The following is a 57,309-nucleotide window of genomic DNA, read 5'->3' on the forward strand; positions in this document are numbered from 1 at the left end:
GCCGCTATTACGCGCATCAGGCGCGCACCGGCCTGTCGCCCGTCACCCTGCCGGGGCCGACGGGGGAGCGGAACGAGCTGCGCTTTGGCGGGCGCGGCGTCTGGGCGACGGTCGCGCCGTGGAATTTCCCGCTGGCGATCTTTACCGGCCAGAATGCCGCCGCGCTGGTCGCGGGCAACACCGTGGTTGCCAAGCCGGCGCCGCAAACCCCGCTGATCGCCGCGCGCGCCGTCGAACTGGCGCATCAGGCGGGCATCCCTGCCGATGCGCTGGTGCTGGTGACCGGCGGACCGGAAGTCGGCGCTGCGCTGGTTGGCGATCCCCGCGTCGCGGGCGTCGCCTTTACCGGATCGACCGCCACGGCAAAGAAGATCGCGCGCAGCCTGCTGGATGACGAGACGCGGCCAATCGTGCCGCTGATCGCGGAAACGGGTGGGATCAACGCGATGATCGTCGATTCCACCGCCCTGCCCGAACAGGTGGCGGCCGATGTGCTGACCAGCGCCTTTCGCTCGGCGGGGCAGCGTTGTTCCGCGCTTCGCCTGTTGCTGGTGCAGGAAGAGATCGCCGATGGCATGATCCGGATGCTGAAGGGCGCAATGGACCAGCTTCGCCTGGGCGATCCGGCCGATCCGTCGAACGATATCGGCCCCGTGATCGACCGTGCCGCCTATGACCGGCTGATGACCTATCGCGAAAGCCAGCGGGCGCGCTGGGTTCATACCGTCGATGCGCCCGCCGACGGCTTGTTCGTTCCGCCGACGATCATCGGGCTGGACCGGCCGGAGGACCTGACCGCCGAATGGTTCGGACCGCTACTCCACATCGCCACGTGGAAAGCGGGCGCGCTGGCCGAAACCATCGCGCGGGTGAACGCCAGCGGCTATGGCCTGACCATGGGCCTGCACAGCCGCATCGCCCGCGCCGCCGACCTCATTGAGGCTGAGGGGAGGGCGGGCAACCTCTATATCAACCGCAGCATGATCGGCGCGGTCGTCGGCAGCCAGCCGTTCGGCGGCGAGGGGCTGTCGGGCACCGGGCCAAAGGCGGGCGGCCCGCATTACCTGCACCGGTTCTGCGTCGAGCGGGCGATCAGCGTCGATACGACCAGCGCCGGCGGGAACGCCAGCCTGCTCAGCCTGGAGGATTGATCGACCCGTCAGCGCATCGGCATATATCCGGCAGCGGGGCTTGGCGGCGCTGCTGCCGGAGGGGCCGCCGCTGGCGGGTTGTCCAGCGTTGCTGCGGGCAATCCCGGCGGCCGGGCATCGCCCATATGCTCGCCGATCGGCACGCGGTGGATCAGGGAATAGGCAAGCCCCTCCATCGCCAGGTCATGGCCCGATAGCCGCCAGCGCGGCGTCAGGTTGATCAGACGCTGAAATTTCGGCGTCGCGTCGAACCCGGCATTGAAACACTCGGCCAATCCTGCGCCGGTCATTTCCCCGACCCGCCGGCCCATCAGCAGGATGCCGCTCCACGCCCCATGGGCCAGCACGGCATCGCGGGCAAACCGCCCCATCGCGCGGGCCAGGATCGTCAGCCGCTCGGCCCGGCCTGCCGGCAGGCCAGGGACGCTCCAGGCGGCATCGTCGTGCGACAGGGCAAGCACGTTTTCCCACGTCGCCGAACGGCGGGACCGCGCGCGAAGCGACCGGGCGAGCGCATCATCCTCATCGCTTTCCGGCGGAAAGCCGCAATGGCCCATTTCGGTTTCCAGCATCCGCACCGTGCCCGTGCGGTCCACATCGATGACGGCCAGCCCGACCCCGAAATCGATATGCGTAACCAACCAGCGGCCCTGTTGCGTCATGACCGGATCCCCGCTGTTGCGCGACAAGGCTTCGAAACGGACGCCATGTCCGCCAATGGCTGCCCAGGCGTGGACCGCAACATCGTTGATGATCTGAGGATCGGAGCGGAAGATGGATTGCAGGCCGGACCGGGTAATCATCCATCGGCCTCTGGCGATGGCGATCGTGTCGCCATGGGTCGCACCGATGATGGCTATGGCGGCAGAGGCACCGGTCAGCGGGCGGCCGGTTTCGCGTTCATATCGCATCAACGCGTCCGTCAGCGTGGGCAGGTCTGCCATTGCCCAGCTCTGCTCCTGTTCCGGACGGCCGGCCGCGTTGATCCAGGCAAGCCTGATCTGCGTTTCGCCGACCGAGACGGCAAGGCGCGGCTCGCCCCCCGATACATCCATCCCCCGTCCCCCGCCTATGATTGTCGTGGGTTGTCAGCATCGTATCACGGCAGGCCGATTAAGATAGCGCTAACCTGCGTCCGGTTCGTCCGGGATGCTCCGACGGGGGTAGGGTTCGGCATAGGGCATGATCATCCGGCCGGCCGGATCGGCGGTGAACGTCGTCTGAGTGGGATAGGCGAACTCGATGCCTTCTGCGGTAAAGCGGGACAGGATGGCCAGGCCGACCGACGACCGTTTGTCGTAAAAGCTTTGATAATCCGGCCCCGGCGTGTCGAATTCGACTTCGAAATCCAGGCTGGACGCGCCGAACCCGACAAAGCCGGCCCGCACGAACAGGGCACCGGCTTCCTCGATCGTTTCCCGCAGGATTTCCGGGATCCGGGCGCAGCGGTCGGCCGGCGTCTGATAGATCACCCCCAGCATCCATTTCTGGCGGCGATAGGTCCGCTGCGTGTTGTTGCCGATCTGCTTTTCCAGCAGGTTCTTGTTGCTGATGATCAGTTCTTCGCCGGTCAGCGCGCGGATGCGGGTGGATTTCAGGCCGATTGCCTCGATCGTGCCGCTTGTCGTGTCAAAGGTCACGGCATCGCCGCGCCGGAACGGCTTGTCGAAGATGATCGACAGGGCGGCGAACAGGTCGGCAAAGATCCCCTGCGCGGCAAGGCCGATGGCAATGCCACCCACGCCAAGACCGGCGACCAGACCGGTGACGTTGACCCCAAGATTGTCCAGGACGACGATCAGCGCGATGGCGAACAGGGCGACGGTGACGAGCAGCCGGATAATGCCGATGGCGGTGCCCAGCGTCTCGCTGGAATGATCGCCCTCCGTCCGTTTTTCGACCACGCCCAGAATGATCTCGCGTGCCCAGATCGCGGCCTGGAACACGGCGGCGATGGTGAACAGGAACCGGACGGTCGCAATCACCGGCTGGGGCGCATGGGCATATTCGACGACCAGTTCGGCCGACACCATGGTAATGAAAAAATGCCCGGTCTTCGCGATCGCGCGGCCCAGGATCGTGCCCCATCCCATCGGCCCTGGCGTCCGTTCGCACAGGCGCATCCCCCATCGACGGGCAATGTGCAGCACGGTGAAGATCAGGGCGGCGACACCCAGCCCGATCAACGCCTGCAACCAATAGGTCGTCAGCCACAGCACACTGGCATCGACCAGCGCCTGGGCATTCTGCTGCACGGCATCGGCCGACAATTCGGTTTCGACGATGGCGTTGCTCATTCACAAATTCCCGTTCACGCAGCCTTTGCGGTCGGCTGACATGCCCCGTCGCACGCGTCAAGAAACGCGATCAGGCCGCGTTCGGCCCGGGAAAGGTGGCGGGTGGCGCGGGGCAGGGTCATTTGCGGCCCGTTCAGTCCTGCACCGCCCCTGCACCGGTCGATCAGCAACGGGTGGACATAGGATTTGCGCGCAATCGCCGGTGTGTTGCCCAGCGCCGCCACGACCGGTTCCAGCATCGCTTTCAGCGTCGGCGGCTCGTCACTGGCGACCAGCAGTTCATAGGCGATGACGCTGGCGCCCCAGGTGCGGAAATGCTTGGCGGTAAAGCCATCGCCCATCGCTGCGCGGATATATTCGTTGACGTGGGACGAGGTTACGGGATGCGCCTCGCCCGCATCGTCGACCCATGCGAACAGATGCTGGCCCGGCAGGTCCTGACACCGCCGGACGAACCGGGTCAGCGACCCGTCGGTGATGGTCAGCACGCGCCGACGCCCGGATTTGGCGGTATAGGCCAGCCTTAGCCGGTTGCCGGTCAGCCGGGCGTGTCGGCGGCGAAGGGTGGTTGCGCCGAAACTCTTGTTGGTTCTGGCATAATCCTCGTTCCCCACGCGCACCCGGCCCAGGTCGAGCAGGCGGACGACCGCCGCAATGGCACGCTCGCGGCACAGGGTGCGCCTGGCGAGGTCGCGGGCCACCTGCGCGCGCAGCTTTGGCAGCGCCGCTCCGAACCGGGCGCACGCGCCGAACTTTGCGGCTTCCCGCTCCGCGCGGAAATCGGGGTGATACCGATATTGCTTGCGACCGCGCTCATCGATGCCCGTCGCCAGGATATGGCCGTCATCCTGGGCGCAGAACCATGCGTTGCGATAGGCGGGGGGCAGGGCGATGGCGTTCAGCCGGGCAATCGTCGCCTTGTCGCGGATCAGCCGCCCGTCCGGCATCCGATACCGCTACGGCCCGTCGCCGCGCCGTTCCCGCGTGATGCCCGGTTCGCTGTCATCGCTATAGCGCAGGCACGTCTCTGTCATCGGCATCCTCGGTTCGCCGCATCAATGCGCAATTTGTCGCATCGTTCCGGGAACATGACCCGCCGCCATCGGTTGGCGGGACAGTTGCATGACAAGGAGACGGACCATGGCGAAACTTGACGGCGTAAAGGTACTGATGCTGGCGACGGACGGGTTTGAGCAGTCGGAACTGTTCGATCCGCGTCAGGCGCTGATCGATGCGGGCGCACAGGTGGTCCTGGCTTCCCTGAAACGCGATGCCATTCGCGGTGTCATCCACGACCAGCCGGGCGATCGGGAAATTACCCCGGACCTGACCCTGGATGAGGTCGAAGAAGGCGATTACGACGCGCTGCTGCTGCCCGGCGGCCTGGCCAATCCCGATGCGCTGCGCATCAACGACCGTGCGATCGAAATCGTCGGCGCGTTTTGCGACGATGGCAAGACGGTGGCCGCGATCTGCCACGCCCCCTGGCTGCTGGTCGAGGCGGATGTGGTCGATGGCCGCACCGTCACCAGCTGGCCGTCGGTTCGCACCGATCTGGCCAATGCAGGCGCCAATGTCGTGGACCGCGAAGTTGTGGTGGACGAAAACCTGATCACCAGCCGCAAGCCGGATGACATTCCCGCGTTCAACAAGGCGCTGATTCAGGCGTTGGCCGACCAGATGGCCGACGCGGACTGACCGAGTATCGACAGGGGCGGGCTGCGTTCCTCGACACGTTTGGCATGGCTGCGGGTCGGGCGCGACCCGTCTCTGAAATCGCTCATGCCAGGCCGGTCGGGGCCGCAGTGCGTGCCGCGGGAACGGCCGCTCCGGTGGCCTGCCCCCGGCGCATCGGCCGCCAGCCAAGCTCCGCCCGCTTGCGCGCCAGATAGGTGTCCAGGCCGATCTGCGCGCCGATCAGCATGTAGACGAACGGCTGATAGGCGATACCGACAAAGGCCGCGCCCAGCAGATAGATCATGTGGCCATGCTGAAGCGCGGTGGCCAGCGGGCTGATCCATGTCTGATCCTCGCCCGCCCGGGCATAGCGGCGGCGGATCACCTCCATCCGCAACAGCCCGGCAAGCTGGATCACCAGCCACAGCGCCAGCCCGAAATAGCCCTGTTCGCCCAGCATCTCGAAATAGGAACTGTGATAGGCGCGGCCCGCATCCTGAACGGCGCGCCGCTCGACCGTGGCGTTGGCGCCCTGTTCGGCCACCGTCACGGTGTCGAACGTCAGCCGGTTCTGGCGGTACGCTTCGAACCCGCCGCCCATCGGATTGTCGCTGACATAATCCAGCGTCCATTTCCACACGGCCAGCCGCGTACTGGCGGATTGATCGCCCTTATATTCCTTGATGGTCTCCATCCGCTGCGTGTACGCGCTGGGCAGGAACGGCACCGCCGCCAGGCCAAGCACCGCGGCCAGGCCGATATACATCAGCCGCCGCTTCGCATCGCGCAGCATCAGCACGGCGAGCAACCCGATGCACAACAGGCCGGTTCGCGCCGATGTGCCGACCGGGATCAGCAGACAGGAAAAGCACAGCGCATAGCAGAACAGCTTTACCCGCCAGTCCGGGCGGAAAATCGTGCCATGCTTGCTGAACCACAGGATCAGCGGGATGATGGTGATGGCAACGGCCGAGATCGTCGATCCTTCATAAAGGCCGCTATTGTTGCTGACCATCAGGTCAAGCTGGCCATAGCCGCCGCCGGACCCCAGCGTCTTGATCCCGCCCACGATGATGATCGATGCGGCCGACAGGATCATGAACAGCAACAGCGCCTCGATCCGGAGGCGCGTGCGCAGCGTCAGCGGCAGGAACGCGGCAAAGGCCAGCGACTTCCACGCCCATTCCCACTTGTCCAGCGCCTCGACCGGGAAATCGGCATATTTCGTCGTGTATCCGCAATAGGCCAGCAGCATCAGGATCAGGAACTGGCGCGGCGCAAACCGGACATCGCGCTTGTCATCGAACATCAGCCAGCCGCCGACCGCCGCTGCCACCGCGATCATCGAAATGGGCACCGAATTGAGCAGCAGATAGGTCAGCCGCTGCGGCGATACGATGTCGATATAGACATAGGTCAGGATGAACAGGAACGGCCGCCGCGCGCCCGCGCCGAACAGCGCGGCCAGGAACACGACAAAGACAAGGTCACGCACCGGGCCGGTCCCCGCCGCCGCGCCGGCCCAGCCACCGCCGGGTCCGCTCGCCGGTGCCCGCGCGCTCATCGTCCAGGTCCGGCCGGCGCAGCAACAGCCATGCCGCCAGCAGCATCAGGCCATGGGTCAGGCCAAGCGAGAAATTGTCGATCATGCGCGGCCGGCCTGCTTTCCCTCGGCGTCGCCCGACACCAACGGCCGGGCGAACATCCCGGCAATAGCCGCCGCCGGTTGACGCGGCGTTAAACACTGTCGTGGCAAGGGGACGGCATGCGCATCCTGCACGTTCTCGACCACAGTCTGCCCGTTCACAGCGGATATACGTTCCGCACCCGCGCCATCCTGAAAGCGCAGGAACGGCTCGGCTGGACGGTTGCGGGGATCAGCGGACCGCGACAGCCCGATGCCCCCGCCGCGCCGATGCTGGCGCTGGTCGATGGCCTGCGCTTTTATCGCGCGCCAGCGGTATCGCCCGCGCCCAGCCCGATCGGGGAATGGCGAGAAATCACCGGCTTTGCCCGTCACATCGAATCGGTGGCGCGGGATTTCCGGCCGGATATCCTTCACGCGCACTCGCCCGTGCTGAACGCCGTTGCCGCCCGGATGGCGGCCCGCCGGCTCGGCCTGCCGCTATTGTACGAAATCCGCGCCTTCTGGGAGGATGCGGCTGTGGGCAACGGCACGGGACGCGAGGGCAGCCTGCGCTATCGTCTGACCCGCTGGCTGGAAACGCGCGAGGTGCGCCGTGCCGATGCCGTCGCCGTGATTTGCGAAGGGTTGCGGGGCGACCTGATCGCGCGGGGCATTGCGCCGGACAAGATCATGGTGTCGCCCAATGGCGTTGATCTGGACCTGTTCGGCGAACCGGCCCCGCGCGACGACGCGCTGGCCGCCGCGCTCGGCCTGGAAAGCGCGGACGAGGTCGTCGGCTATATCGGCAGTTTCTATGACTATGAGGGGCTGGATCACCTGATCGACGCCATGCCGCACCTGGTCGCCCGGCGGCCGCGCGCGCGGCTGTTGCTGGTCGGCGGCGGTCCCGTCGCCGATGCCCTGCGCGCCCGGGCGGCCGCTTCGTCCGCAGCGCACGCGATCCGCTTTGTCGGGCGCGTGCCGCATGACGAGGTCGAACGTTATTACAGCCTGACGGACATCCTCTGTTATCCGCGCAAGCGGATGCGGGTTACCGAACTGGTGACGCCGCTCAAGCCGCTTGAGGCCATGGCCCAGGGCCGGCTGGTCGCCGCGTCGGATGTGGGCGGGCACCGCGAACTGATCCGCGACGGGGACACCGGCACGCTGTTCCCGGCGGACGACCCCGCGGGCATGGCCGCCGCGCTCGCCGGATTGCTGGCCGACCGGTCCGGCTGGGACGCCCGCCGCACCCGCGCCCGTGCGTTCGTCGATGCCGAACGTAACTGGTCGTCAAATGTTTCTGGCTATCGTCCCGTTTACCAAAGGCTGGTCGATCGCAATCGGACGGATGGAAAATGGTCGCGTATCTCTCCCGTAAACGCTTGATTTCTGCGCCCGGCATTGCCGGACTTGTCGCCGCCGCGCTGGTCGTGACCGTGCTGACGCTGGTGATGGCGGTGCCCGACTGGCGACTCGAATCGGTCGTCATCGATTCGGGCCTGCCTGCGATCCTGCCTGCCGCAGCGCCGCCGCTGGGCATGACTGCGCGTGCGGCCATTGCGTTCTTTGGCGCGGTGATCGTCGGCGGCGCGGGCTGGGTAGTCGCCACGCTGGCCGTGCGCCACTGGCCGCGCCGCCCCGCCCGCCGGCTGCGCCGCGCGGCAAAGCTGGAAATTCGCCCTTCGGACGCGCATCCCGATGCCGCGCCGCGCCCGCCCGTCCACGCATCCCGCGAACTTGGCGACCCGCTGTGGCAGGAACGCGTGCGCATCGCGCCTGCCGCATCCGGCCTGCCCATCGCGCCTGTCGTGGCCGAGCCGGTCGAACAGCCGCTGCCGATCAACCTTGATCTGCCGCTGGCTGCGTTCGACCCCGATGCCATCCCGGCCGCGCCGTTGCCGCTGCCGTTGCCCAAGCCGCGCTTTGCCGCGCATGAGCGGATCGAGACGTTCGAACTGACCCCGCCGCCCGCCGCGCGCCAGCCCCGGCCAATGCCGGAAGAGGCGATCGTCGCGCCCGCCACCGACGCGACGATTCAGGGCCTGTTGGCCCGGCTGGAAAGCGGCGTGGCCCGCCGGTCGGGGCCGCCCGTTCGCGTGTTCGATGATACGCTGATGCAGCTGCGCCAGATGGCGGCGCGCTGACCGGCGGCATCCTCAACGCTCGATCAGGGTCAGCGCCTCGATCTCCACCGCCGCCCGCCCTGCCGCCGCCGTCCGGCCAATGACCGCCAGATCGGCGACCAGATGGCCCGGCAACTGCCATTCTGCATCGGGCAGCGCCGCCAGCCAGCGGGACAGGCGATCATCGTCGCCCGCCTCGATCCGGTAACCGACGCGCGATCCCTCGAATGTCGCGCTCGCCCATGCGCGGCTGGACCGGGATGCGATGGTGATCGCGATGCCCGCCCGCTCGGCACTGGCCGTCATCGCCCGGCCCAGCGCGGTTACGGCATCCGGCCCGCGCATCACGCCGCCGCTCCGTTCCGGCCGCCATCCTGCCGGTTGTTGCCGATGAACGCCTCGATCCGCCCGACCATTTCGGGCCGGGGTTCGCGGCCGTTCCGCATGTCCAGCACCAGCCGGGGATCGCGCGCCACCAGCCGCCCGAACCGGGTCGGCGGCATCTGTTGATCGCGCAGGAACCGTTCGATTTTCCACAACATCTCCATCGCATTGACCCCCGTGAGTCGCTCCAATATGTTCCTGAAATGTTCTTTCAAATCCAACTTGTCTAGGAAAAATCCTTGGCCTATGACGGAACAATGGATGACGATGCGCAACGCACCGCGCTGGCCCGGTTGATCGATGCCAGCGGCGAAAGCCTGACCGCCCTGTCGCGGTTGATCGGGCGCAACGACGCCTATCTTCAGCAATATCTGCGCCGCGGTTCGCCCCGCCGTTTGCCAGAGGCGGAGCGGGGGCGGCTTGCCCGCTATCTGGGTGTGCCCGAATCGGCATTGGGCGGGCCGGCCGTGCCCGCTGCGGTCGCCGTGCCGCGCCTCGATCTGGCGGCGGCGGCGGGGCGGGGCGCGCTGGCGGACGAGGCGGCGATGCTGGCGATGACCAGCGTGCCTGCGGACCTGTTGCGCGCCCTTCGCCTGGATGCGGCAACGCTCGCCTTTCTGCGCGTGCAGGGCGAATCGATGGAACCGTTGCTGGCACCCGGCGACGAGATCCTGGTCAACCGCGCCGATCGCCGCATCACGCATCAGCCCCGGTTGATGGTGGCGCGCGTGGACGGCGCGCTGGTGGTCAAACGGATCGCGCTTGCCCCGGCCGGCGTTCGGTTGATCAGCGAACATCCCGCCTGGCCGCCCGTCGATCTGGCCCCCGATGCGGTCGACGCGGTTGGCCGGGTGGTGTGGATGACCCGCCTGTTCTGACGGCGTTGCCCCCGCAAATGGTGAATGCGCCGCTTACCCTGTCTCTGCACCTGCCGCGCAGGGTTTTGCATTAAGGGGCATGGCCAACGAAAAAATAGCCAAGGCGCCCCATGCACGACCTGTTCTACCTGTCCGATCCCGGCGAAGTTGCCATGGCTCAGGACCTGATCCGCGAATTTGGCGACGATGCGGGGTTCGAGGCGGCGGAACGGGCCGATCACAGCCGGACGGTGGGCAATTACCTGCACTTCTGCCGCTGGCGTCAGATCGAGCGGCTGATCCTGGTGCTTGGCAATCCGGTGGCGGTGGGCACCATCCACTGATCGCGGCCACTGATCGCGGCGGCGCGGGCGCGGAAATGCGCCACAGTTGACCGGAAAATCGCCGCCAAGTCATTGTGAGGGCCTGCTGCTTGCGGCATGGATCGCCTTGATGGCGTGCGTGGATCGCTTTTCGGCGGGTGGAATCGCCGCTGCATTGCTGCTGGCGATGGGCGGAACGACCGCGCATGCGCAGGACATTGCGCCGCCCGCACCGCCGCCGCCGCCGGCACCCGCTGCCCCCGGACCGGAACTGGACCCCGATTCGCCGATGGCCGACCTGCCCGATTTCGGGGTGGACTGGCCGGACCTGGCAACACCGCTGCCCGGCGAACAGGCGGATGCCACCGACCCGGAGGCGATCGTGGTCGAGGGCGCGGCCGAACGGCGCTATCGCTATGCGTTGCAGGGGGTGGACGGCATTGCCGACCCCCTGTTCCTGCAACGCTTTCGCGAAGGCTCGGCGCTGGAGGCGCATGACGACGAACCGTCGGACGCAGCGCAGATCGAACGGCGCGCGCGGCAGGATGTGGAACTGCTCGATGAACTGATGCGCGCGGCCGGTTATTACGACGCCCGCGTCCGGCCGCGGATCGGTGCCGAAGCGGACACCATCCTGGTCACGCTGGATGTGACGCCGGGGCCGCGATACACGATCGATACGGTCGCCTTGCCCGGCCTGGACGCCGCCGGGCCGCGCGCCGACGAACTGCGCGGCGCGCTGACCCTCAATCCCGGCGATCCGGTGGATGCCGACAAGGTTGTGGCGGCCGAGGACAAGCTGCGCACGACGATCGGCAGTCAGGGTTTCCCCTTTGCCGAGGTGGGGGAACCGGCGCTGGTCGTCGATCACGACACCCGCACGGCGACGCTGACCCTGGATGTTCAGCCAGGCGGCGAACGGCGCTTCGGGCGGATCATCACCACCAATGACCGCGTGTTCGATGGCGACCATGCACAGGATATCGCCCGGTTCCGCCCCGGCCAGCTCTACAATGCCGCCGATGTCGATGATCTGGAACGCGCGATCATTCAGACGGGCCTTGTCTCCTCGGTCAAGCTGACGCCGGTGGAGGGGGAGGCGCCCGGCACGGTCGATCTGTCGCTGGCCATGGAGCCGGCGCCGTTCCGCACCATCGGCGCCGAAATCGGATATGGAACCGGCGAAGGCGCCCGGATCGAGGGCAACTGGACGCATCGTAATTTCGTGAAGCCGGAAGGGGCGCTGACGCTGCGCGGCGTCATCGGCACACTGGAACAGGTGGCGGCAACGACACTGCGGTTCAACAATTTCGGTCAGCGCGACCGCGTGCTGACCGTCGGCATCGCCGCCACGTCGCTGCGGCGAGAGGCGTTTCAGGCGACGGGGTTTCAGCTGTTCAGCACGCTGGAACGGCAATCGAACATCTTTTTTCAGAAACCCTGGACCTGGTCGATCGGCACCGAACTGGTCGCCACCGACGAACGCGACACCATCGTCGGCACCGGCGAATTTCGCCGGCGCACCTATTTCGTCGGCGCGCTGCCTGCCAGCCTGACTTATGATGCATCGGACGACCTGCTCAACCCGACGCGCGGCTTTCGCCTGGGCGGACGGCTGAGCCCCGAAGTATCGCTTTCCGGCCGCGTGTTCGGCTATGCCCGGCTGCAACTCGACGCCAGCTATTATCAGCCGGTGAACGACAATCTGGTCGCCGCTGCGCGCGTCCGCATCGGATCGATCCTTGGCGCGCCGCGTGACGGCATTGCGCCATCGCGCCGTTATTATGCCGGTGGCGGCGCATCGGTGCGCGGATACGGATTTCAGGCGATCGGGCCGCGCGATCCCAATGGCGATCCGATCGGCGGCCTCAGCCTGACCGAATTCTCGCTGGAGGCGCGGGCCAAGGTGTGGGGCAATTTCGGTGCCGTCGCCTTTCTGGACGGCGGCAACATCTATACCGACACCTCGCCGGGGATCAGCGATTTCCGGTACGGGGCCGGGGTCGGCCTTCGCTATTATTCCAATTTCGGCCCGATCCGCATCGATGTGGGAACGCCGCTCAATCCGCAGCCGGGCGACAGCCGCATCGCGGTCTATGTCTCGCTGGGGCAGGCCTTTTGACCGAGGCGGCGGACACCGCACCTGCGGCGACGGGGCAGCGGCGGGGCTTGCGCTGGGGCCGCTGGGTGCTGGCGGCGGTCGCCGTCCTGCTGGTCGCGGTCGCGGCACTGGCCCTTTGGATCGACACGCCGGGCGGGCACCGCGTCGTTGCCCGGCGGATCGGGATGCTGCGCCCGGCCAATGGCATCACCTATTCGGTGCAGCGGATCGAAGGGTCGCTGTTCGGCCGCGCCCGCATCTATGGGCTGGCGATCCGCGATCCAAAGGGACTGGTATTCTATGCGCCCCGCGCCGACCTCGACTGGCGGCCGCTGGCGGGGATCGCCAACCGGCTGGATATCCGGTCGCTCGTCATCCCGGAATCGGTGCTGCTGAAACTGCCCGAACCGACGCCGACCGGCCGGCAGGGGCCGATCCTGCCGGGGTTCGACATCGCCATCGCCCGGTTGCAGGCGGACCGCCTGCTGATCGGGCGGCGCGTTGCCGGGCGGGTGCGCGAAGGGATGCTGGCGGGCCGCGCCGATATCCGCGATGGCCGCGCGCTGGTTGATCTGACCGCGCTGGTGGCGGGCAGCGACCGGTTGCGCCTGCGGCTGGATGCAGAGCCGGATCGCGACCGGTTCGATCTGGATGGCGTCGCGCTGGGCAGCGGCGACGGCATCCTCGCCCGGCTGACGGGCCTGAACCGGCCGGTCAGCGCGGCGGTGCGCGGCGATGGCAGCTGGCAGCGGTGGCAGGGGGGCGCAGCCGTGCGGGCGGCGAACGTCCCGCTGGTGCAACTGTCCATCGCCAATCAAAGCGGCAATTTCCGCCTGAACGGTACCCTGGATCCTGCGCCGCTGATCGGATCGCGGGTCCGCGCGCTGTTCGCCCCGCGCGTGACCATGGTAGCGGCGGGCACCTTCCGCGCGCGCCGGATCGAGGGGCGGCTGAACCTGCGTTCCGATGCCCTGTCGGTGGAAAGCGAGGGGGGCGTCGACCTTCGCACCAGCGCCTTTCGCAACCTGCGCACCGTCGTCCGGCTGGCGCGGCCGGCGGCCCTGCTTCCCGCCATGACGGGCACGCCCGTCGAACTTCGCCTGGTGCTGGACGGCGCCTTCGATACCGCCCGGTTCGATTACCGGCTGGCGGCGGAGCGGGTGGCGTTCGGCAATACCGGGTTCGACCGGGTGCTGGCGGCGGGGGCGGGGCGGCTGTCCCGCACGCCGGTGACGGTGCCGATCCGCCTGTCCGCCGCGCGCGTGACGGGGGTGGGCGATGTGGCGGGCGGCATCCTGCGCAACCTGTCGGTCGATGGCGCGCTTCAGATTACCGGACGTACTCTGACCGCCAGCGACCTGCGCGTCCGGTCGGACAAGCTGAACGCGCGCGCCGGGCTGCTGGTCGATTTTCCCAGCGGCCGGTACGAGGTGATGTTGAACGGCGGGCTGACCCGGCTGCTGATCCCCGGTCTTGGCATCGTCGATGTTCAGTCGCGACTGTCCGTCGTCCCCGATCCCGGCGACCGGGGCGTGCGCGTGGTCGGGCGCGGCGTGGCGCAGGTCCGGCGCTTCGACAACGCGTTCCTGCTGTCGCTGGCCAAGGGGCTGCCGCGCGTCGAAACGCTGCTCGAACGCGGCAATGACGGCGTCATCTATTTCCGCAGTGCCCGGCTGACCTCGCCCGGCCTGACCCTGACCGGCAATGGCTATCGCCGCAATGACGGCAGTTTCCATATCGAGGCGGCGGGCCGCCATGTCGACTATGGCCCGGTCCAGCTGGTGCTCGATGGCCCGATCCTGCGGCCCCGGATTCAGCTGAAACTGGCGCGTCCCGGCCTTGGCCTCGGGCTGGCCGGGGTTGATGCCACGCTGGACCCGACGGCGCAGGGGTTCGATTTCGCCGCGACCGGCCAGTCGCTTGCCGGCCGCTTTGCCAGCGACGGCGCGATCCTGCTCCCCCCCGGCGGCACCGCGCAGGTGCGGTTCGACCGCATCGACGTCAGCGGTGGTCGTGCATCTGGCACCTTGTCCATCGTCACTGGCGGGTTTCAGGGCACCCTGGCGCTGGCTGGCGGAGGCTTGACCGGCACCGCCAATTTCTCCGTCCCCGGCGGGGTTCAGCGGATCGACGGGACGATCGAGGCGCGCGAGGCACGGCTGGCCGATGCCTATGCCATCCGCCGCGGCCGCGCGACATTCGCCGTCGTGCTCAATCCGGGCGCGCCCAGTATCGAGGGCGACGTGCGCGCCTTTGGCGTGTCGAACGGCAGCCTGCGGATCGCCCGGCTTCAGGGAACGGCAAAGCTCGTGAATGGCGAGGGGCAGGTGCGTGCCACGCTTGCCGGCGCACGCGGGCGCGGGTTTGAAATCGCCACCGTCACCGACATCGCCGATGGCGTCTATCGCATCGGCTTGGAGGGCACTGTCGATCGCCGCCCCATCAAGCTGGATCAGCCCGCAGAGCTTCGGTTCACGCCCGATGGCTGGGTATTGTCGCGCAGCCGCCTGACCTTTGCCGGGGGCAGCACGACGATCGGCGCGTCCAGCCAGGACGGGGCCGTTCGTGCCGATATCGCCGCATCGGCGCTGCCCCTGTCGCTGCTGGACATCGCCTATCCCGGCCTTGGCCTTGGCGGCACGGTATCGGGCACGCTTGCCCTGACCGATCGGGGCGACGGGATGCCCAGCGGGCGGATCGATGCCCGGGTGCGCGGCCTGACCCGGTCGGGGCTGGTGCTGTCGTCCCGCGCGGTGGACATGGGGGTGACGGGCGTGCTGGACGGCGGCCGCGCCGCTGCCCGGGCCGTCATCGCCAGCGGCGGGCAGACGATCGGGCGCGCACAGATGCGCCTGTCGCCGCTGTCGGGGCGCGGCCCGCTGATGGATCAGGTGTTCGCCGCCCCGTTGTTCGCCCAGCTGCGCTACAGCGGCCCTGCCGACACGCTCTGGCGGCTGACCGGTCTTGAACTGTTCGACCTGACCGGCCCCGTCGCCATCGGTGCGGATATCGGCGGCACGCTGAACGATCCCGACATTCGCGGCTCGCTCCGGGCCAATGGCGCGCGCATCGAAAGCGGGCTGACCGGCACGGCGCTGACCGACATTCAATCCACCGGCCGCTTCACCGGATCGCAGCTGCTGCTCGACCGGTTTCAGGCAAAGACGCGCGGCGATGGCCGGGTCAGCGGCACGGGCAGCTTCACCTTTTCCGCCCGCGGCTTTGCCTTTGACCTGAATGCAGAGGCGCAGAATGCGGAACTGATCAATCTCGACAATCTGGGTGCGCGGGTTACCGGGCCGATCCGCATCCGGTCCGACGGGTCGGGCGGCACGATCAGCGGCGACGTGCGGCTGAACAGCGCCCGTTATCAGCTGGGCAATGCCGCCGCGACGGCAACGCCGCTGCCGCGCCTCAATGTGCGCGAAATCAACCTGCCCTTCGGCCGGGAAGAGGAGACGACCCCGATTGAGCCGTGGCGGCTGGATATCCGCGCCCGCACCAGCAACCTGGCCGTCACCGGCCTTGGCCTCGACAGCATCTGGCGTGCGGACCTGGTCATCCGGGGGGAGCCGACCGACCCCGCCATCACGGGTGAGGCGACGCTGGACCGCGGCGATTACGAATTTGCCGGCCGCAGTTTCGAACTGGAGCGCGGGGTCATCCGCTTTGACGGACGCACGCCCGCCAATCCCTCGCTCGACATCGTGGCACAGGCGGATGCCGACAATCTCAACGCCTCGATCCTGGTGCGCGGCAATGCGCTGCGGCCAGAGATCAGCTTTGCCTCGACCCCCGCGTTGCCGCAGGACGAGCTGTTGTCCCGCCTGTTGTTCGGCACATCGATCACCAACCTGTCCGCGCCCGAGGCGCTTCAGCTTGCCGCCGCCGTCGCCGCGCTTCAGGGGGATGGCGGCGGGGGCTTGAACCCGATCAACGCGGTGCGCTCGGCAATCGGCCTTGACCGGCTGCGCATCCTGCCCGCCGATCCGCAGACCGGCGCCGAAACCTCGATTGCCGCCGGCAAGTTCCTGACCCGCCGCGCCTATGTCGAAATCATTACGGATGGCCAGGGATACAGCGCGACCAGGGCCGAATTCCGGCTGACCCGCTGGCTGTCGCTGCTCGGTTCGATCAGCACCATCGGGCGTCAGAGCGTCAACGTCCGCGTTCAGCGGGACTATTGATCGCCGGGTCCCACGTCCGCGCATCGCTGGACAGGCGGGGGCAACCTGCCATAGGCACCCCGTTCCCTGTCTCCTGCAACGCAAAGGATCATGATCGTGACTGGCGACGTGCCGGCTTCGCTCGGCCTCGATTTCGGCACGACCAACACGGTCGTCGCCCTGGCCAATGGACAGGGTGCGCCGCAACTCGTCCCCTTTGACGGGGAAGGGGCGGGCAGTGCCGTGTTCCGTTCCGCCCTGTGTTTCTGGGAGGACGAGGGCGCGTGGAAGGGCGTGGCGAGCGAGGCGGGGCCGTGGGCCATCCACGAATATCTGCAATCCCCGCTCGACAGCCGCTTCGTGCAATCGTTCAAGACGGTTGCTGCCAGCCCGTTGTTCGAACGGGCGCAGATTTTCGGCCGCGCCTTCCGGTTTGAGGAGTTTGGCCGCACCTTCCTCAACCATCTGCGCGATCATGCCGGGGATCGGCTCGACCGGCTGCCGCCGCGCATCGTTGTGGGCAGACCGGTGGAATATGCCGGATGGCGGCCGGACCCGGCGCTCGCCCGGCAACGCTATGACGCGATGCTGGATCAGTGGGGCACGCAAATCCATTATGTGTACGAACCGCTGGGCGCGGCGTTCGGCTTTGCATCCCGGCTGGACAGGCCGACCACGCTGCTGGTTGCGGATTTCGGCGGCGGGACGACCGACTTTTCCGTAGTGCGCGTCGCAGAGCCTGGCCGCGCAAAGCGGTGCGAGCCGCTGGCGGCGGCGGGCATCGGAATTGCGGGCGATCATTTCGACAAACGGATCGTCGACAATCTGGTCCTGCCCCTGCTGGGCAAGGGCGGCCTTTATCGCTCGTTCGGCAAGGTACTGGAAATTCCCGGCGGCTATTTCGGCGAGTTTTCCGACTGGTCCCGCCTTGCCCTGATGCGCAATCGCCGCACGCTGGACGAATTGCGCCGGTTGCAGCGGGATGCCGTGGACCCTGCGCCCATCGGCCGGATGATCGCGCTGATCGAGCATGAACAGGGCTTCCCGCTGTACGAGGCGGTGGGCAGGGCCAAGCGCAACCTGTCGATGGCGGACGAAACGCGCTTCACCTGTGACGGCGGCGGGGTTCGCATCGACGTGCCGTTGACGCGCGGCCAGTTCGATCAGTGGATCGCGGGCGACCTCGACCGGATCGACGCGGCGATGATGTCCGCGTTGACCAAGGCTGCGGTGACGCCCGAACAGATTGATCGTGTGTTCCTGACCGGCGGCACGTCGCTGATCCCCGCCATCCGCGCGCGGTTCGAGGCGCGGTTCGGCGTGGAACGGATCGCGTCCGGCGATGAACTCACCTCCATCGCAAACGGGCTGGCGATGATCGGGCAAGAGGCCAATCCGGCGGAATGGAGCGCGGACTGACCCTGAACCCCGGGGCGTGTGGCTGCGTCAAACGGCTGACAGCTCCTGTTCCGCTGCCATATGCTTGCCAACTCGCCTTTGATCGCACAGTGTGGATGGATAAACCATAATGTGGGAGTAAGGGGATGCGCGGATGGGTTGCGGCCGGTGCCGTGGGGCTGTTGTCGGCAACGTCTGCGCTGGCCCATGATGCATCCACCGTGGTCGCATCGCAGCGCGCGACCTATAACCTCAACGGCGAATGGCGGACCATCACCGGCGATCCGGCGGGCGCGCATCTGAACGCGTTCGACGATGGCGCATGGACCCCGGCCACGCTGCCCCATGCGTTCAATGAGCGTGAGGCCTTTGCCCGTGATATCAAGGACCAGTCGACCGGGATCATCTGGTATCGCAAGCGGATCACGCTGCCCGCCGGAGCGCAGGCGGGCAAGGCGTTCCTTGAGTTCGAAGGGGTGCGTCAGGCCGCCGAAGTCTGGGTGAACGGGCGATCCGTGGTGCTGTCGGAACACGGGGCGATGGCGTTCGGGGCCGATATCACCGCGGCGTTGCAGCCGGGCGAAAATCTCATCGCGGTCCGCGTCGACAATGACTGGCGGTACAAGGAGCGGGAAAGCGGCAGCGGCTTTCAGTGGAACGACCGCAATTTTAACGTGAATTACGGCGGCATCACAAAGAATGTCCGGCTGCACCTGACGCCGATCGTCTATCAGACGCTGCCGCTCTATTCGGCGCTCGGCACGACCGGACAATATGTCTGGGCCGATCAGTTCGACATTCCGGGCCGCCGCGCGACCATCCATGCCGAAACGCAGGTGCGGAACGAGGCGGCACAGCCACGAACCCTGACCTATCGGGTCGAAATCCGCGATCGCGGCGGACGTGTCGTCGGGCGATTTGACGGAGCGGACGCAACCCTTGCTCCCGGCGAAACGCGGACCCTGTCGGCCGAGGGGCGGATCGGTCGCCTGAACTTCTGGAGCTGGGGCTACGGATATCTCTATCGCGTCACCACCACCCTGATCGAACAGGGGCGGACGATCGATGCCGTCGATACGCTGACCGGTTTTCGCTCGACCCGGTTCGGCGACGGCCTGATCCGGCTGAACGATCGTGTGATGCAGGTCCACGGCTATGCCCAGCGCAGTTCCAACGAATGGCCGGCGGTCGGCGTCTCCATTCCGCCATGGGTCAGCGATTTTTCCAACGCGCTGATGGTCGACAGCGGCGCGAACATGGTCCGGTGGATGCACATCACGCCGTCGAAACAGGATATCGAAAGCGCCGACCGGGTCGGCCTGCCCCAGGCGATGCCGGCGGGTGATGCCGAGCGGGACGTGGACGGCCGCCGCTGGGAACAGCGGACCGCCCTGATGCGCGATGCGATCATCTACAACCGCAACAACCCGTCCATCCTGTTTTACGAAAGCGGCAACGAAAGCATCAGCGAGGCGCACATGGCCGAAATGAAGGCCATTCGGGACCAGTACGACCCGCATGGCGGTCGGGCGATCGGATCGCGCGAGATGTTGGACAGCCGCGTCGCCGAATATGGCGGCGAAATGCTGTACCTCAACAAGAGCGCACGGCACCCGATGTGGGCGATGGAATACAGCCGGGACGAGGGCGCACGGCTGTATCAGGACGAAGATACCCCGCCGTTTCACAAGGATGCGCCCGATTACAACCGCAATCAGGACAGCCACGCGATCGAGGATGTCCGCCGCTGGTGGGATTATTTCCGCATCCGGCCCGGCACCGGCCGACGGGTCAGTTCGGGCGGGGTCAACATCATCTGGTCGGACAGCAACACCCATTATCGCGGCGACAACAATTATCGCCGGTCGGGGGAGGTGGACGCGATGCGCCTGCCGAAACAAGGCTTTTTCGCGCATCGGGTGATGTGGAACGGCTGGGTCGATCCCGAAGCGCCGGCAACGCATATCATCGGCCACTGGAACTATGCGCCGGGCACGACGCGGCCGATCACCGTCGTTTCCAACGGCACCTCGGTCGAACTGTTTCGCAACGGCCGTTCGCTCGGCATGGGTACCCGGTCCAGCGGGTTCCTGTTCACCTGGCCGGCGGTGGCGTGGCAGCCGGGGACACTGCGCGCGGTTGCCGATGGCGGTCGCTCTGCCCATGTCATCGAAACCGTGGGTGCGCCCGTTGCCCTGCGCCTGACGCCGCGCACCGGCCCGCGCGGCTTTGTGATGGACGGCGCGGACCTGGCGATGGTGGATGTCGAGGTGGTCGATGCAAAGGGCCGCCGGGTTCCGACCGCGAATGACAAGGTTGCCTTTACGCTGACCGGCCCCGCCGAATGGCGCGGCGGCATTGCCCAGGGCGACAGTTCGGGCAAGCCGCGTTCCACCGTCGCCGTGCAGGGAGAGGTCGTGCCCGGCACCACGCCGACCGCCGGCACCGCGCGGGGTGAGGATAACTATATCCTGTCGCGCACCCTGCCGGTCGAGGCGGGGGTGAACCGGGTGCTGCTGCGCGCCGGGCGGAATGCTGGAACCGTGCGGCTGACCGCCAGTGCGCCCGGCCTGAAACCGGCGACGATCGCCATTCCGACCCGTGCGGCAGCGCCGCTGACCGGCGGCCTGTCACGGGAGTTTGCCGAGGCGGCTCAGCCCGGTCTGCTGACCCGCGGCCCGACGCCAGCGGGGGATTCGGTCCGTCCCACCCGGTCCACGCATCTGCCCGTTGCCGTCACCGCCGGGTCGAACCCGGGCGATGCAGCCACCACGTTCGACGACAACGAACTGTCCCGCTGGGCCAGCGATGGCCGCCCCGATACGGCGTGGATCGAATATCGCTTTGCCGCCCCCGTGACACTGAACGAGATCGAACTGAAGCTCGTCGGCTGGCGGTCGCGCGCCTATCCCATCGTCATCACCATTGACGGGCGAGAGGTGTGGCGCGGCGAAACGGAGCGGCAGCTTGGTTATGCCGCGATCCCGTTTCCGGCCACCACGGGACAGGTGGTGCGCATCACCCAGACCGGGCCGACCACGGATCGGGATGCGTTCGGCAAGATCGTCGAGTTGGCGACCGCGCGACAGGCGGGGGATACCGGCGCGGATGCCATTGCCCCCGGCTGGCGGCTTGCCATCGTCGAGGCCGATTTCCACGGACCGCGCTGAACCCGATCCACCCCTGCCGACTGCCCGGGTCTAGGCGGCGCTGTCCGTGCGGCGGGACAGCTGGCGCGAATAGACCCAGCCGATGCCGATCAGGCTGAACCCCAGCGCCATGAAGCTGGCGATCCGCAACAGGCCGTCCAGCCCGGCGGCGTCGATCAGGAACACCTTGACCACCGCGCCCAGCATCAGGACCAGCGACCCGATGCGCCAACTGCGCAGCTTGCCCTGCGATCCCCACCACAGAAAACCGAGCGCCAGCACGATGCCAAGCAGCGAGATCAGCAGGCTTTCGGTCGGATCGATGCCGCGCGCGGTCAGCACCGGCCCCGCAAACCCCTGCCGCAGCAGCGACAGCGCGAACAGCGAAATCAGGGCCATGATCGCGGTATCCACCGCCACCTTCGCGCCCGTGGTCACCGGCCCCCATTGGCGCTGCACGCCGACCAACCCGGCGATCGCGACCAGATAGGCCGGGGTCAGCCAGTTGGCGACCGGCACCGGGCCGACATCCTGCCCATACCATAACGGGTTGTGCAGGATCAGGGTGAACCACCCGAAATGCGCCAGCCCCGCCGTCATCAGGCCCAGCGCCGCCGGACGCCGGATGTCCACCGGGGCAAACCGCGCGGCCGCCAGCCCGGACAGAAGCAGCATCGCCTGCCACACTGTCCGCTCGCCCATCCCGTATTGAATGAACGCCGCGCGCGACGTGATGCCGAACAATTGCTTGTACACGCTGTGCAGCAGGATCGCCGCCACGATGCCGACAGCCACCAGGATCGCCCGGCGGACGGCGGCGGGCAGGGTCGCGCCCCTCCATGCCAGCAGGATCAGGGCCGCGCACAACGGCGCCACATGCAGGGCCAGATCCTTTGGCCCGATTGCGGATGGGGCAAGGAACGGATCGCCAATCCCGGCCATCGCCCCGGCCAGTATCCAGCCGACCAGCGGCTCCAGCGCCCATATGCCGGCAATCGCCAGCGCGGTCAGCCACGCGGCCGTCCGGCTGCGCTGGCTCAGGAACAGCGCGGCAGCACCCGCTGCGGCCGTCCATGCCAGCAGCACGCCGGGCAGGACCTGCGCGATCATGCCATAGCCCAGGGCAACCGCACCAACCTCTGCCACGCTGCGCGACGATGGGGGGCGGGCGGTCATCGCCATTGCCGCGAACGGCACGGTCGCCGCTGCCCAACGCAGGACGGCGCGTACCATGTCGACGGGGACGGCTTGGCTGCCCAACCCGGCCAGTTCGGCGGCAAAGGCGGGTGTCACCATCAGGGTAAGGGCAGTCACGACCGCCCCGGCCCATGCCATGCCATGCATCGCCGGGGCATCGCGCCGCCACTGACCCGCGATCAGCACGCCGCTGACCGCCATCGCCATGATCGGGGCCGCCCATTCCGGGGTGATCAGCAGCAATGCAGCGAACGCAAGCAGCGCCCCGGACGCCAGCGGGGCCAGCACCTCGCGCGTCCGCGCCTGTTCGCCGCGTTGCCAGGACAGTGCGAATCCCGCGACGGGCAGCACCGCCAGCCCGGCCAGCACGGCGGCCAGCATCGGCTCGCTCGCATCCCCGGCCCATCGGCCAAATCGGCTGTACAGGATCGCCCCCATGATCAGCGGCACGGCCGCAAGCTGCACCAGATCGAGCAGACGCGCCTTGCCCCGCCAGTGAAGGGCAAGCGGCACGGCGGCAAAGATCGCGATCTGCGCGGCCGCCACCCCGGCCAGCAATTGGGGATCGGGCCGCGGCCAGATGGCGATCAGCCACAGCCCAAGGCCCGCCGCGACCAGCGTGCCCAGCCGCAGGGTGTCGAACCGCCAGCCCAGCGCCGTCAGCGCGGCACCGATCAGCAGATACATGCCCCAGGTCAGCGGGGCGAAACCGGCATTGGTGACCAGCACCGCCATCTGCAGCGTGGCCAGCCCGCCAGCGACCAGATGCGGCACGCTCGGCCCCCCTCTGGCGTGCAGAAAGGCGGGCAGGACCGCGCCCAGCACGATCAGATAGACGCCCAGCGCGGCGAAATCCGACGTGCGCGATACGCCCGCCACCATCATCAGCGCGCCCCAGCCCAGCCCGGCCGCCAGTGCCGCATAACTTAGCCAGCGATGCCGCTGTGCCTGCCCGCTCCACGCCAGCCCGCCCGTGACCAGGATCAGGTAAAAGGACAGCAGCGGCACATTCGCGCCATCGCTGGTGACCAGCAACGGGGCGGCAAATCCGCCGATCAGTCCGATGACCGCACTGGGCAATCCGAACCGGAACGACAGGGCGATGGCCGCTGCGGTGACGGCAGCCAGACCGGCAAAGGCCGGGCCGGCCCCCATCAGGCCATAGGCGGTTCCGGCCAGATAAAATGCACCATAAAGCGTCGCCAGACCCGCCCCGGCCAGCGCCTGGCGCACGCGCGGATCGGCCACCCGTTCGGCCAGGCGATAGGCAGCCTCCGCCCCGGCAAGCAGCCCCAGCCCGAACAGAAAGCTCATGGCGACCCGGACGCCCGGGGTCAGCAATCCGGCCTCGATCGAAAAGCGGACCAGGAAAATCCCGGCAATGGCCAGCGCAAACCCGCCGCCCCAGATGGGCAGCCGCCGGCCGAAAATTTCCTCGAAATCGAACGAAAAACCGCGGGCTGGCCGGGCGGGGCCGGCTGGTTCAGGCGCGGGTTCCGGTTGCGGTGCCGGTTCCGCGTGGAAAACGGACACCGGCTCCATCGCCGGCTCGGGCGGTTGTTCGGCCGCAACCTCTGCCACGATTGTCTGCGGCCCCGGGGATGGTTCGTCGGCGACCGGCAATGGCGTTGCCGGCCACGGGTCGGCCGGTTGCTGGCCCGACGACGCGCGTCGCAATCTGGCCAGTTCGGCGGACAGCGACGCCATCTTGCGCTCGATCCGGGTCAGCCGCTGCCAAAGCAGCGCGGCGATCACGCCGAACAGCAGGATGAAGAAAGCGTCCATGGTTCCCCGCCGTCATCGTCAACCGGCCGACGATTTGCAATCGCCAAGTCGTGCGGGCTTTGCCGGGCCGGGCCGGATCAGCGTGTCAGTCCGGTTGCCAAGCCCGCATGAAACTGTCGACGCACAGGTCGATCTCCACCTCGATGTCCGCGGGGGAGGGCGCTCCGGTCAGGCTCAGGATATGCTGCTGCGGCGATCCATGGAACAGCATCCCGGCAAACTGCCGGGCCGCGACATTGGGGTCGCCGGCGCGCAGTTTCCCCATCGCCATCGCGCCGCCCAGAAATGCCGACAGCCGCGCCTTGCCCCGCGCCTGCCCGCGTTCGTAAAAGGTCCGCGCCAGTTCGGGAAACCGCCCGGCATTGCCGATCGCCAGCCGGTGCAGCTCGATCACCGGATCGGAATGAACCGTTTCCATCAGGGCTGCGGCATAGCGGCGCAGGGATTCGGCGACATCCTCCGCCGGGTCCAGCGGCACGTCCATCGCCCGGCCATATCGGGCGACCATCTGGTCCACGACCGCCGCGAACAGCGCCTCCTTGGACGGGAAATGCGACCACAGCGTCGTCTTCGATCCGCCCACTGCCGCCGCAATCGACGACATGGAAGTCGCGCCATAACCGCGCGTCAGAAAGCTTTCGCGCGCGGCCTCCACAAACGCTTCCCGCTTGATGTCGCGCGACGTCAGTTCGGCGTCGTCCTCTGCCTCGAAAGAAAAAACTGTACTGGTCGGTACCATTGCGATTGACAACCTATTGCACTGCACCCAGATCGGCGGCGTACTGACCAGTATGGTGATCCTCGTGCGTCTTCGCAAATCCCTTTTCGCCCTGCCGCTGCTGGCAACAATCGCCGGATGTGCCTCGGTGCCCGCGCTGGGCGACCGGCCGGAGATTGCGCCGCCGACCCGCTATACCGCCGAACAAAGCCTTGCTGCAGCGCCGCAGGGGCAATGGCCGGCCGATGGCTGGTGGCGGGCGATGAACGATCCGGCGCTCGACGCGCTGATGGATGAGGCGCTGGTCCAATCGCCCGATCTGGCGGTGGCCGCTGCCCGCGTGAACGCCGCGCGCGGCCTGGCGCAACAGGCCGGGGCCGCGCTGCTGCCCCAGGCGGGGGCAGAGGCAAGCGCGGGCGGACAACAGCAGAGCCAGAACCTTGGCGTCCCCGCGCAGTTCGTGCCCGATGGCATCCGGGATGTGGGTCGCATCGCGGGCACGCTATCGTTCGACCTTGACCTGTGGGGCCGCAATCGCGCTGCGCTGGCCGCTGCGACGTCGGAGGAACAGGCCGCACAGGTCGATGCCGATCAGGCGCGCCTGTTGCTGACCACCAGCATCGCCGCCGCATGGGCCGATCTTTCCCTGCTTCATGCCCAGCGCAACGTCGCGGCGGACGCCGTGCGCGTGCGTCAGGCGACGGCAGACCTTACCCGGCGGCGGGTGGACAATGGCCTGGATACGCAGGGCGAACTGGCTCAGGCCCAATCGTTGGTGCCCGCCGCGCAGGCAGAGGTTGCCGCGCTGGATGAGGCGATTGCGCTGACCCGCAACCGGCTGGCCGCGCTGGCCGGGGCCGGGCCGGATCGCGGCCTGGCCATCGGCCAGCCGGCGGCTATGCCCATGGCGCAGGGCGTGCCGGCCAGCCTGCCCGTCGACCTGATCGGCCGGCGGCCCGATATCGTCGCGGCCCGGCTGCGTACCGAAGCGGCGGCCAGCCGGATCAAGGTGGCGCGCGCCGCATTCTATCCCAACATCAACCTGTCCGGGCTGATCGGGCTGCAATCGCTTGGCCTTGGCCAGCTGTTCGATTCCGGTTCGACCATCGTCAATGGCGGCGCTGCGATCAGCCTGCCGCTGTTCGAGGGGGGCCGGTTGCAGGGCCAGTATCGCGGCGCCCGCGCGCAATATGACGAGGCGGTGGCCCGGTACGATGCCGCCCTGCTTCAGGCGATCCGGGAGGTGGCGGACGCAACCGCCAGTCTGACCGCACTGACCCAGCGGCTGGATCAGCAGCGGGCCTCGCTGGCGGCGGCGGAAAATGCGGCCCGCATCGCGCGCATCCGGTTTCAGGGCGGCCTGGCGAACCAGCTGACCGCCCTTCAGGCCGATAATCAGGTGATCGTCGCCCGCCGCGCCGTCACGGATCTGGAGGGGCGTCGGCTGCAACTCGACGTCGCGCTGGTCCGGGCATTGGGCGGCGGCTTTTCCGATGCCGGCCCGCGTCTTTCAGGAGCACGTCCATGACCGAATTGTCCAAGGAACCGCTGGTGGCCGAAGCGGAAGTGGCGGCCCCCGATGAACTGCGCACGCGGCGCAAACGCTGGTTCGGCTATCTGGCGATCGCCATCGTCGTTGCGGCGGCGGCATGGGGCGTCTGGTACTGGCTGGCCATGGCGGGCCGGGTGTCGACGGACAATGCCTATGTCGGCGCGGACACGGCCGTCGTGACGCCGCTGGTTGCCGGGCCGGTGATGGACGTGCGCGTCGCCAATACCCAGTCGGTGAAAAAGGGTGATGTGCTGGTGCGGCTGGACCCGGCCGATGCGCAGATTGCCGTGGCGCAGGCGGAAAGCGCGCTGGCTCAGGCGATCCAGCGATACAATCAGGCGCGGGCTCAGGTCAGCGCCGCCGCCGGTCAGGCCGGTGCCCGCGATGCCGATATCCGGCAGGCGCAGGCCCGCGTTGCCGATGCCGCCGCCGCGTTCGAGCGGGCGCGGGTCGAACTTTCCCGGCGCGAGGCGCTGATTGCCAGCGGTGCGGTGTCGGGCGATGAACTGACGGCGGCGCGGACGGCCTTTGCCTCCACCCGCGCGGCGCTTGATTTGGCGCGGGCCGGTGTGGCCAGCGCACAGGCGGCGCGCAAGGCGGCGGGCGGCGACCTTGGCGCGACCGAGGCGCTGGTAAAGGGCACCGACCGCGAAACCGCGCCGGAAATCGTCGCCGCCCGCGCCCGGCTGGATCAGGCCCGGCTGGACCTTGCCCGCACGGTCATTCGCGCGCCGGTCGACGGCGTCGTCACCAACAAGCAGATTCAGGTCGGCGCACGCGTCGCCGCGGGCAGCCCGATCATGACGCTGGTGCCGCTGCGCTCGGCCTATGTCGATGCCAATTTCAAGGAAGATCAGCTGGCCCGCGTCCGCCCCGGCCAGCCGGTCGAACTGACCTCCGATTTCTACGGCGACGATGTGGTCTTTCACGGCCGGGTCGTCGGCTTTTCGGGGGGCACCGGGGCGGCCTTTGCGCTGATCCCGGCTCAGAACGCCACGGGCAACTGGACCAAGGTGGTGCAGCGCCTGCCGGTGCGGATCGCACTCGATCCGGCGGAACTGACCCGGCATCCGCTGCGCGTCGGCCTGTCGATGGACGCGACCATCGACACGCGCGGGCGCTGAGCCATGGCCAGCGCGGCAGCGGGTGCAGCGCCGCGGGGCGGCGGGCAGGGCATGGTCGAAAACCTGACGGGGCCACGGCTGTTCGTTGCCGCCTTTGCCCTGGCGCTCGCCAATTTCGTGGTGGTGCTCGATACCTCGATCGCCAACGTCGCGGTGCCGACCATCGCCGGCGGCCTTGCCGTGTCGCCGACCCAGGGTACCTGGGTCATCACCAGCTATGCCGTGGCCGACGCGATCAGCGTGCCGCTGACCGGATGGCTGGCCATGCGCTTTGGCAGCGTGCGCTGGTTCCTCATCTCGCTCGTCGGTTTCGGCATCTTCTCCCTCCTCTGCGGGGCGGCCACGTCCCTGCCGATGCTCGTCCTGTTCCGCGTGCTTCAGGGATTTGCCGGCGGCCCGCTGCTTCCCCTGTCCCAGACGCTTTTGATGCGGATTTTCCCGCGCGACAAACAACCCGTCGCGCTGGCGATCTGGGCGATGACGACCACGGCCGCACCGATCGCCGGTCCGATCCTGGGCGGGCTGATCAGCGACAACTGGTCCTGGCCCTGGATTTTCTTCGTCAACCTGCCCGTCGTCGCGATCTGCTTTTTCGGCGTGTCGCGGATGGTGACGCCGTTCGAAACGACGGTCGAGAAAAAGCCGATCGACTATATCGGGCTCAGCCTGCTGGTCCTGTTCGTCGGCGCGTTTCAGCTGATGCTGGATACCGGGCGCGAACATGACTGGTTCGAAAGCAGCTGGATCGTCGCACTGGCCATCACCGCCGTCATCGGCTTTGCGATGTTCCTGATCTGGGAACTGACCGAACGCAATCCCGTGGTCGATATCCGGGTGTTCCGCTATCGCGGCTTCATCGCTGGGGTGCTGGCCATCTCGCTCGGCTTCGGCGCCTTTTTCGCGCAGCTGGTGCTGACCCCGCTCTGGCTACAACAGATCCTGGGCTACACCGCGACCGATGCCGGCTATGTCGTGGCCTGGGTCGGGCTGTTCGCGGTCATCATGTCGCCCGTCGCCGCGCGGTCGATCACGCGGTTCGATGTGCGCTTCATGGTGTCGGGCGGTCTGTTGTGGCTGGTTGGCCTGGCCGTGCTGCGCACCGAATGGACGACGGACAGCGATTACTGGCAACTGGCGATCCCGCACGTTCTTCAGGGGATCGGGATGCCGTTCTTCTTCGTCGGGCTGACCTCGCTGGCGCTGGGCTCCGTGCCGCAGGACAAGGTGGTGTCCGCCGCAGGCCTGCTCAGCTTCATCCGGACCCTGTCGGGCGCGGTCGGCACCGCCTTTGCCACCACGCTGTGGGACGATGGCTGGCAACAGGCGCGGGCGCAGCTGGCCCCGGTTATGAACGATGTCGATGGCACCATGGCGATGTTGCAGGCGCGCGGATTGAGCGAGGCTCAGGCGCGGGGCGTGCTCGACCGGCTGCTCGATGCGCAGGCGGCGACGCTGGGTGCCGAACATGTCTATCTGATCGCGGGCGCCGTGTTCCTGATCGCCGCCGCCATCGTCTGGATCGCACCCCGGCCCAAGCGGGGCGGGGCGATTTCAGGCGGTCATTGACCGGGTAATCGCGCACCCCAACGAAAAAGGGGGGGCGGCCCGCAATGGACCGCCCCCCCAAATTCACCGGCCTATGATCAGAACCGGTCGGCGGACATCACCTTGGCCCATGCCTTGGCGAAATCCTGTGCCATCAGCTTGCCGCCGTCGCTGGAGGCATAGACTTCCGACACCGCCCGCAGTTCGGCGTTGGAACCGAAAATCAGGTCGACGGGCGTTGCCGTCCACTTGAACGTCCCGGTCGCGCGGTCCTTGCCCTCATAGACGCCGGGGGCCGATGCCTTGGTCCACACATTGTCCATGGACAACAGGTTGACGAAGTAATCGTTGGTCAGCGTCCCCGGACGGCTGGTGAACACGCCCGCCTTGCTGTCGCCCGCATTGGCGCCCATCGCGCGCATCCCGCCCAACAGCACCGTCATTTCCGGCACGGTCAGGGCCAGCATATCCGCCTTGTCGATCAACGCCTCGGCCGGTCCCTGATAGGCGGCGTCGGTGTAATAGTTGCGGAAACCGTCGGCCTTGGGCTCCAGCAGGGCAAAGGATTCGACATCCGTCTGATCCTGCGTCGCGTCGACCCGGCCCGGCGTGAACGGCACCGTCACGGCATTGCCGCCGGCCGCCGCCGCCCGTTCCACGCCGACATTGCCGGCCAGCACGATCAGATCGGCCAGCGATACCTGCTTGCCGCCGGTGGCGCTGCGGTTGAACTCGGCGCGGATCGCCTCAAGCCGGCCCAGCACCTTGTCCAGTTCGGCCGGATTGTTCACCGCCCAGCCGCGCTGCGGGTTCAGCCGGATTCGCGCCCCGTTCGCCCCGCCGCGCATGTCGGTCGAACGGAACGTGGACGCAGCCGCCCATGCCGTGCGGACCAGTTCGGTGTTGCTCAGCCCGGTGGCGGCGATCTTGCCCTTCAGCGCCGCGACATCGGCGTCGGCGATCATGGCATAGGTCGCCTTGGGCAGCGGGTCCTGCCACACGAACGTGCGGGTCGGCACGTCCTTGCCGATGTACCGCGACTGCGGCCCCATGTCGCGATGGGTCAGCTTGAACCATGCGCGGGCGAACGCATCGGCGAACTCCTCGGGGTTTTCGCGCCAGCGCGTGGTGATCTTGCGGAACCCCGGATCCTCGCGCATCGCGATGTCCGTGGTGAACATGATCGGCGCATGGGTCTTGCCCGCGATATGCGCGTCCGGCACCAGCGACGCGGCCGACGGCTCGGTCGGGATCCACTGGATCGCGCCTGCCGGGCTCTTGGTCTTCACCCATTCAAACCCATACAGGTTGTCCAGATACTGGGTGGTGAACTGGATCGGATTGGCCGACCATGCACCCTCCAGCCCGCTGGTAACGCTGTCCTCGGCATTGCCCTTGCCGCACTTGTTGGTCCAGCCAAGGCCCTGCTTTTCAACAGGCGACGCGCCCGGATCGTTCGACACGCACTCTTCCGGCTTGTGCGCGCCATGCGCCTTGCCGAACGTGTGGCCGCCCGCGATCAGCGCCGCCGTCTCCTCGTCGTCCATCGCCATCGCGCCGAACGCGCGGCGAATGTCCATGGCGGCGGCCAGCGGATCGGGCACGCCGCCCGGTCCTTCGGGATTGACATAGATCAGGCCCATCTGCGTCGCGGCCAGACCCATTTTCAGGTTGCCCTTGGCATCGCGCCGCTGATCCGCCAGCAGCTTCGCCTCCGGCCCCCAGAACACCAGGTCCGGCTGCCAGCTGTCGACCCGGCCACCGGCAAAGCCCAGCGTCTTGAACCCCATATCCTCCATGGCGACGTTGCCGGTCAGCACCATCAGATCGCCCCAGGACAGCTTGCGCCCGTACTTCTGCTTGATCGGCCACACCAGGCGGCGTGCCTTGTCCAGATTGACGTTGTCGGGCCAGCTGTTCAGCGGCTCGAACCGCAACTCGCCGCCCGCCGATCCGCCGCGCCCGTCGCTGGTGCGATAGGTGCCGGCGCTGTGCCACGCCATGCGGATGAAGAACGGGCCGTAATGCCCGTAATCGGCCGGCCACCATGGCTGGGACGTGGTCAGCACCTTGCGGATATCCGCCTTGACCGCATCCAGATCGAGCGAGGCGAACTCCTTCGCATAATCGAAATCGGGGCCATAGGGGCTGGACTGCGCCTCATGCTGGCGCAGCGCGGTCAGGTCGAGCGTCTTTGGCCACCATTCCTTGGCATTGGCGGCCTGCGCCGGCGCGGTCTCGGCGGTGGCTGGGGCGGGGGCTCCGGCGGGGGCCGGGGTATCGCCGCGCACGGCAGCGGCGCTGGCAACGGCCAGCGGCGATCCGGCCAGCAGCAATAGGGCGATGAGACGGTTTCCCGTGTTCATGGCGTTGATGTTCTCCTGTTGGTTTCGCCCGGACTGGGCGATGCCGGCGCCGTTAGGAGAAGATGGCAGGATCGATCCAACCGTTTGGGTTCATAACGGTAATCGAATGAATGCACTTTGCCGGTCTGCAAACGCCATCACGGGCCGGGCGGCGGGGGCCGGTTGCCGCCGTCACCCCTCGCCCCGGCGGTCGCGTCAAAAGGCGGCGATGCCCGTGATCGCCCGGCCCAGGATCAGCGCGTGGACGTCGTGCGTCCCTTCGTACGTGTTGACCGTTTCCAGGTTCACCGCATGGCGCATCACCTGATATTCGCCGGAAATGCCGTTGCCGCCGTGCATGTCGCGGGCCTGACGCGCAATCTCCAGCGCCTTGCCGACATTGTTGCGCTTGACGATGCTGATCATCTCGGGCGCGAACCGGCCCTGATCGATCAGTCGCCCGACCCGCAGCGATGCCTGCAGCGCCAGGGCGATATCGGTCTGCATATCGGCCAGCTTTTTCTGGAACAACTGCGTCGCGGCCAGCGGCCGGCCGAACTGATGCCGGTCCAGGCCATATTGCCGGGCGGCGTGGTAACAGAATTCCGCCGCGCCCAGCACGCCCCAGCTGATGCCGTACCGCGCGCGATTAAGGCACGAAAACGGGCCTTTCAGCCCCTCGACAGCGGGCAGCAACGCCGTTTCGGGCACCTCCACCTCGTCCATCACGATCATGCCGGTGATCGATGCGCGCAGGCTCAGCTTGCCCTCGATCTTCGGCGCGGACAGGCCGGCCATGCCCTTTTCCAGAACAAAGCCGCGGATCGCGCCGCCATGCGCGTCGGATTTTGCCCACACCACGAACACATCGGCGATGGGCGAATTGGAAATCCACGTCTTGCTGCCGTTCAGGCGGTATCCGCCCTCGACCTTGGTCGCGCGGGTCTTCATGCCCGCCGGATCGGACCCGGCATCGGGTTCGGTCAGGCCGAAACAGCCGATCCATTCCCCGCTCGCCAGCTTGGGCAGGTATCGCTGCTTCTGTTCCTCCGAACCAAAGGCGTGGATGGGATACATGACCAGCGACGACTGCACGCTCATCATCGAACGGTATCCCGAATCGATGCGCTCCACCTCGCGCGCGATCAGCCCATAGGCGACATAGGATGCGCCCACGCCGCCATATTCCGCCGATATGGTGGGGCCCAGCAGGCCCATTTCGCCCATTTCCCGGAAAATGGCCGGGTCGGTGCGTTCCTCGGCAAAGGCGTCGATGACGCGCGGGGCCAGCTTGTCGGCGGCATAGGCGCGCGCGGTGTCGCGGATCATCCGCTCGTCATCGTCAAGCTGATCGTCGATCAGAAAGGGGTCGGCCCAGTCAAAACGCTGCACTTTCGATCCTCTGCACTTCTTGTCTGTCATGGACAGCCGGTTGCGGCTGTATGCTGCCCGGTGTCCACGATCGCTGCACGTTCGACAAGCACCCTTGTTGGCGCCGGTATCGCGGGCGCGGCATCCCGTCCTATTCCTCGGTGCGGACCAGCACGGCCTCACCGATCAGCAGGAACAGCAGGAACGGTGCCCATGCGGCCAGGAACGGCGGATATGCCCCGATATTCCCCATGGCGAGCGCGAAATTGTCCGCCACGAAATACGCAAAACCCAGCGCCATGCCGATCACCGCGCGCACGAACAGCTTGCCCGACCGCGCCAGCCCGAATGCGGATACCGCGCCCAGCAGCGGCATCAGCACGGCGGAAAGCGGCGCGGACAGCTTGTGCCACAGGCTGCCTTCCAGCGCCTTGGTCGGACGGCCCGCGGCCTTCAGATCGTCGATCGCCGCCGACAGTTCGATGAACGACAGGCCATCGGCGTTAACCGATCCAAGCGAGAACTGGTCCGGCCGCACTTCCGGGCCAAGCCGCACCGCGCCCACCGGCTCCAGCTGCCCCGGACCGACCAGAAATCGTTTCGCGCCGTCCAGCCGCCACTGACCATCCTCGCGCCTGCCGGTTTCGGCCGTCAGCACGGAGATCAGCCGCCCGCCGTCGCGCTCGTAAACGGTCACGCCCTCCAGCACCGTGGCCTCGCCCCGGCCGTTCACCCGCGTCACGCGGATCAGGTTGTTGCCGTCCCGCGCCCAGACATTGGTCCGGTCCCCGCGATTCACGGGGATGGAGGCGTAATCCACCGCCTGCCACGCATCCAGCGTCGCGGTGGCGCGCGACACGATCCGCTCGTTAAAGACAAAGGACACGGCCGACACCCCAAGCGCGGCCAGGACCAGCGGCGCCAGCACCTGATGCGCGGACAGGCCCGATGCCTTCATCGCCACCACCTCGCTGTTCTGGTTCAGCGTCGACAGCGCGACGATGGTGCCCAGCAGCACGGAAAAGGGCAGGAACCGGGCAATCAGCTCCGGCACGCGCAGGCTGACATATTTCCAGATCGCCGCATCGCCATTGCCGGGCGCGGCCAGCACCTTGGCGCTTTCCGACAACAGGTCCAGCGATTGCAGCACCAGCACCAGCGCGATCAGCACCGCCGCCGTGCGCGTCACGAACAGCTTTGCCATGTACAGCGACAGCGTGCGCGACGGGAAAAAGGAAGGGGCCTTCGCGCTCATGCCTCTGCCTTTCTGCGGCCCGGGATCAACCGGCCCAGCGCCTTGCCCGCCTTGCCGAACACCCGTTCCAGCGCGCCGATCGGCTGACCGCCGGGGACATAGGCGATGGTGTAATACATCCACCCGACCAGCAGGGCAAAGACGACGAACGGCCCCCACAGCGCCAGCACGGGATCGACCCGGCCCAGCGCGCCGAAATCCTCGCCATATTCGTTGATCTTGTGCTGCGTCACGATCATCACGATCGACACGAACACGCCCAGCGCCGATGTCGACCGCTTGGGCGGCACGCCCAGCGCCAGCGCCAGCAGCGGCAACAGGAACATCGTCACCACCTCGACCAGCCGGAAATGCAGATTGGCCCAGCTGGCGTTGCGATCGTCCGGGTCCGCCTTCGGATCCAGCCCGACCCGGATCAGCTCCGGCAGCGTCCGTTCAAGATTGCGCCCGCCGCGCCCGCGAAAATTCTCGGACTTGGGCAGCGGGATGGGCAGGTCATGCTGGGAAAAGGTCAGGACGCGCGGTTCGGTGAACCCCGGTTCGTAATGCAGCAGCGTGCCGTTGGTCAGGCGGAACAGGATCGTCTCCTTGTCCTCCGTCGCCAGAAACTGGCCGCGCTCTGCCGCCACCGCCATCCACCGGTCATTGTCCTGCCGCATCTGCGCGAAAATGCCCGACAGGCGCGTGCCCTTGTCGGCGCTTTCCTCGATCCGGACGGTGATGTTGCCGGGAAAGGTCGTGAACTCGCCCACCTTGATCGACGCGCCCAGCGCGCCGGACCGCAGGTCGAAACGCAGCTCCTCGTAATTGTACCGCGACCAGGGCTGCACCCATCCGACGATCAACAGGTTGAGCAGCGCCAGCCCGATTGCAAAGAAATACGGCACGCGCAGCAACCGGCCATAGCCCATGCCGACGGCGCGCATCACGTCCAGTTCGGATGACGTGGCCAGCTTGCGAAAGGCAAGCAGGGTACCCAGCAGCATCCCGATGGGGATGCCCAGGCCCATATATTCTGGCAACAGATTGGCCAGCATCCGCCACACCACGCTGACTGGCCCGCCCTCTGCCGCGACGAAATCGAACAGACGCAGCATCCGGTCGAGCACCAGCAGCATCGCGGCAATGATCAGCGTCGAAAACAGCGGCACCGCGATCAGTCGCGCCATGTAGCGATCGATTGACTGCATCACGCGCGGAGTTGCCTTTCGGACCGACCCGCTTGAACGCGGGCGTTCATGAATTGTCCGCCGATATAGCGATGGCGGGGCGGGCCGTCACCCCTTGCCGGGCCATTCCGGCAATCGCGGTGTCTGGCCGGACGGAACGGGTCAGTCGAGGACGCCCACCGCCTTGCCCGCCGCCTCGAACATCCCCAGCACGCGGGTCAGCTGTTCCGGCGTATGTTCCGCGCACAGCGAACAGCGCAGCAGGAACGTGCCCGCCGGCGTCGCGGGCGGCCGGGCCATGTTCACATACAGGCCGTTTTCCAGCAGCGCCTGCCACATCGCCACCGCCTGGGTCTGGTCGGTCAGGATGACGGCGATGATCGCGCTTTCCGGGCTTTCGGTGCCCAGCTTGAAGCCCAGTGCCTTCAGCCCGCCGTGCAGCATCCGGGCATTGGACCACAGCCGCTCGCGCTTGTCGTGCGCGGTCATCAGCTTGCGGATCGATGTGGTCGCGGTCGCCACGACGCTGGGCGGCAGCGATGCGGTAAAGATATAGGGGCGACAGGCCAGCCGGATCGCCTCGAACTTCGGATGGTTCGACACGCAGAAACCGCCGACGGTTCCGACCGACTTCGAAAAGGTGCCGACGACGAAATCGACATCCGCCTCGCACCCCTGCGCCTCATACACGCCGCGGCCATTGGGACCGAAAAATCCCATGGAATGCGCCTCGTCCGACAGGACCATGGCGCCATGCTTCTTGGCGACGGCGACCATTTCCTTCAGCGGGCCGATATCGCCCAGCATCGAATAAACGCCTTCCAGCACCACCAGCTTGCCGGCATCGGCGGGCAGGCGGCCCAGCCGCTTGTCCAGGTCGGCAACGTCATTGTGGCGGAACCGGACGATCTCGGCCACGCCCTGCTTGCACCCGTCATAGATGCTGGCATGGCTGTCGGCGTCCAGGATGATGTAATCGCCCTTGCCCGCCAGGGTGGAAATCATGCCCAGATTGGCCATGTATCCGGTCGAAAACACGATGGCGCCCGACACGCCGTAAAATTCGCGCAGCGCCTGTTCCACCTCCATATGGTCGCGGAACGTGCCGTTCAGCATCCGGCTGCCATTGGTGCCCGATCCGAACTGATCCAGCGCGGCATGGCCGGCGGCGATCACGTCCGCATCGAACGTCATGCCCATATAGTTGTACGTGCCGAGCAGGATGGTCGGCTTGCCCTTGATCACCGCCTCGGTCGGGCTGGTGACGCGCTCCATCACGATGGCGAACGGATCGGTGACGCCGCTGTCCAGCAGCGCCTGACGCTCCGCGATCAGGCCATCGAACTTGCTCATCAGGTCGCGGGGCTCCGGCGTGGTCAGGGCCTCGGCGGGGGCGTGCGCGGTTGCTGCGGCTTCGGTCATCACGTCATCCTCGTCCCGAACCGGTCCCGTCGATCGTGGACGGCAACCGGCCGGTATGTTGCCCGATCCCGTTTCGCGGCGTGGCGTGAAACGGGCGGGGCGGGGGGTTAAGCGTTCTTCAGCTTCGCGACGGCGTCGACCAACTGGCCGACCGTCTCGATTTCCGCCTGCATGTTCATCGTGATGATGATGTCGAACTCGTCCTCGATCGACGCGACGAAATCCATCACGGTCAGGCTGTCCCATTCCAGATCGCCGGCAAAGGTCGTTCCTTCGCCCAGGGCAACGCCCTTTTTGTTGAACGGTTCGATCAGGCCGGAAACGGTCTCGAAAATCTGGCTGCGGTCGGTCATGCGGCGTCCCTTAATCTGCTGCATCCCCACTGCCAAGCGATTGCGGCGAAATCGGGGTCGGCCCGATTGCCTTTAAGGCCAGCTTGCGCGACGCTTCCGTTCATGCGTGCACTCCTCCCTGTCCTGTGTGTTCTGCTTGCGGGCAGCGCGGCGCCGGCCGCCGCCGATCCCTGTACGCGGGGACCGTTCATCGTCTTTTTCGAATGGCAGTCCGATGCCCTGTCGCCTGAATCACAGCAGGTGCTGGCCGATGCGCTGAAGCTTCGCGGGCAGTGCGGTGGCACCCGGATACTCGTTTCCGGCCACAGCGACACCAGCGAACAGCCGGGCACGGACATGGCCCGCGCGCGTGCCGTCGATCGCTGGCTGATGCGCCACGGGACCGCCCCCGACGACATTCGCGTGGAGGCGCTCGGCACATCGCGCCTGCGGATCGAAACCGGCCCCAACATCCGGGAATTTCAGAACCGCCGGGTCGAACTCATCTACCGCCCGACCGCAATCGAACCGCTTGAAAAGTAGGATTTCGCCTGCTTTCCCAATCGGATGGCGGCTCGGGCAACAGGTGCGGATGATACGGATCAACGGCATGGGCGCCGGTTGTCACCCCGTCCGTACACCCTTCATATGTGTCAAAACTGTCAAAACTCGCATGCCGCTGACCGGCAGGTCGGGCTACAGCAGGCCGGCGTCGCGATACCAGGCCGCCGTTTCCGCCAGCCCCGGTTCGGTCGCAATCCGGGGCCGCCACAGGCTTGCCGGGGGGCGGGCGGTTTCCGCGACGGTCCAGTCGGGATGGCACATGTAACCGACCCGGTCGGGGGTCAGCTTGGCCCGGTCGCCCTGAACCATCCGGGCGATCTGCGCGGCCAGTGCCATGACGGGGCGGGGCATGGACAGGGGAATGGCCCGGCCGCCCGTCGCCCGGCCCAGCGCGCGGGCGAAATCGGCATGGCTCCAGCCCCGCGGCGTCTCGTCATCCGCCTCGTACACTGCCCGGACGCCCACCGGCTCCAGCGCCAGCGCCAGCAACAGCCGGGCCAGGTCGTCGACATGGATGGTGGAAAACCGGCCCGGCGGGGGCAGGGGCACCAAACCCCGCTTGGCCAGCCGGAACATCTCCAGCATCTCATGGTCGCCCGGGCCATAGATTGCGGGGGGTCGCACGATGGTCCAGTCAAGGCCGCTCGCCATAACCAGCTTGTCGCCCTCTGCCTTGGACCAGCCATAGATGGACAGGTTCGGCTCGCGCGCGGACAGCGAACTGACATGGACGAACCGGCGAACCCCCGCCGATTGCGCGGCTTCCAGCATGGCCCGGGTGCCGTCGACATTGCCCGCGACGAACCCGGCCCGGTCGGCTGCGTTGACGACGCCCGCGACATGGATTACCGCATTCGCCCCCTGAACCAGCGCGGCCAGGCTATCCGCCCGGTCCAGCGCGCCAGGGACCCAGGTGACGCCGGGCCGCTCCGCCCGGTCCCGGCGGGTCAGCGCCCGGACGGCATGGCCCCGATCCGTCGCCAGTTCGATCAACCGCGTGCCGACGAACCCGGTGCCACCGGTGATCGCGACAATCACAGCATCACCAGATGATCGCGGTGGACCAGTGCGGAACGCGGTGCATAGCCAAGGATGGCGGCCTGCTCCTCGCTCCTTTTGCCCAGCAGCCGGGCGGCGTCATGGGCATCATATTCGGAAAGGCCGCGGGCAATCGGCCCCGCCGGCCCCTCAATCGTCACCGGATCGCCGCGGAAAAACGCGCCGCGGACCGACACCGCACCGGCTGCCAACAGGCTCTTGCCCTCGCCCAGCGCCCGCGCTGCGCCCGCATCCACGACGATGCTGCCCTTGGCCGTCAACCGCCCGGCCAGCCATGCCTTGCGTGCCCGCGCCCGCTTTTCTGGCACGAACAGCGTATGCCGCGCCTCTGCCGACAGCGGCTGGTCGATCCGGCCCGATGCGATGGCCAGCGCAACTCCGGCCCCGCACGCGATCTTTGCCGCCTCGATCTTGGACACCATGCCGCCCGATCCCATGCCGCTGGCGGATCCCCGGTCGGCCATCCCCTCGATCCCGCCGTCAATCCGCTCGACCAGCGGGATATGCACTGCGCCGGGCAGGGCGGGGTTGCGGTCGTACAGGCCGTCAATGTCGGACAACAGGATCACGCCCTGCGCGCCCGCAGCCTGCGCCACCCGCGCGGCCAGCCGGTCATTGTCGCCGAACCGGATTTCTGCCGTCGCCACGCTGTCATTCTCGTTGATGACCGGCACGACGTTCAGGCCCAGCAGCCGGTCCAGCGTTGCCGATGCGTTCAGGTACCGCCGCCGGTCCTCAAGGTCGTCCAGCGTGACCAGCATCTGCGCCGCCGTCAGCCCCTCTGCGCCCAGCACTTCGGCCCACACCTGGCTCAGCGCGATCTGCCCGGTCGCCGCCGCAGCCTGCGCATCCTCCAGGCTGGCACGCCCGCCCTTGGCCAGGCTCAGCCGCCGCGCGCCCAGCGCAATCGCCCCGGACGAAACCACGGCCACTTGCTGGCCCGCGCCGGCCCGCGCCGCAATGTCCGCTGCTATTCCCGCCAGCCATTTCCGCCGCACGCCGCCATCGTCGACAAGCAGCGCCGACCCGATCTTGACGATCAGGCGCGGGCACGATGCGGGCGGAAACAGCTGCATGGCCCAGCGCATACAGGGCAGGCGGCCCCATTGGGAAGAGCCAAGGCGCCTTCGTCAAATCCGCGTTTTCAGCCAGCGATCGACGATCGGTGTCGCGGGATAATCCGCCTCGCCCAATTTGCGGTTGATCTGCATATGCCCGATCAGGCCGCGCCCCTCGATCCCGTGCAGTTCCACCGCAGTGCCGCTGCTTTTCAGTGCCTCGGCCAGCTTGCGCGACTGTTCGGTCCCGTCGCTTCGCTGGACGTGCAGGATCAGGAACGCCGGTGCGTTGGGCGCGGCCGCGTGGAGGGTGGGGGACAGCGCCCGCTGCCGCGCAGGATCCGTGCCGAACGCCTGTTCATAGGTCGATTGCATCATCCGGTTGCGCCCGTCCATCTGCAGCGCAACGTCATAGGCCGCACCATCCAGGGGCACTACGCCGCGAATGTCGCTCAGGCTGAACCCGGCCGCGCGGGCATAGGCGGGGTCGGTGCCGACCAGCGCGACCAGATGCGCACCCGCGCTATGCCCCATCAGGATGATGCGGGCAGGATCGATGTTCAGCTGGGCCGCGTTGCGCCTGATCCAGGCAAAGGCCGCAGCGACGTCGGCCGCCTGGTCCTCGACCCGGTGTTCAGGGACCAGCCGGTAATTGATCGATGCCACGGCATAACCCTGGCTCAGGAAATGGTCGACCTTCGCCGATCCGGTGGCATTGCGCTTATCGCCGCGCTTCCACCCGCCGCCATGAACGAACAGGATCAGCGGGGCAGGGCGAGCCGTCCCTTCGGCCCTCCAGAAATCCAGTTTCTGCTTGTCGTCCTGGCCATAGGCCCACTCGGCCGGGCGATTGCGCTCTGTCCGCTCTGCAGCGCGCTCCTGTCCCGCCGCCTGCGTCATCGCAATGGGCGACAACACCAGTCCCGCCATCAACGTCGCTATGCTCAGGGTTCGCATGATCCGACCTCCCCGTCGTTACGAAGGCGGTTTGATCGGCTTCTGCCCCTGAACAATCGCTTTACGGGGTTGTCGGATCAGCGTTCAGACCGGCGACCATTCGATTGCGTCCTCGCCATCGTCCTCGCCGCTGTCGTCCCGCTTGCCCTCACCGATCGCTTCGAGGAGTTTGTCCAGCACCCAGTCGACGCCGGTGCCGCTGACCCCCGAAAGCGGGATGACCGGGCCGCCGCTCGCCTCTTCCAGTTCGGCGGAAAGGGCCGCGACCAGCTCTTCGTCCAGCGTGTCGATCTTGTTCAGCGCGACGACAACCGGCTTGTCCTCCAGCCCCGCACCATATGCGGTCAGCTCGTCACGCACGATGCGATAGCTTGTGGCGACATCGGCATCATTGGCATCGATCAGATGCAACAGGACCCGGCACCGTTCGATATGGCCCAGAAACCGGTCGCCAATGCCGGCACCATCGGCCGCACCCTCGATCAGTCCGGGGATGTCCGCGACGACAAACTCCTCGCCCTTGTGCCGCACCACGCCCAGCTGAGGCCGGGTGGTGGTGAACGCATAGGCGCCAACCTTTGCCTGCGCATTGGTCACCGCGTTGATGAACGTCGATTTGCCGGCATTGGGCAGCCCGACCAGGCCGGCATCGGCCAGCAGCTTGAGCCGCAGCCACAGCCACGCCTCATCCCCCGGCCAGCCGGTGCCGTGCTGACGCGGTGCACGGTTGGTGCTCGTCTTGTAACTGGCATTGCCGCGCCCGCCATCGCCGCCGCGCAGGAACACGACCTGCTGGCCCTCCTCGGTCAGGTCGAGCAGGAGCGTCCGTTCCTCGTCGTCGGCCAGCACCTGCGTGCCCACCGGCACCTTGATGATCAGGTCTTCGCCGCCCGCGCCCGTCTTGTTCGCGCCGGATCCGCCCTTTCCGCGCGGTGCCCGGAAATGCTGAGTATAGCGAAAGTCGATCAGCGTATTGAGGCCGTGGACAGCCTCGAAAATGATATCGCCGCCCTTGCCGCCATCGCCGCCGTCTGGGCCTCCATATTCGATGAACTTTTCGCGCCGGAAACTGACGGCGCCGGGGCCACCCGTGCCGGAACGGACGAAAATCTTTGCCTGATCGAGGAAATGCATGGCCGCGCCCTTAACCGATTGCGACGCGGGGCGATAGGGTGCGGCTCACACCGCCGTCTTGCCCTCATGCGCAGCCAGCAGCATCCGCGCCGCCAGTTCCCGCGCCTTCTCGCGGGGCAGGCCAAGCGCGCGGGCCATCGGCGCCCCCAGCAGCGCATCGCCCAGCGCCATCAGCACCAGGCTGAGTGTTTCCTCGTGCAGCGAATGGCTTTCGCTGAAATGGCTGTCCGTCGCCAGTTCGTCGACCAGCCGGTGGATCGCCTCAAGGATCGGATCCAGCGCATCCTCGTTCCCGGACAGGATCATCCAGCTGGCCAGCGCGCCCGCACCTTCGGAATCAAAGGCATCGAAGGTCAGATCGACGACCTCGCGCGGATTCTGATCCCCCTCGCGCGAACGGACGACCGCTGCGCCGATTTTGGTGGTGATCGTTTCCGCCAGATGCTCGATCAGCGCCCGCTGCAGCCCGGCCGCACTGCCGAAATGGTGGAGCAGATTGGCATGGGTGCGCCCGATCCGCGCGGCCACCGCCTTCAGCGTCACGGCCTGTGGCCCCATTTCCATCAGCAGCGCACGGGCAGCCTCGATCGCCGCTTCGCGCGATTCTTCGGGGCTAAGGCGGCGACGGGCGGCGGCGGCCGGGTTCAACGTGGCGATTTCTACGGTCATTACCCGCGATATGTGGCCCAAACCGGCGCGGAAGGCAAAGCGCCAATGCACCGGTTCGGGCCGCGCATCACGCCGCCATCTGTGCCAGCGGTCGGTCATCGTCGGTCTGCTGTTCCGCCGTCAGGGACAGCGCCATGTCGATGCATTCGGCATGGCCCTGTCGCGCGGCGGACCAGCCGGGGGAACGACCGGTCGGCGTAAAGCCCAACCGGGCCAGCACCCGGCCCGATGCGAGATTGTCGATGAAATGGCTGGCGGTCAGACGGCGTACGCCCATGGTGCGGGCCAGCGCGATGACGGCATGGCCCGCCTCGGTCGCATAGCCCCGACCCCAGGCCTGCGGGGTCAGCCAATATCCGAACTCGGTCGGTCGATCCTCGAAGGGGCCGTAGCCGATGCCCCCGATGATCGGTGCAGCATCGCCGTCGCGCGAACAGATCAGAAAGGACGCGGCATCCCGCCCGGCCTGCATCTGGCCAAGAAACGCCTGTGCATCCGCAATGCCGTAGGGCCATGGCGCGCGCGACAGGTGGCGTACCACGTCCCAATGACCCATGGCGTGGGCGAGTTCGGCCGCATCGTCGGTCCAGCCGGGACGCAGCATCAGCCGTTGTGTACGCACGAACATGGGGCACTCTCCTCTGTTCTGTTGCCCGCCCCATGAACGTCGGAAATGACGTTTTGGGGTCAGCAGCCGAAGGGGAGGGAGCAATAAAAAAGGGAGCCGGGGCGACCCGTCTCCCTTGTTTGCTGGTTTCTCCGTTGCCGGGGAAACTCCGGGTCGTCCTGGTGGACAACCCGGCTGGTTGTCCGATGTTATTCGGCGGCCTCTGCAATCATGTCCACCGACGCGAACTTGCGACCAAGCTTGCCTTCGCGGAACGATACGCGGCCATCGACGAGCGCGAACAGGGTATGGTCCTTGCCCATGCCCACATTGGTGCCCGGATAGAATTTGGTGCCACGCTGGCGCACGATGATGTTGCCGGCGACCACTTCCTGGCCACCGAACTTCTTCACGCCAAGACGCCGGCCTGCCGAATCACGACCGTTGCGCGACGAGCCGCCTGCCTTCTTATGTGCCATGACCTATACTCCTCGTGTCTCGTGTGGGGCTCAGGCTTCCGCGGCCGGGGCTTCTGCCTCGGCGGGAGCGGCCTCTGCCTTCTTGGCCTTGGCGGCCTTCTTCTTCGCTTCGCCGATCGCAACGATCTTCAGGATCGTGTGCTGCTGGCGATGGCCATTCTTGCGACGATAATTGTGGCGGCGGCGCTTCTTGAAGACGATGACCTTCTCGCCCTTCGCCTGGGCAATCACCTCGGCGGTGACGGTCAGGCCGTCCACCGGCTTCAGCTCGCTGCCTTCACCGGCGAGCAGAACGTCGCCCAGCGTGACCGACGAACCGGCCTCGCCCTCGATCTTTTCGACGACGATCTTGTCTCCTGCGGCAACGCGATACTGCTTGCCGCCCGTGCGTACGACTGCGAACATTTTCCGGCGATTTCCCAATATAATCTGTGCCGCGACGCCAGGGGCTCCGCGGGTGAGCGGGCCAGCTATGCGATGGGGGGCGGAAAGTCAACCGATCAGGCACGATTTCCCGCTATTCGGACGACATCGTCCATCGTCCACGAAAAAGCGGCGGGATTGCTCCCGCCGCCCTTCGTCCGTTCAGCCCTGATCAGAAGCTGAGATTGAGGCGCGCGTAATAAAAGCCGCCATTGATCCCGATCGGCGAATCGTCGGGATAGACGGTGCCCGCAATCGTCCCGCCGGTGAACGGATACCAGTTCTGGACCGGGACATTGTTGGCTGTCGGACCGTTCAGCCCGGTCGCCCGGAAATTGCGGTCCGGATAGTTGTTGAGCAGGTTTTCCGCACCCACTGCGACCCGCGCCCAAGGCGTGATCTGGATGCCGGTTTCGACGTCGAACGTCCACTCCGATCCGATCACCAGATCGCCGCCATCGGCCGGCAGCGCAAAGCTGGTATATTTGTCGAAATAATTCGCCCGCAGGACGATGGTCGTCGGCCCGTTGGTGTAGGTTTCGGTGATGTTGCCGCGGAATTTCGGAAGCCCGTTTTCGATATTCCCTTCGCGGACCCGATCGATCAGCGTCAGCTGGCCGAAGATGGGGCCAGCATTGATGGTGTCGGCCCGGGTCACCTCGGTCTTGTTGTAATTGCCCGCCACGGTCGTGTTGAACCGGCCGATGTCGGTGTTCAGCACATAATTGGCGACCACGTCGACACCCTGTGTCCGGGTGGCGAAGGCGTTGGTGAAGTAGCGCAGTCGGCCGAGCGATTCCGCGTTGGCGACATTCGCGTCGCGCAGCGCCTGGCGCCGGGCCTCGGTATTGATTTCGATGTTGCCGGTAAGGCCGATGCGGTCATCCACCTCGATATTATAGTAATCGATGGTCACCGACAGCGCCGATGTCGGCGTGAACACCACACCTGCCGAATAGTTTTTCGACGTTTCCGGGGTCAGCGGCGTGGCGCCGGCCGCCTGGGCCGCTGCGGTGGCCACAGGATAGATGGCCGATTCGATCGGATTGGCGCCCGAAAATGCCGTGGCGACGTTCGTGGTGAACAACTGGCCCGGTGTCGGCGCCCGGAAGCCCGTGCTGGCCGCGCCGCGGATGGCAAGGGCAGGGCTGAACTCATAGCGCGCCGTCGCCTTCCAGTTGGTCGTGGTGCCGAACCCGTCAAAGTTTTCGTGCCGGACCGCGCCAGACAGCGACAGCCCCTCGATCAGATCGACTTCCAGTTCGCCGTAAATGGCGTAGCTGTTCCGCCCCTGGTTGATCGTGGAATCCGGGCCATAGCCGGGAAAGCCGTTCGACCCCAGCTGCTGGGCAGCATTGGTCCGGATGACGCCGTTCGCGTCGCGGAAGCTTTGCAGGCCATAAGGCCCGATCGCATAGGAAGCGGGATCGCCCAGCGAGATCTGATACGCCTCGTTCCGATGCTCGCCGCCGAATGCGATCGTCAGGTCCGATGCCAACCCCAGATCGACGGGATAGGTGAAATCGGCGTTGAAGTTCGTTTCGCGCTGGGTCAGCCGACCCATATAGAAATCGAACGGCGAATCCGGGCCAAGCGACGGATTGAGCGTGTTCGTCATGAAATAATCGATCGAGTTCTCGCCATAGCTGGCCGAGAGATCGAAGTTCAGCCCGCCAACGTTGCCGCGCAGGCCACCAACCGTCGACAGGTCCTTTACCGTGCCGAAAAAGCGCGGCGTAAAGCCGAGCGGATAGATGCTGTTGAAATTGAACGTCGGGCCCGTGCCGTCATAGACGGGCCGACCCCGCGCATCCGTCAGGCCAGAGATGACCCGGGTATAGAGCGTGTTGAAGATGCCGCCCGCCGCGCCATAGGTGGTCGTGGTCCCGAACTGGTTGGGGCCGGTGATCGGCACAGGCTGACGATAGTTGAAATCGCCTTCCTGATTCGACTGACCCATATTGCCGAAGAAATAGACCTCGACATCGTCGGTGACGGAAAAGCCGGCGTTCAGGAAGCCGCGATACGCCTCGACCTTCGGGTCGCCCCAGATCTGAACGGGATTACGGATGCCGCCATATACGGCCGGGTTGCTCTGCGCCAGCAACAGGGCGCCGGGCCGCTGGACGCCGCGGCTCGTCTGTTCCGACTTCAGATATTCGAACGCGACGGTCGTGTAATTGCCCTCGGGCAGCGGCAGGCCGTATTTCAACGCCACCTGATAGCTTTCGCCATCGCCGCGAAAGGTCTGGCCGACGCGGGTGTTCACTTCCAGACCGGCATCGCGCTTCAGGCCATAGTTGATGACCCCCGCGATCGCGTCCGATCCATATTGCGCGGCCGCGCCGTCGCGCAGCACTTCGATCCGTTCGATTGCGATGGTCGGAATCTGGGCGAGGTCGGGGCCCTGTGCGCCTGCGGCAAGGCTGCCGCCGCCGATCTGCACCAGCGCGGCGCGATGCCGACGCTTGCCGTTGACCAGCACCAAGATCTGATCTGGCGGAAGGCCGCGAAGGGTAGGCGGTCGGACAAAGGTCGATCCGTCAGCGATGGCGAACCGCGCGACGTTGAACGACGGGACCAGGTTGCGCAGCAGGTTGTTCATGTCGCCGGACGCCTGGGTTTCCAGCGTCTGGGCAGAAAACACGTCGATGGGGACGGCGGATTGCGTAACGGTGCGGTCGGTCCGCCGGGTGCCGGTCACGATGATCGATTCGTCTTCGGGCGTTTCCTGAACGACCGGTTCGGCCGTGTCGGTCGGCTCGTCCGCCACCGGATCGGCGGCGAAGGGTTCGGCCCATGCAGTTGTGGGCAATGCCCACAGGCTCGCGATCGCGAGCGCGCGCATGGAAATGGATCGTGCAATCATCAAAGCTCCCCTTTGTGTTCTGCTAAGTCGTAGAAAACAGGAGCCTTTCCGATCCTCTCTTTTGCTATTCTGTCTGTCGTTTCATCGCTGGTTCCTGCTGCTGGTTTCTTTTGGTTATCGGTTCATTCGCCGATCGGGCGGCGCATCGGCACAAAGCGCAGCGTCACACCGTCATGGTCGAAAAGCTGTTCCTCGCCCGCCACAAATCCGTGTCGGGCGTAAAAAGGCACGCCGGGCAGCGTCGCCATCAGCGCAAGAGCGGTAAAGCCCTCCGCTGACGCTGCTGCGATGCAATGGTTCAACAGCATCCGGCCGACGCCCTGCCGGGCACATTCGGGCGCCACGAAAAAGGCGCGGATCCGCGCTGCCTCGGTGGCAGGCGACAACAGGCGATCCGTGCGGCCGCCGGCCTGGTCCCCGCCGAACAGGGTGGCCCGGCGGCTCCATCCGCCACAGGCAACGGGCTGCCCATCGGCATTGGTGATGCAGTAATAGGTGCCGTCGTCGATCAGCCGGCTGTCGACGCCGAACACCTTGCGGATCGCGGTTTCGGTTTCGGCGGCGTTGTAATAGCCGTGGCTCAGCACACGGGCAGAGCGGGCGATCAGATCGTTGAGTGTGGGAATGTCATCGCGTCGCGCGGTCCTGATCGTCAGAACGGGCGAAGCGGCACCGATCATCGGGCGGGTGCGCCATTGGTGCGCGGCGGCGCACCCCTGCTGCTGTCATGGCTGGTCCAGTATCGCATCCGGCCCGATCCCCATCGTTGCAGCGGAATGATCATCCGCCGCAGTCCCCGTGCCCCGCCATCCTCTCACGCTTTGGTCTGGTTTCTGGCCGATTGCCGCAACACCCGGCGGCACAGAATCAACCGTGCCGTCATGGTTACGTAACAATGACGCACTGCGCAACCCGCTGCTGCAGTGCAGCGATCAACGGGTTCCGGGTGTTGCCAATCTGTCGCGGTCGGGCGGGAAGGTGCCCCGGAAACTCAGTGCCGATGCACCGATTTCAACCAGTATCGCCCATCCCGATAATCGTCGAACAGGCCCTTTATGTCCGGGTGATCGACCGGCTCTTCGCTTTCGTCGACGACCAGATTCTGCTGGCTGACATAGGCGACGTAGCTCTTCTCGGCATTTTCGGCGAGCAGATGGTAAAAGGGCTGGTCCTTGCGCGGCCGGATGTCCTCAGGGATGGCCTGATACCATTCCTCGCTGTTTGCGAACACCGGATCGACATCGAAAATGACGCCGCGAAAATCGAACAGGCGATGCCGCACGACATCACCGATCGCAAATCGGGCGGCCGATATGGCGGGCATCGGCGGCATTTTGTCCGTCGACGGGTTGCCCGCGGGTCGTGAATCACTGGTCATAGGTTCAATTTAGGGGTTTGTGCGGTTGCAACAAGGGACGTGTTGCGCCCGGGATGACAGAGGCGCTTGTGCGCGGCCCATCCTTGCGTTAGAGGCGCGCCTTCATTCGACCGGCCAGGGGCACTTGGGTGCCCGTTCGCCTCTGCGGAGAGGTGCCAGAGTGGTCGATTGGGACGGTCTCGAAAACCGTTGTGCCTTCACGGGTACCGTGGGTTCGAATCCCACCCTCTCCGCCACTTCCCTGCTGCTGCGATCACCTAACAAACAGGCTACACCAGCCTCAGCATGGCCGTGATTGCCGGTGTCATCACGCTGGGCGGTCATTTCATGCGAAGCGACAGGCCGGCGACCATCCATTCGACATGATCGGCTTGCGCGGCAATCCGCTGGTGCAGGCGGCCGGCATGGTCGCGGAACTGCCGGGCCAACGCATTGTCGGGGACAATGCCCAGGCCGACTTCGTTGCTGACCACGAAAACAGGGCAGGGCGCTGCTGCCAACGCATCGATCAGGTCATCGGCCGCCATGTCGATATCCGCTTCGGCGATCAGTAGGTTGCTTAGCCACAGCGTCAGGCAATCGACCAGCAGCACGTTGCCGCTTGACCCGTGCACGCGGATGGCATCGGCCAGGTCGACAGGTGCCTCCACCGTCATCCAGCGCGAATCCCGGTCAAGCCGATGCCGTTCGATGCGATCGGTCATTTCCGCGTCGAACGCCTGTGCCGTGGCGATGAAGATCAGTCGCCCGCTAGTCGCCTCCGCCATGGCTTGTGCCCGCCGGCTCTTGCCCGACCGCGCGCCGCCCAGAATGAATGTCAGCACCTGTCCCCCGCCTTTCGCCTTGCGGGACAGCCCGCATTATCCTAACCGGTTGCCGCGATTGGTTCCCGGAGACGGGATTAATAGGGAACGCGGAAGCGGGCGACCAGCCCGTAAGCCGCGGCTGTCCCCGCAACTGTGACCGGTGAGCGGTCGCTCCACATGCCACTGGCCGGGCAACCGGCTGGGAAGGCGGAGCGGCCGCAGCGACCCGGGAGCCAGGAGACCTGCCAGCCGCAGTCGGTCCTTTGCGCGGACGGGGTGTTCAGCGTGATCGAGGTTCTTCCTCGCGTGACGACATCCGGTTGGGGTGGCACGCGCGGATCAACGTCCGGCGACCCGTCTGTCGTGCTTTGCGCGCGTGCGGCCCCTTTGTTGTTCAAAAAGGGGAAACCATGCGCGTTGCATTCCTGAAATCCACCATTTCGCTGTTCGTCCTGACCGTTGCCGGCACTGCTCATGCGCAGGAGCAAGTGACGGAGGATGGCGCACCGCCCGTCATCGTCGTCACCGCCAACCGCGGCGCCCAGCCGATCGACCGCGTTGGCCAGTCCGTGACGGTGATCGACGATGCCGAACTCACGCGCCGCCAGACCCAGACCGTCGCCGACGTGCTGCGCACCGTGCCGGGGGTCAGCATCGTTCGCAACGGCGGCATCGGTGCGTCGACCGGCGTGTTCATCCGCGGCGCCGACAGCGATCAGACCGTGGCGCTGATCGACGGGGTCAAGCTCAACGATCCGTCGTCGCCGGGTGGCGGCTTCAACTTCGGCAACCTGCTGGTCGGCAATATCGAGCGGATCGAGGTACTACGCGGCCCGTCGTCCGTTCTTTGGGGGAGTCAGGCGATCGGGGGTGTCGTGAACATGATTACACGCGCGCCGACGGAGGCGCTGACCGTGAATGCGCGCGGGGAATATGGCTGGCGTGATACAGGACAGGTCGTCGGCAACATTGCGGGCAAGCTGGGGCCGCTGTCGGCCAGTGCCGGGGGCGGGTGGTTCCGCACCGATGGCATTTCGGCGTTCAGCGAGGCACGCGGCGGTACCGAGCGCGACGGCTACGAGAATCTGGGCGCCAATGCGAACCTGAACCTTGCCCTAGCCGAGGGGGTGTCGGTCGATGCGCGCGGATGGTATTCCGATGGCCGCGTCAATATCGACGGGTTTGCGCCCCCTGCCTTTGCGTTCGGGGATGTGAACGAAGAAGCCCGCACCCGCGAGTTCGTCGGCTATACCGGATTGAACGCCGCGCTGTTCAAGGGGCGCTTTCGCAACCGGCTGGGCTATGCCTATACCGACACCCGCCGGCGCAACATCAGCCTGGATGAACCGGAAACCGAAACCTTTGCCGCCCATGGCCGCAACGAGCGGTTCGAATATCAGGGCGTGCTGGATATCGCCGCCGGGTTGCAGGCAACGGCCGGTGCGGAGCGCGAAACATCCCGCTTTTCCAGCAGCAGCTTCGGTGCGCCAGCAACGGTCGGTCGGGCGCGGATCGACAGCGTCTATGGCCAGATCGTCGCCAGCCCGGTTGGCCGACTGACCCTGACAGGCGGTGTCCGGCATGACGATCACAACCGGTTCGGCGGCGCCACGACATTCGGCGGCAGCGGTGTGCTGGTCGTTGCGGAGACCGGCACCACGATCCGCGCCAGCTATGCCGAAGGGTTCAAGGCGCCGTCGCTGTATCAGTTGCAGAGCGATTTCGGCAATCAGCTGCTCCGTCCCGAACGGTCGAAGGGCTGGGATGCAGGCGTCACGCAGTCGCTGGTCGAGGACGCGTTGCAGGCGAGCGCGACCTATTTCAAGCGCGATTCAACCGACCTGATCGCCTTTATCTCCTGCACAGCGCCGCTGACGGGCATCTGCGCCAACCGCCCGTCCGGCACGTACGACAATGTCGCCCGCGCGCGCGCCGAGGGGGTGGAGATCGGCGTGACCATGCAGCCGGTCGAGGCCCTGCGGTTTCAGGCGAACTATACCTATACCGACGCCACCAACCGGTCGCCGGGCGACGCCAATTTCGGCAGGCAGCTGGTGCGCCGGCCGCAGCACAGCGTGACCGCGCTAGTCGATTATCGCTGGCCGTTCGGCCTGGAAACGGGCGCGACGGTGACGCATGTCGGATCAACCTTTGACAACGCCAGCAACAGCCGGGTGGTCGAGGGCTATGTTCTGGCCGATCTGCGTGCGGCCATGCCGCTTACCGAGCGGATCCAGGTTTACGGCCGCGTCGAAAACCTGTTCGACGAGCGGTATGAAACCATCTTCCGCTATGGGACGCCCGGCCGGGCGGGCTATGTCGGTGTCCGGTTGAGCTATTGAGCATGACCATCGCGCGCGTCCCGGTTCAGCCATTTGCCGTCCATGGCGGGCGGCTGGACCGGGCGCGCGCCCTGTTGCCGGAGGTGCCGGAATGGACGGACCTTTCCACCGGCATCGCGCCATGGCCCTATCCGGTTCGGATCGACGCGGGCTGCATGACGGCATTGCCCGATCCCGCCGACCTGTCGCGGCTGGAGACGGTGGCTGCCGATGCGTTCGGGACGGCGGCGGACCGGGTTGCAGCGGTTCCGGGGACGGATATCGCCCTGCGGCTGATCGGCACGTTGCTGGACGGCCCGGCGGCGTATCTTGCCCCCGGCTATTCCGGTCATCGGGCGATGTGGCCCGCCGGGCAGGCCGCATCCTTCGGTGCCGATGACCTGAACGTCCTGTCCGAGCGGGACGGCCATGTCATCCTTGCCCGGCCAAACAATCCGGATGGATGGATTGCGGACCGTGCCGCAGTGCTGGCGCTGGCAGAACGGCTGGCCGTGCGGGGCCGAGCATTGATCGTCGATGAAGCCTTTGCCGATGCCGCGCCGGACGACAGCCTGTGCGGGCATGACGTGCCGGGGCTGATCGTCCTGCGGTCCTTTGGCAAGTTTTTCGGGCTGGCCGGATTGCGGCTGGGCTGTGTCATTGCCGCGCCGAAAATGCTGGCGCGGGTGCGCGCGCTGCTGGGCGACTGGCCTGTTGCCGTGCCGGCCCTGGCGGCGGGCCTTGCCGCCTATGCCGATGCACCATGGCAGGCGGCGCAGCGCGCGCGGCTGATCAACGGGTCGCAGCGGATGGCCGACCTGATCGCCGGACATGGCCTGACCATCCGGGGGCGGACGCCGTACTTCACATTGATCGAGAGCGGGAATCGGGACGCCCTGTTCGACCACCTGATCCGGGCGGGCATCCTGACCCGGCCATTTGCCGATCAGCCCCACTGGCTCCGCATCGGAATGCCGGGCAAGGAAGCGGACTGGACCCGGCTGCAACGCGCCCTGACGCAATGGAGGACAGCATGACCGAACAACCCGAGGATTATGCCCGTCACAACGCCCGGATGAAGCGCGTTCAGGCGGCCCGCGAACGCATCCAGGCGCGCCACACGCTGGAGCGCGGCCTGCTGATCGTCCACACCGGCAATGGCAAGGGCAAATCCTCCTCGGCCTTTGGCATGGCCATCCGCAGCCTGGGCTGGGGCATGAAGGTCGGCATTGTGCAATATGTGAAGGGCAGTTGGGAGACGGGCGAGAAGACGTTCTTTCAGGCCAATCCCGACCTGCTCACCTTTGAGGTGATGGGGGAGGGCTTTACCTGGGACACGCAGGACCGCGCGCGGGATATCGCCGCTGCGCGCGCCGCATGGGAACGGTCAAAGGAACTGATCTTCGACCCCGATTATGATTTCGTGATCCTGGATGAACTCAACATCGTGCTGCGTCAGGATACGCTGCCGATCGACGAGATTGTCGCGTTCCTGAAGGACCGCCCGCTGACCAAGCATGTCTGCATCACGGGACGCGGCGCCAAGGACGCGCTGATCGAGATTGCCGATCTGGTCACCGAATTCGGCGAGGTGAAGCATCCGTACAAGGCGGGGTTCAAGGCGCAAAAGGGCGTCGAATATTGATCCGGTCCGCGGTCCTGACGATCGTGCTGATGACGCTGGCCGCGTGCGGAGGCGACCGCGCGCCGCGTCCGGCCGCTCGCACTGTGGCGGCAGGTGCGTTGCCCCGGATCGTGTCCATCAATCCGTGCGTCGATGCCGTCCTGATGCACGTTGCCGACCCGCGCCAGATTGCCGGGATCAGCCATTATTCGCAGGATCCGCGCGCCACGTCCGTTCCGCTGGCCTGGGCCAACCGATTCCGGGCAACGTCGGGAACGGCAGAGGAGGTGGTGGCGCTAGCCCCCGATCTGGTCATTGCGGGCGGCCATGTTGCGCCATCGACGCTGATCGCGCTGGATCGGATGGGCATTCCGATCGTGCAGATCGGCGTTCCTAAAACGGTTGCGGAAAGCGTGGAACAGGTTCGCCAGATTGCCGATGCCGTTCGCCGTCCCGCCGCGGGTGCTGCGTTGGCCCGCCGGATCGAGGATGTCGTCGCCCGTGCCGCGCCGGCCCGTGCCGCGCCGGTGCCCGCCCTGATCTGGCAGGGCGGGGGATTGGTGCCGGGTACGGGCACGCTGGCCGATGACCTGTTGAACCGCACGGGATACCGCAACATGAGCGCCGATTATGGCCTGAAACAATGGGATGTCCTGCCCCTGGAACCGATGGTGGCCCGCCCGCCGAGGGTGCTGTTTTCCGTCGGCACCATGCAGCGGCAGGACCGGATGCTGGGTCATCCGGTGCTGGCCGGCCTGAACCGGCGCATTGCCATTCGCGATTATCCCGAACGGCTGCTGCATTGCGGCGGGCCGACGATCATCGATGCGGTGGGTCAGCTGGCCCGCGTGCGGCAGTCGCTGTGATGCGTGCGGTTCGGCTCAATCTGACGCTGGTCGCCGCGATCCTGCTGGCGATGCTGGTATCGCTGATCGCGGGCAAGGTCTGGATCCCCATCGACGCCTGGGCCGCGGGCGATCCGCGCTGGCCGATCATCGCCGAACTGCGCCTGCCGCGCACGATGCTGGCCGGACTGGTCGGGGCGGGGCTGGGCACTTCCGGGGCGGTGATGCAGGGATATCTGCGCAATCCGCTGGCCGATCCCGGACTGTTCGGCGTGTCGGCGGGCGCGGCGCTGGGGGCCGTCATTTCGCTGTATTTCGGCTATGCCGCCTCGGCCTGGCTGTTGCCCGGATTTGCGCTGACCGGCGCTGCACTGACCATGGCGCTGCTTGCGCTGATCGTCGGGCGGTCGGGCAGCGTCACGGTATTCACGCTGGCCGGTGTGATCGTATCCAGCATCGCCGGATCGCTGACCGCGCTGGCGATCAGCCTGGCCCCGACGCCGTTCGCCACGTCGCAGATCGTCACCTGGTTGATGGGTGCGCTGACCGATCGCAGCTGGAACGATGTCTGGCTTGCCCTGCCGCTGATCGGGCTGGGCATGGCGCTGCTTGCCCTGACCGCGCGGACGCTGGATGCGCTGACGCTGGGCGAAAGCGCGGCGCGGTCGATGGGGGTGGAGCCGCTGCGCCTGCAGCTGCTGGTCGTTATCGGCGTTGCGCTGTGCGTCGGGGCGTCCGTGGCAACGGCGGGGGTGATCGGCTTTGTCGGCCTGATCGTGCCGCATATCGTGCGGCCGTTCGTCGGCAACCGGCCATCGGCCGTGCTGTTGCCCGCGGCGCTGGCGGGCGCATTGCTGCTGATCGTGGCCGACAGCCTGGTGCGGGCGATGCCGACGGTCAGCGAGCTTCGCCTGGGCATTGCCATGTCGATGCTGGGCGGCCCGTTTTTCCTGATCCTGTTGGTCCGGATGCGGCGGAGGCTGGCATGAGCATGCTTGCGGCGGAACAATTGAGCCTGTCGCTGGGCGGCCGCGCGATCCTGCGCGGGGTCAGCGCGACATTCCGGCCGGGCGAGGTGACGGCGCTGCTTGGCCCGAACGGGGCGGGCAAATCGACGCTGCTCGCCTGTCTGGCCGGGCTGCGGCAGGCCGATGCCGGACAGGTGCTGGTGAACGGCCAGCCGCGCGCTGCCCTGTCGCGGCGCGAACTGGGCCGGCGCATCGGCCTGTTACCGCAGGTGGCGGATGTGCACTGGGATGTGGATGTGGCGACGCTGGTCGCGCTTGGCCGATATCCGCACCGCGCGCGCTGGGGCGAGACGGCGGCTGACCGGGCTGCCGTGGCGAAGGCGATGGCCGCAACCGATGTGACGCAGTTTGCGGATCGCCCCGTGTCCGCCCTGTCCGGCGGCGAACGGGCGCGGGTGCTGCTCGCCCGCGTGCTGGCGGGGGAACCGGAATGGCTGCTGGCCGATGAGCCGCTCGCGAATCTGGACCCCGCGCATCAGCATGACGCGCTGGAATGCCTGCGCGCCGTGGCGGGGGCGGGTGCGGGGGTCATCGTCGTGCTGCACGATCTCAACCACGCGCTGCGCATTGCCGACCGGGTCGTGCTGATGGCGGACGGCGCGGTCGTGGCACAGGGGGATGCCGATGCCGTGCTGTCGGCGGATCGCATCCGCGACACCTATGGCGTCAGCGTCGAGCGCGCCGTGACAGCCGGCGGGCAGCCGGTGATCGTGGCGACGGGCCGGGCGATCTTGCAATGATTGCGCGGCCGGAACAGCTGCTGATCGCCCTGATCGGAGAGGCTGCGGTCGGCTATCCCGCCGCGCTGTTCGCCGCCATCGGCCATCCTGTCACCTGGATGGGGGCAGGGATCGGCGTGCTGGATCGCGGGTGGAACCGGGGTGGTCCGGCGCGTCGCCGGGCGGCGGGGGTGGCGGCGATGCTGCTGCTGATCGCGGTGGCGGCAGGCGCTGGCTGGGCGGTCGAGGTGCTGGCGGGACGCGGCTGGGGCGTTGCGGTCGTGATCCTGATCGCCACCACCGGGCTGGCCCAGCGCAGCCTGGACGATCACGTCCGGGCGGTGGCGCGGCCATTGCTGGCGGGTGATCTGTCCGGTGCGCGGAGGGCGGTCGGCCGGATCGTCGGGCGGGATACCGACGCGCTGGACGAACGGGGCGTTGCACTGGCGGCGACGGAAAGCCTGGCCGAAAGCTTGTGCGACGGGGTGGTGGCGCCTGCCTTCTGGTTCCTGATCGCGGGATTGCCGGGCCTGCTGGTTTGCAAGGCGATCAATACGGCAGATTCGATGATCGGGCACCGGGATGATCGCTATCGCTGGTTCGGCTGGGCGGCGGCGCGGCTGGACGATGGGGTCAACTGGGTCCCGGCACGCCTGTCCGGTCTGCTGGTCACGCTGGCGGGCGGTGGCGGGGTTGCGGTGATGCTGCGCGATGCGCGCCGCCATGCATCCCCCAATGGCGGCTGGCCGGAGGCAGCGATGGCGGGTGTGCTGCACCGCCGTCTGGGCGGGCCGGTGCGCTATGATGGCGAGATGGCGGATCGGGCCTGGCTGGGGGACGGACCGCTGCCCGATGCGGCCGATTTGGGCCGGGCGCTGCGGATCTATCGCCGGGCGTGCCTGCTGTTGTGGTTGCTGGTCGGGGTGGTCGCATGGGCGCGGTGATGCTGCAGGGGACCGGGTCGGATGTCGGCAAGTCGGTGCTGGTCGCCGGTCTGTGCCGCCTGTTCGCCAATCGCGGCCTGACCGTCCGGCCGTTCAAGCCGCAGAACATGTCGAACAATGCCGCCGTCGCCAGCAATCCGCTGGGCGGGCCGGATGGCGAGATCGGCCGGGCACAGGCGCTGCAGGCGCTGGCCTGTCGCACGCCGCCGACGACGGACATGAACCCGCTGCTGATCAAGCCGCAATCGGATACCGGCGCGCAGGTCGTGATCCATGGCCGCGTCGCCGGAGAACTGGGCGCTGCTGATTATGCCCGCCGCCGCGACCACTGGATGGACGCCATCCTGGAATCGTGGCGGCGGCTGACGGCACAGGCCGACCTGGTGATCGTCGAAGGGGCGGGCAGCCCGGCCGAAACCAATCTGCGCGCGGGCGATGTCGCCAATATGGGGTTCGCGCGTGCGGCGGGTGTGCCGGTGGTGCTGGTCGGCGATATCGACCGGGGCGGGGTGATCGCGTCGCTGGTCGGGACGAGGGCGGTGCTGGACCCGGACGATGCGGCGATGATCCGGGGGTTCCTGATCAACAAGTTTCGCGGCGACGTGCGCCTGTTCGATGCCGGATATGCCGAGGTTTCGCGGCGGACGGGCTGGCCCGGGCTGGGCGTCGTGCCGTGGCTGGCGGCGGTGCGCGACCTGCCCGCCGAGGACGCAGTGGCGCTGGATCACGCCGATGCGGCGTCCGGCGGGGTCAC

At 66.9% G+C, this 57,309-nt stretch carries 49 protein-coding genes, 1 tRNA gene and 1 riboswitch (2 of these 51 running past the window's edge); of the genes, 23 read left to right on the forward strand and 27 right to left on the reverse strand.

The genetic code is table 11. The annotated features are described in order from the left end of the window. Positions 1-1,151 carry the 3' portion of a bifunctional proline dehydrogenase/L-glutamate gamma-semialdehyde dehydrogenase PutA gene (gene putA / locus ACNI3Q_RS10650; protein ID WP_426276696.1) on the forward strand. The gene continues 1,771 nt to the left of window position 1, outside the view, so the window shows 1,151 of its 2,922 coding nt (coding positions 1,772-2,922); its start codon lies beyond the left edge, outside the window; its stop codon occupies positions 1,149-1,151. Between the two features lie 8 nt (positions 1,152-1,159). On the opposite strand, the gene ACNI3Q_RS10655 is transcribed toward putA, so the two are convergent. The 3 genes from ACNI3Q_RS10655 to ACNI3Q_RS10665 form a co-directional block, all read right to left on the reverse strand. After that, positions 1,160-2,206 (reverse strand): glucokinase, encoded by a 1,047-nt coding sequence (locus ACNI3Q_RS10655; protein WP_426276475.1) that lies wholly within the window; start codon positions 2,204-2,206, stop codon positions 1,160-1,162. Positions 2,207-2,275: 69 nt separating this feature from the next. Further along, complete coding sequence (locus ACNI3Q_RS10660; RefSeq protein WP_426276477.1) at positions 2,276-3,448, reverse strand: mechanosensitive ion channel family protein; 1,173 nt, start codon at positions 3,446-3,448, stop codon at positions 2,276-2,278. 14 nt (positions 3,449-3,462) lie between these two features. Beyond that, complete coding sequence (locus tag ACNI3Q_RS10665; RefSeq protein WP_426276479.1) at positions 3,463-4,395, reverse strand: DNA topoisomerase IB; 933 nt, start codon at positions 4,393-4,395, stop codon at positions 3,463-3,465. Positions 4,396-4,588: 193 nt separating this feature from the next. Here ACNI3Q_RS10665 and ACNI3Q_RS10670 point away from each other — a divergent pair, with 193 nt between their 5' ends. After that, positions 4,589-5,146, forward strand: coding sequence for a type 1 glutamine amidotransferase domain-containing protein (locus tag ACNI3Q_RS10670; RefSeq protein ID WP_426276481.1), 558 nt, complete (start codon positions 4,589-4,591; stop codon positions 5,144-5,146). A gap of 82 nt (positions 5,147-5,228) precedes the next feature. Here the strand turns inward: ACNI3Q_RS10670 and ACNI3Q_RS10675 are convergent, their stop codons facing one another. Both ACNI3Q_RS10675 and ACNI3Q_RS10680 read right to left on the reverse strand, forming a co-directional pair. Further along, on the reverse strand, positions 5,229-6,620 hold the full coding sequence (locus ACNI3Q_RS10675; protein WP_426276483.1) for a putative O-glycosylation ligase, exosortase A system-associated: 1,392 nt from the start codon (positions 6,618-6,620) through the stop codon (positions 5,229-5,231). Beyond that, entirely contained in the window at positions 6,613-6,774 is a 162-nt protein-coding gene (locus ACNI3Q_RS10680; RefSeq protein ID WP_260022256.1) for a hypothetical protein, read from the reverse strand. Before ACNI3Q_RS10680 ends, ACNI3Q_RS10675 begins: the two co-directional genes overlap by 8 nt. 116 nt (positions 6,775-6,890) lie before the next feature. Between ACNI3Q_RS10680 and ACNI3Q_RS10685 the strand changes: the two genes are divergently transcribed. Together ACNI3Q_RS10685 and ACNI3Q_RS10690 are read left to right on the forward strand one after the other, a co-directional pair. Further along, positions 6,891-8,141 (forward strand): TIGR04063 family PEP-CTERM/XrtA system glycosyltransferase, encoded by a 1,251-nt coding sequence (locus tag ACNI3Q_RS10685; protein ID WP_426276485.1) that lies wholly within the window; start codon positions 6,891-6,893, stop codon positions 8,139-8,141. Further along, positions 8,111-8,899 (forward strand): hypothetical protein, encoded by a 789-nt coding sequence (locus ACNI3Q_RS10690; protein ID WP_426276487.1) that lies wholly within the window; start codon positions 8,111-8,113, stop codon positions 8,897-8,899. Before ACNI3Q_RS10685 ends, ACNI3Q_RS10690 begins: the two co-directional genes overlap by 31 nt. A 12-nt stretch (positions 8,900-8,911) precedes the next feature. Here ACNI3Q_RS10690 and ACNI3Q_RS10695 read toward each other — a convergent pair whose 3' ends face one another. Then, on the reverse strand, positions 8,912-9,226 hold the full coding sequence (locus ACNI3Q_RS10695) for a hypothetical protein (protein WP_426276489.1): 315 nt from the start codon (positions 9,224-9,226) through the stop codon (positions 8,912-8,914). Then, the gene (locus ACNI3Q_RS10700) at positions 9,223-9,426 is read right to left on the reverse strand and encodes a hypothetical protein (RefSeq protein ID WP_426276490.1); all 204 of its coding nucleotides are present in this window, start codon (positions 9,424-9,426) and stop codon (positions 9,223-9,225) included. The genes ACNI3Q_RS10695 and ACNI3Q_RS10700 overlap by 4 nt, the downstream gene beginning before the upstream one ends. A 93-nt stretch (positions 9,427-9,519) precedes the next feature. Between ACNI3Q_RS10700 and ACNI3Q_RS10705 the strand changes: the two genes are divergently transcribed. The 6 genes from ACNI3Q_RS10705 (at position 9,520) to ACNI3Q_RS10730 (ending at position 21,277) form a co-directional block, all read left to right on the forward strand. Beyond that, the gene (locus ACNI3Q_RS10705; RefSeq protein WP_426276492.1) at positions 9,520-10,140 is read left to right on the forward strand and encodes a S24 family peptidase; all 621 of its coding nucleotides are present in this window, start codon (positions 9,520-9,522) and stop codon (positions 10,138-10,140) included. 110 nt (positions 10,141-10,250) lie between these two features. Beyond that, entirely contained in the window at positions 10,251-10,463 is a 213-nt protein-coding gene (locus ACNI3Q_RS10710) for a hypothetical protein (protein ID WP_426276494.1), read from the forward strand. Positions 10,464-10,572: 109 nt separating this feature from the next. After that, positions 10,573-12,564 carry an autotransporter assembly complex protein TamA gene (locus tag ACNI3Q_RS10715; protein WP_426276496.1) on the forward strand — a complete coding sequence of 664 codons (1,992 nt, stop codon included), beginning with the start codon at positions 10,573-10,575 and terminating at the stop codon, positions 12,562-12,564. Then, complete coding sequence (locus ACNI3Q_RS10720; protein ID WP_426276498.1) at positions 12,561-16,730, forward strand: translocation/assembly module TamB domain-containing protein; 4,170 nt, start codon at positions 12,561-12,563, stop codon at positions 16,728-16,730. The genes ACNI3Q_RS10715 and ACNI3Q_RS10720 overlap by 4 nt, the downstream gene beginning before the upstream one ends. Positions 16,731-16,820: 90 nt before the next feature. Continuing rightward, a complete protein-coding gene (locus ACNI3Q_RS10725) occupies positions 16,821-18,128 on the forward strand; it encodes an Hsp70 family protein (RefSeq protein WP_426276500.1) in 1,308 nt (435 codons plus the stop codon). Positions 18,129-18,253: 125 nt separating this feature from the next. Then, positions 18,254-21,277 (forward strand): glycoside hydrolase family 2 protein, encoded by a 3,024-nt coding sequence (locus ACNI3Q_RS10730; RefSeq protein WP_426276501.1) that lies wholly within the window; start codon positions 18,254-18,256, stop codon positions 21,275-21,277. A 30-nt stretch (positions 21,278-21,307) separates the two neighbouring features. Here ACNI3Q_RS10730 and ACNI3Q_RS10735 read toward each other — a convergent pair whose 3' ends face one another. Next, complete coding sequence (locus ACNI3Q_RS10735; RefSeq protein WP_426276503.1) at positions 21,308-24,238, reverse strand: DUF2339 domain-containing protein; 2,931 nt, start codon at positions 24,236-24,238, stop codon at positions 21,308-21,310. 85 nt (positions 24,239-24,323) lie between these two features. Then, positions 24,324-24,989, reverse strand: coding sequence for a TetR/AcrR family transcriptional regulator (locus tag ACNI3Q_RS10740; protein WP_426276505.1), 666 nt, complete (start codon positions 24,987-24,989; stop codon positions 24,324-24,326). A gap of 52 nt (positions 24,990-25,041) precedes the next feature. Here ACNI3Q_RS10740 and ACNI3Q_RS10745 point away from each other — a divergent pair, with 52 nt between their 5' ends. The 3 genes from ACNI3Q_RS10745 to ACNI3Q_RS10755 are packed head-to-tail and all read left to right on the forward strand — an operon-like array spanning position 25,042 to position 29,198. After that, positions 25,042-26,484, forward strand: coding sequence for an efflux transporter outer membrane subunit (locus ACNI3Q_RS10745; RefSeq protein WP_426276507.1), 1,443 nt, complete (start codon positions 25,042-25,044; stop codon positions 26,482-26,484). Beyond that, positions 26,481-27,632 carry an HlyD family secretion protein gene (locus tag ACNI3Q_RS10750; RefSeq protein WP_426276509.1) on the forward strand — a complete coding sequence of 384 codons (1,152 nt, stop codon included), beginning with the start codon at positions 26,481-26,483 and terminating at the stop codon, positions 27,630-27,632. The genes ACNI3Q_RS10745 and ACNI3Q_RS10750 overlap by 4 nt, the downstream gene beginning before the upstream one ends. 3 nt (positions 27,633-27,635) lie before the next feature. Further along, entirely contained in the window at positions 27,636-29,198 is a 1,563-nt protein-coding gene (locus ACNI3Q_RS10755) for a DHA2 family efflux MFS transporter permease subunit (RefSeq protein WP_426276511.1), read from the forward strand. 77 nt (positions 29,199-29,275) lie between these two features. On the opposite strand, the gene katG is transcribed toward ACNI3Q_RS10755, so the two are convergent. From katG to ACNI3Q_RS10785, 6 genes are all read right to left on the reverse strand, one after another. Next, positions 29,276-31,543, reverse strand: coding sequence for a catalase/peroxidase HPI (gene katG / locus ACNI3Q_RS10760; RefSeq protein WP_426276513.1), 2,268 nt, complete (start codon positions 31,541-31,543; stop codon positions 29,276-29,278). Positions 31,544-31,738: 195 nt separating this feature from the next. After that, positions 31,739-32,944 carry an acyl-CoA dehydrogenase gene (locus ACNI3Q_RS10765; protein ID WP_426276515.1) on the reverse strand — a complete coding sequence of 402 codons (1,206 nt, stop codon included), beginning with the start codon at positions 32,942-32,944 and terminating at the stop codon, positions 31,739-31,741. 100 nt (positions 32,945-33,044) lie between these two features. Next, a complete protein-coding gene (gene lptG, locus ACNI3Q_RS10770) occupies positions 33,045-34,148 on the reverse strand; it encodes an LPS export ABC transporter permease LptG (RefSeq protein ID WP_426276517.1) in 1,104 nt (367 codons plus the stop codon). Continuing rightward, complete coding sequence (gene lptF / locus ACNI3Q_RS10775; RefSeq protein WP_426276519.1) at positions 34,145-35,338, reverse strand: LPS export ABC transporter permease LptF; 1,194 nt, start codon at positions 35,336-35,338, stop codon at positions 34,145-34,147. The genes lptG and lptF overlap by 4 nt, the downstream gene beginning before the upstream one ends. A gap of 141 nt (positions 35,339-35,479) precedes the next feature. Continuing rightward, positions 35,480-36,739 carry a serine palmitoyltransferase gene (spt, locus tag ACNI3Q_RS10780; RefSeq protein WP_426276521.1) on the reverse strand — a complete coding sequence of 420 codons (1,260 nt, stop codon included), beginning with the start codon at positions 36,737-36,739 and terminating at the stop codon, positions 35,480-35,482. 107 nt (positions 36,740-36,846) lie between these two features. Beyond that, complete coding sequence (locus ACNI3Q_RS10785; protein ID WP_260022275.1) at positions 36,847-37,092, reverse strand: acyl carrier protein; 246 nt, start codon at positions 37,090-37,092, stop codon at positions 36,847-36,849. Between the two features lie 102 nt (positions 37,093-37,194). Here ACNI3Q_RS10785 and ACNI3Q_RS10790 point away from each other — a divergent pair, with 102 nt between their 5' ends. After that, positions 37,195-37,614, forward strand: a complete 420-nt coding sequence (locus tag ACNI3Q_RS10790; protein ID WP_426276524.1) for an OmpA family protein — start codon at positions 37,195-37,197, stop codon at positions 37,612-37,614. A 153-nt stretch (positions 37,615-37,767) separates the two neighbouring features. Here ACNI3Q_RS10790 and ACNI3Q_RS10795 read toward each other — a convergent pair whose 3' ends face one another. The 11 genes from ACNI3Q_RS10795 to hspQ all read right to left on the reverse strand — a co-directional run bounded on the left by ACNI3Q_RS10795 (position 37,768) and on the right by hspQ (position 48,214). Then, the gene (locus tag ACNI3Q_RS10795) at positions 37,768-38,673 is read right to left on the reverse strand and encodes an NAD-dependent epimerase/dehydratase family protein (protein ID WP_426276526.1); all 906 of its coding nucleotides are present in this window, start codon (positions 38,671-38,673) and stop codon (positions 37,768-37,770) included. Beyond that, entirely contained in the window at positions 38,670-39,770 is a 1,101-nt protein-coding gene (proB, locus tag ACNI3Q_RS10800; protein ID WP_426276528.1) for a glutamate 5-kinase, read from the reverse strand. The genes ACNI3Q_RS10795 and proB overlap by 4 nt, the downstream gene beginning before the upstream one ends. 54 nt (positions 39,771-39,824) lie before the next feature. Next, complete coding sequence (locus ACNI3Q_RS10805; RefSeq protein ID WP_426276530.1) at positions 39,825-40,709, reverse strand: alpha/beta hydrolase; 885 nt, start codon at positions 40,707-40,709, stop codon at positions 39,825-39,827. A gap of 84 nt (positions 40,710-40,793) precedes the next feature. Further along, positions 40,794-41,843, reverse strand: coding sequence for a GTPase ObgE (obgE, locus tag ACNI3Q_RS10810; RefSeq protein ID WP_426276532.1), 1,050 nt, complete (start codon positions 41,841-41,843; stop codon positions 40,794-40,796). A gap of 45 nt (positions 41,844-41,888) precedes the next feature. After that, complete coding sequence (locus ACNI3Q_RS10815; RefSeq protein ID WP_426276534.1) at positions 41,889-42,512, reverse strand: TetR/AcrR family transcriptional regulator; 624 nt, start codon at positions 42,510-42,512, stop codon at positions 41,889-41,891. Between the two features lie 67 nt (positions 42,513-42,579). Beyond that, complete coding sequence (locus tag ACNI3Q_RS10820) at positions 42,580-43,140, reverse strand: GNAT family N-acetyltransferase (protein ID WP_426276536.1); 561 nt, start codon at positions 43,138-43,140, stop codon at positions 42,580-42,582. 188 nt (positions 43,141-43,328) lie between these two features. Beyond that, positions 43,329-43,598 (reverse strand): 50S ribosomal protein L27, encoded by a 270-nt coding sequence (gene rpmA / locus ACNI3Q_RS10825; protein ID WP_260022285.1) that lies wholly within the window; start codon positions 43,596-43,598, stop codon positions 43,329-43,331. A 30-nt stretch (positions 43,599-43,628) separates the two neighbouring features. Further along, complete coding sequence (gene rplU / locus ACNI3Q_RS10830) at positions 43,629-44,003, reverse strand: 50S ribosomal protein L21 (protein WP_260022287.1); 375 nt, start codon at positions 44,001-44,003, stop codon at positions 43,629-43,631. Between the two features lie 190 nt (positions 44,004-44,193). Further along, on the reverse strand, positions 44,194-46,890 hold the full coding sequence (locus tag ACNI3Q_RS10835) for a TonB-dependent receptor plug domain-containing protein (RefSeq protein ID WP_426276538.1): 2,697 nt from the start codon (positions 46,888-46,890) through the stop codon (positions 44,194-44,196). A gap of 122 nt (positions 46,891-47,012) precedes the next feature. After that, on the reverse strand, positions 47,013-47,570 hold the full coding sequence (locus ACNI3Q_RS10840) for a GNAT family N-acetyltransferase (RefSeq protein WP_426276540.1): 558 nt from the start codon (positions 47,568-47,570) through the stop codon (positions 47,013-47,015). Between the two features lie 311 nt (positions 47,571-47,881). Beyond that, positions 47,882-48,214 carry a heat shock protein HspQ gene (gene hspQ, locus ACNI3Q_RS10845; RefSeq protein ID WP_426276542.1) on the reverse strand — a complete coding sequence of 111 codons (333 nt, stop codon included), beginning with the start codon at positions 48,212-48,214 and terminating at the stop codon, positions 47,882-47,884. A gap of 200 nt (positions 48,215-48,414) precedes the next feature. Here hspQ and ACNI3Q_RS10850 point away from each other — a divergent pair. Next, positions 48,415-48,504: transfer RNA gene (locus tag ACNI3Q_RS10850), tRNA-Ser, on the forward strand. 84 nt (positions 48,505-48,588) lie between these two features. On the opposite strand, the gene cobU is transcribed toward ACNI3Q_RS10850, so the two are convergent. Further along, positions 48,589-49,092, reverse strand: a complete 504-nt coding sequence (gene cobU, locus ACNI3Q_RS10855) for a bifunctional adenosylcobinamide kinase/adenosylcobinamide-phosphate guanylyltransferase (RefSeq protein WP_426276544.1) — start codon at positions 49,090-49,092, stop codon at positions 48,589-48,591. Between the two features lie 42 nt (positions 49,093-49,134). Continuing rightward, a riboswitch (cobalamin riboswitch) is annotated at positions 49,135-49,338 on the forward strand. A 146-nt stretch (positions 49,339-49,484) separates the two neighbouring features. Between cobU and ACNI3Q_RS10860 the strand changes: the two genes are divergently transcribed. The 8 genes in view from ACNI3Q_RS10860 to ACNI3Q_RS10895 are tightly spaced (at most 2 nt apart) and all read left to right on the forward strand, a layout consistent with a single transcriptional unit that may run on beyond the window. Beyond that, positions 49,485-51,416, forward strand: coding sequence for a TonB-dependent receptor plug domain-containing protein (locus tag ACNI3Q_RS10860; protein ID WP_426276546.1), 1,932 nt, complete (start codon positions 49,485-49,487; stop codon positions 51,414-51,416). A gap of 2 nt (positions 51,417-51,418) precedes the next feature. Beyond that, on the forward strand, positions 51,419-52,432 hold the full coding sequence (locus tag ACNI3Q_RS10865; RefSeq protein WP_426276548.1) for an aminotransferase class I/II-fold pyridoxal phosphate-dependent enzyme: 1,014 nt from the start codon (positions 51,419-51,421) through the stop codon (positions 52,430-52,432). Next, complete coding sequence (gene cobO / locus ACNI3Q_RS10870) at positions 52,429-53,040, forward strand: cob(I)yrinic acid a,c-diamide adenosyltransferase (RefSeq protein ID WP_426276550.1); 612 nt, start codon at positions 52,429-52,431, stop codon at positions 53,038-53,040. The genes ACNI3Q_RS10865 and cobO overlap by 4 nt, the downstream gene beginning before the upstream one ends. Then, a complete protein-coding gene (locus tag ACNI3Q_RS10875) occupies positions 53,037-53,885 on the forward strand; it encodes a helical backbone metal receptor (RefSeq protein WP_426276552.1) in 849 nt (282 codons plus the stop codon). Before cobO ends, ACNI3Q_RS10875 begins: the two co-directional genes overlap by 4 nt. Continuing rightward, on the forward strand, positions 53,885-54,853 hold the full coding sequence (locus tag ACNI3Q_RS10880) for a FecCD family ABC transporter permease (protein ID WP_426276554.1): 969 nt from the start codon (positions 53,885-53,887) through the stop codon (positions 54,851-54,853). Before ACNI3Q_RS10875 ends, ACNI3Q_RS10880 begins: the two co-directional genes overlap by 1 nt. After that, positions 54,850-55,632 carry an ABC transporter ATP-binding protein gene (locus ACNI3Q_RS10885; RefSeq protein WP_426276556.1) on the forward strand — a complete coding sequence of 261 codons (783 nt, stop codon included), beginning with the start codon at positions 54,850-54,852 and terminating at the stop codon, positions 55,630-55,632. Before ACNI3Q_RS10880 ends, ACNI3Q_RS10885 begins: the two co-directional genes overlap by 4 nt. After that, positions 55,629-56,555, forward strand: coding sequence for an adenosylcobinamide-phosphate synthase CbiB (cbiB, locus tag ACNI3Q_RS10890; RefSeq protein ID WP_426276558.1), 927 nt, complete (start codon positions 55,629-55,631; stop codon positions 56,553-56,555). Before ACNI3Q_RS10885 ends, cbiB begins: the two co-directional genes overlap by 4 nt. After that, positions 56,543-57,309: the 5' portion of a cobyric acid synthase gene (locus ACNI3Q_RS10895; protein WP_426276560.1), read on the forward strand. The gene runs 709 nt beyond the window's last position; only the first 767 of its 1,476 coding nucleotides appear in the window; its start codon is at positions 56,543-56,545; its stop codon lies beyond the right edge, outside the window. The genes cbiB and ACNI3Q_RS10895 overlap by 13 nt, the downstream gene beginning before the upstream one ends.

This window comes from Sphingomonas eleionomae (assembly GCF_049889035.1).
Classification (GTDB): Bacteria; Pseudomonadota; Alphaproteobacteria; order Sphingomonadales; family Sphingomonadaceae; genus Sphingomonas.

Excerpts from the sequence above, each read along its gene's own strand:
- ACNI3Q_RS10655 (WP_426276475.1), bottom strand. The coding sequence starts at position 2,206 with ATGGATGTATCGGGGGGCGAGCCGCGCCTTGCCGTCTCGGTCGGCGAA.
- ACNI3Q_RS10820 (WP_426276536.1), bottom strand. The coding sequence starts at position 43,140 with ATGTTCGTGCGTACACAACGGCTGATGCTGCGTCCCGGCTGGACCGAC.
- ACNI3Q_RS10715 (WP_426276496.1), top strand. The coding sequence starts at position 10,573 with ATGGCGTGCGTGGATCGCTTTTCGGCGGGTGGAATCGCCGCTGCATTG.
- ACNI3Q_RS10665 (WP_426276479.1), bottom strand. The coding sequence starts at position 4,395 with ATGCCGGACGGGCGGCTGATCCGCGACAAGGCGACGATTGCCCGGCTG.
- ACNI3Q_RS10880 (WP_426276554.1), top strand. The coding sequence starts at position 53,885 with ATGCGTGCGGTTCGGCTCAATCTGACGCTGGTCGCCGCGATCCTGCTG.
- hspQ (WP_426276542.1), bottom strand. The coding sequence starts at position 48,214 with ATGCCCGCCATATCGGCCGCCCGATTTGCGATCGGTGATGTCGTGCGG.
- ACNI3Q_RS10700 (WP_426276490.1), bottom strand. The coding sequence starts at position 9,426 with ATGGAGATGTTGTGGAAAATCGAACGGTTCCTGCGCGATCAACAGATG.
- obgE (WP_426276532.1), bottom strand. The coding sequence starts at position 41,843 with ATGCATTTCCTCGATCAGGCAAAGATTTTCGTCCGTTCCGGCACGGGT.
- ACNI3Q_RS10725 (WP_426276500.1), top strand. The coding sequence starts at position 16,821 with ATGATCGTGACTGGCGACGTGCCGGCTTCGCTCGGCCTCGATTTCGGC.
- ACNI3Q_RS10710 (WP_426276494.1), top strand. The coding sequence starts at position 10,251 with ATGCACGACCTGTTCTACCTGTCCGATCCCGGCGAAGTTGCCATGGCT.
- ACNI3Q_RS10785 (WP_260022275.1), bottom strand. The coding sequence starts at position 37,092 with ATGACCGACCGCAGCCAGATTTTCGAGACCGTTTCCGGCCTGATCGAA.
- ACNI3Q_RS10680 (WP_260022256.1), bottom strand. The coding sequence starts at position 6,774 with ATGATCGACAATTTCTCGCTTGGCCTGACCCATGGCCTGATGCTGCTG.
- ACNI3Q_RS10705 (WP_426276492.1), top strand. The coding sequence starts at position 9,520 with ATGGATGACGATGCGCAACGCACCGCGCTGGCCCGGTTGATCGATGCC.
- ACNI3Q_RS10730 (WP_426276501.1), top strand. The coding sequence starts at position 18,254 with ATGCGCGGATGGGTTGCGGCCGGTGCCGTGGGGCTGTTGTCGGCAACG.
- ACNI3Q_RS10685 (WP_426276485.1), top strand. The coding sequence starts at position 6,891 with ATGCGCATCCTGCACGTTCTCGACCACAGTCTGCCCGTTCACAGCGGA.
- ACNI3Q_RS10765 (WP_426276515.1), bottom strand. The coding sequence starts at position 32,944 with ATGACAGACAAGAAGTGCAGAGGATCGAAAGTGCAGCGTTTTGACTGG.
- proB (WP_426276528.1), bottom strand. The coding sequence starts at position 39,770 with ATGCAGCTGTTTCCGCCCGCATCGTGCCCGCGCCTGATCGTCAAGATC.
- ACNI3Q_RS10670 (WP_426276481.1), top strand. The coding sequence starts at position 4,589 with ATGGCGAAACTTGACGGCGTAAAGGTACTGATGCTGGCGACGGACGGG.
- katG (WP_426276513.1), bottom strand. The coding sequence starts at position 31,543 with ATGAACACGGGAAACCGTCTCATCGCCCTATTGCTGCTGGCCGGATCG.
- rpmA (WP_260022285.1), bottom strand. The coding sequence starts at position 43,598 with ATGGCACATAAGAAGGCAGGCGGCTCGTCGCGCAACGGTCGTGATTCG.
- ACNI3Q_RS10755 (WP_426276511.1), top strand. The coding sequence starts at position 27,636 with ATGGCCAGCGCGGCAGCGGGTGCAGCGCCGCGGGGCGGCGGGCAGGGC.
- lptF (WP_426276519.1), bottom strand. The coding sequence starts at position 35,338 with ATGCAGTCAATCGATCGCTACATGGCGCGACTGATCGCGGTGCCGCTG.
- ACNI3Q_RS10885 (WP_426276556.1), top strand. The coding sequence starts at position 54,850 with ATGAGCATGCTTGCGGCGGAACAATTGAGCCTGTCGCTGGGCGGCCGC.
- ACNI3Q_RS10690 (WP_426276487.1), top strand. The coding sequence starts at position 8,111 with ATGGTCGCGTATCTCTCCCGTAAACGCTTGATTTCTGCGCCCGGCATT.
- ACNI3Q_RS10805 (WP_426276530.1), bottom strand. The coding sequence starts at position 40,709 with ATGCGAACCCTGAGCATAGCGACGTTGATGGCGGGACTGGTGTTGTCG.
- ACNI3Q_RS10865 (WP_426276548.1), top strand. The coding sequence starts at position 51,419 with ATGACCATCGCGCGCGTCCCGGTTCAGCCATTTGCCGTCCATGGCGGG.
- cbiB (WP_426276558.1), top strand. The coding sequence starts at position 55,629 with ATGATTGCGCGGCCGGAACAGCTGCTGATCGCCCTGATCGGAGAGGCT.
- rplU (WP_260022287.1), bottom strand. The coding sequence starts at position 44,003 with ATGTTCGCAGTCGTACGCACGGGCGGCAAGCAGTATCGCGTTGCCGCA.
- cobO (WP_426276550.1), top strand. The coding sequence starts at position 52,429 with ATGACCGAACAACCCGAGGATTATGCCCGTCACAACGCCCGGATGAAG.
- spt (WP_426276521.1), bottom strand. The coding sequence starts at position 36,739 with ATGACCGAAGCCGCAGCAACCGCGCACGCCCCCGCCGAGGCCCTGACC.
- ACNI3Q_RS10660 (WP_426276477.1), bottom strand. The coding sequence starts at position 3,448 with ATGAGCAACGCCATCGTCGAAACCGAATTGTCGGCCGATGCCGTGCAG.
- ACNI3Q_RS10835 (WP_426276538.1), bottom strand. The coding sequence starts at position 46,890 with ATGATTGCACGATCCATTTCCATGCGCGCGCTCGCGATCGCGAGCCTG.
- lptG (WP_426276517.1), bottom strand. The coding sequence starts at position 34,148 with ATGAGCGCGAAGGCCCCTTCCTTTTTCCCGTCGCGCACGCTGTCGCTG.
- ACNI3Q_RS10735 (WP_426276503.1), bottom strand. The coding sequence starts at position 24,238 with ATGGACGCTTTCTTCATCCTGCTGTTCGGCGTGATCGCCGCGCTGCTT.
- ACNI3Q_RS10840 (WP_426276540.1), bottom strand. The coding sequence starts at position 47,570 with ATGATCGGTGCCGCTTCGCCCGTTCTGACGATCAGGACCGCGCGACGC.
- ACNI3Q_RS10790 (WP_426276524.1), top strand. The coding sequence starts at position 37,195 with ATGCGTGCACTCCTCCCTGTCCTGTGTGTTCTGCTTGCGGGCAGCGCG.
- ACNI3Q_RS10860 (WP_426276546.1), top strand. The coding sequence starts at position 49,485 with ATGCGCGTTGCATTCCTGAAATCCACCATTTCGCTGTTCGTCCTGACC.
- ACNI3Q_RS10750 (WP_426276509.1), top strand. The coding sequence starts at position 26,481 with ATGACCGAATTGTCCAAGGAACCGCTGGTGGCCGAAGCGGAAGTGGCG.
- ACNI3Q_RS10815 (WP_426276534.1), bottom strand. The coding sequence starts at position 42,512 with ATGACCGTAGAAATCGCCACGTTGAACCCGGCCGCCGCCGCCCGTCGC.